The following is a 50,081-nucleotide window of genomic DNA, read 5'->3' on the forward strand; positions in this document are numbered from 1 at the left end:
GACAGCCTGTGAGGCCTCGTGGCGGAGTGGTGACGCAGAGGACTGCAAATCCCCGATAAATCCAATAAATTCAACGGTCGTTCTGAATAAGCGCACCGAAATCACGCTTTTTTCCCGCTTTTCCCGTCATTGATTTTATTCATAATTTTCGGCTGTTCAGAATGGCCGAAACGCTTTTTCGTGGCCTCCAAAACGCGCTTTTCGGTATCCTTCGCATAGCCACGATACGCCGCTGCAGTCTTGTGCTTCGACAGCGCCCGACCCTGTCCTTCAGTCAGCCCGCTCTCTTCCAATTCCGTCATTCCGCCATGCCGGCACTTGTCCAGGCTGAAGCCTACCGGGATTGCTTCCCCTTCATCGCGGAGCTTGTCAGCCATCTCGCGAACCTCGTGAGCGAGGAATGTCCCATCTCCGAACAGCACGCCATTTTTCTTGCATACGATCGACGTGCCGTAGCGCGGCGTTTGAGCGAGGATCTTCTCTGCGTCTTCGTAGAGCTTGATGACAATTTCTTCGCCGGTCTCTTCGTCGCGTTCGACGTATTCGAGTGGGTGCAGGGCGAGCTCGTCCGTCTTCCGGTGCTTCAAACGGATCTTGTCGGGGTGGTCAGACGCCCGGTAGCCGGTCCACGGCGCATAGCCGGCGCCGATAGAGGAGGGGCGCATCAGCCACTCGAAGGCCAGGACGGCGGCCGCAGCCAATTCCCCGCGACCGTTTGCGATAGCGCCGTTGGCAAAGGCATAGACCGTCTCCCGGTCGACGTGGCCCTTGGTCTGCTTCTTCCGGCGCTTCAGGGTGACACCTTCCCACGGGTTTGGCGTGTCTGTCCGGAACATCTCCGGATAATGCGGCTTCATGCGCTTCCACATGGCCTTGCAGTAGGTGACCACCTTCTCGCCCATGCGCGTGCCGCCGAAGGCTTCGTAGATCTTCTCGGCCGTGCTGACTGCGATATTGGCGACCCTCGCATCGCCGACCCGGCCTTTCTCAAGCTTGATGTCGCAGACGCGATCGAGGACGCGCTTATAGTCCGGCCGGCTGAACTCAGCGACCCGCTCGGTGAACGAACTATGCTTTAGGTAGGTGTTCATCAGCCACTCGACGGTGCCGTATCGGCTCGTATCGGGCTCCTGGAGAGGATTTGCCTTCTGACGGCGCCATTCTTCCAGCCGGTCGTTCCAAACGCGTGCTGCCTCGTGCAGCTCCTTTTCGGATAGGTTCACCCCGAGAGGCGCGCTCAGATATGGGCATCCAGCCTTGCGATAGAGGGTCGGGCAGGTCCAGTAATATCCGGTCGCACCGCTCGCGAGCTTCTTGAACGAGGTGTATTGCGGCAGGGTGACCGGGATCATCACCACGCTTCCGGGTCTGCGTTTCCGGCGGTTACGCCAATAGCCTGGTCCAGATCGATCTTCCGCCACGCTCTGAATTTGCCTTTGCCGGTTCCCGTTTCAATGAACGGCTTCGGCCATATCGTTCCCACACGGCTCAGGAAGGCGTCAACCGTCTTCTCGCCGGCATAGGCGGCCGCATGCTCGTCCCTGAGGACAGCAGGCCAGCAGCCGGTGGGTATTTCAGCGTGCTTAGTCATTGTCTCCCCGGTTTCCACAGGCGTTTTCCACAGGCTCTGGCACTACCATCCCCTTCGAGGGCGTGGGGCGGATAATGCAGCATTTCCAGGAATAAATTTTCAACCTGTGCTTGAAGTGCGCAATAATTTGAGTAATAGTTCGCAGGGGTCTTTGATAAGGGGATGGGTCGTGAAGTTTATCAGTGTACTTTTCTTGATCGTTACTTCCTCCACTGCGTTCGCGCAGGACGCTAATATGGAGGATTATCAGACGGATTTGACATGGTCGGCGAATGACGGCGGGGTTGTAGAATGCCCAGGTGAATTCATCTCGCATGCTGTTGGCGAGTGCCTTCCCGGCGGGATCGACGCGCTGCCAACGCTGATTCAGGGAAGGGCATGCGCTATGACCCGAGCCATTGGCTTGGCAAAGATGGATCAGTGTTTGGCCGCCTTCCAGCTTTCGCTTATTACTCAGTGCCATCGTGAGGGCGCGCCCGCGAGGGCGCACTTGAACAGTGCCGGTGTTGTTAAGGTTTGCGATTACCTCAAACGCTTCTGAACTGCGCATTCTGGCTATGCCGATCAGAGGGTGGCTGTCGCTCATCCGCGGCGGGCCTCCATTATGATGTTGATGGCTGCCGCCGTGTCGCCCGACACGCGCCAGAGCCGATCGGCAAGAGTATTGGCGTCAATGCCGTGGGATTCCCACCAGGCCTGTTCGTGGCCGGTCTTGTGCTGGGCGTCCGGCCCGGTGCGGTGCTCTTCGGGGAGGAGGGGGAGTGTCCAGTTGTCCCCCGCCTTCGTTCCCTTTCCGCGCATGTGCTTTCCGAAGCGCTTGTCGGGGAAATTAACGTGGGCGGCCTCGCAGCCGAAGGCGCCGGAAATGACAGAGGGAAGGGAGGCGATCCAAGCCAGGTGGCGAGGGTCGCGGATCTCGGTTACTTCCTTTGCGCGGCGGGTATCGGCGAAGGCGGTTGGTGGTCGGCGGATAGCGTAGGCGGTCATGCTGCCACCTCAGGGAAGGCGTTGTGGGTCACCCCATCGAGTTGGCGGCCTGCGAACTTCTTGCCAACCTTCTGCATAGGCCAGCCATCATCATCGCGTTCGCCGCTTGGCGTCAGGCGGCAGAACTCTGGCAGATCGGTCGGCCATTCGCCGTCGTCGGCCTGTGTGGGTACCCACTCCCCGTTTTGTTTGTGGTGATAGGCAAGCCCAAAGCTAGCGGCTTGGTCGCGGATGCTGCGAAACCAGTCAGGGTGCGTTGGGCGTGACTTGTGTCCACCCTGGTCTGTTTCACCGCCGGTAATCCACCAACCGATCGCCGGCAGTTTCGGCCATCCGTCTGCGCCGATCTTGATACCTTTTTCGAAGCGCTCGCCATCCCGCAGAGTTTGGGTATCCGGATCGCCGCGCATCCATGGGGAAAGGTCGCCAAGGTCGCCGAGGAGTGGTTCGCAGCTAGCGAAGAGGAAAAGAGGACGAAGCCCAGCAGCAACGATGAGGTGGGGCAGGTTCTGTTTTAGTCGGTCGCGATCTTCGACAGTTGAGCCGAAGGCCACATTCGGCGGCATGAAGCCCACTTCCTTGACCATCTTTACGATGTTCTGCGGGCGCTTGGTCAACAGAAGATAGACGAGGCGCGGCGTCTTGCGCATCACCTCGAATGCGTCGGCCCGCCACTGCGGATCAACCTGATTGTCGAAGATGTCAGCGAGGCTGGCGCAGAAGACGAATGGGCGGTCGCCGTCCTTCTCTGCTTGCCGCTGCCAGCGGAAAGGATCGTTCCATGTGTGAGCGCCTGTTCGGATGCGAGGATGATTGCCCCATTTCACCTTTCCGTAGCGCTTATCCATCAGCGCCTCGGCATAGCAGCCGTCGCATGCGGGGCTGATCTTGGTGCAGCCCATCCAAGGATTCCAAGTGTGGCGCGTCCACGAAATTGCAGAGTTTTCGGCCATTATGCTGCTCTTCCTTTGGGTTCCGACCACTCGACGCCATGCTGAGCGCCGAATGCGAAGATGATTTCGATCAGGTCCGTCATCTCGTCCTTCGACAGGTCGGATGACGAAGTGCCGAGCGGCACGAAGCCGCTACCGTCGATGTTCGGGACCATTCGGATCTGCTCGGACCGTTCCCGACGTAGCGCGTCGAGCATCACGAACTTCCAATCGTCAGGCGTGAGCTGTTGGCCGTACCAGGCGAGCTGGAGGGAAAGGTCCGTCAGCATGGCCCACATACGGTCATTCTGAGGGGTGGTGCGCTTCGGTCCCTTGAACTCGACACGGGTGTCCCTAGGCGCGCGCTGAATCCAGTCGATTGCCTTCTGGCGAAAGTGGTCGTTTGCGAGGACGAGAAGCGCTCTGCCCATGTCAGCCTCCGTTCAGCGGCGACAGCGCGGCCAAGCGGCGCGACTTGATCGCGAAGGCGGCTTCAATCATGTCGGCATGGCCTTCGCTTTCCAGCACTGCCGGCGCGTCGAAGTCGGTCCAGATTTCCTCGACGTCGGATTCATCCTTCGCGCTGGCGAGAGCGGTCTCGATCTCGTCGAGGAAGTCGCCCAGGACGAACTCGCTTGCGGGTTCTTCGGCCTGCTTCTCGGGCTCGGCTTTCGCCTCGATCGTCTTGGAGGGCGGTGCGGGCGGCTTCGGAGGCTTAGGCGGCGTCGGCTTGCTCTCGACCGATTCAGCGGACGGGGTGATGTCGCGCATCTCCTCGGCGTCGGCGATCTCGCGGACCTCGAACTCGTCACGGATACCGCCGAGCACATCGCCGAACAGTTCGCGAAGGCAGTAGCCTGCGGCGCGCCATGCCAGCATTCGCTGAGGGAAGCGGTACCACGGGCTATCGTTCGGCTTCTCCTCGTTCTTCTTGTCCCACTTGTTCCACTTCACGACCGTGGCCTTGGTCTGCCACAGGCCAGCGCGCTCGGCGTCGGCCTGGCTGAACTCGACGCGCTTCTCTTCGCCGGTGTCGAGGCGCTTGGCTTCGCAGTAACCGACCATCTTGCCGTTGCGCTCTTCGCACCCGGTCCGGAGATAGGCGACCTTGCCAGACATGCGGACGACATTGATAAGACCATCGCCGTAGAGGGCGGGCCGACCGTTGATCACGGTGAAGCTGCGAAGGCTCACCATCGGCTTTAGGCCAAGCTCGGCACCGGACATAATGGCCACAGCGACAGCGGCCGCCGCATCATCGCCCTCCAGCTTGCCGATCAGTGCCGACGGTGCAAGGCCGGAGGCGCATACAGCTCGTGCGATGCGCAGCGTCTCCTCGAAGGTCTGAGGGACGATGGCGAGGACATTGCCGCCACCGGTAAGGGTTGGGACATGGCTGTTCATGCCTTTTCTCCTTCGGCTTCAGGCTCGGCGACGCGAACGATCGTCTTCTGCGCCATTCCGGATTCGGGCTTAATAGCCATGACCTCGACGGTGGTTTCACCGCGATCGGTCTCGACGACGACCTTGTCGCCGACGTTGACCGTGAGTTCGGTCGGGATGAAGTAGTCGTAGGTTTTCTCGTCCTTCTGCCATTTGAACTTCACGGCGGCGACGAGGAGTGCGGGTGCTTCGGTCATCAGGCAGCCCTCTGTTCCGAACGGATCGCCATGCCGGCCAACTCGACGCCGGAGCGCGCCGCACGGTTGGCAAGCATCTCGACGACTTCCTTGATTTCGGCCCGATCCTTCAGCGCCATGAGGAGCGCATCGAAGTCGGTCACCTCGGCAAAGACGAACGTGCGGAGCGAGACCTTCGCGCCGGTGCGGCCTGCCGAAGCATTGCGGGCCTGAGCTTCGCGCTCGGCTTGGGCGGCCTGCTGGGCGAGGCGTTCAGCTTCGGCCGCAGCATCGGAAGCCGCATTGTTGTCGTTCTTCGCGGCGGCCTGCTCGGCGGCGACACGAGCTGCATCTGCCTCTCGCTGAATGCGGTCGGCTTCGGCGCGGGCAGCAGCCTGGCGCTCGCGCTCCTTGCGGGCCTCCTCCTGCAGGAAGGCGTCCATATGGCGCTTCAGCTTCTTGCTGATCGCGTCCGGCTCATCCTTGAGGGCGCGCCACTTGTCGTCGACCGATCGGCCGGCGTCGAGGTGGGGCTGCTTTTCAACCTTGTGCAGGTCGGTCGCCTTCTTGGCGATCGTCGACAGACGCTTCGACCAGATCGCGGCGCGGTCGGCCTCTGCTTGCGTCGTGATCGGCTTCTTCAGGAACGCTTCCGCCTGCTCGCGCTCGGCGGCAAATTCGACCGTGAGGGCTTCGAAAGGGTCGGTCGGCAGGTTATGGCCGATAGCTGGCGCTTCGGGCTCATCATCCCAGCCCGCACCCTCGATCGCCTTGTTGTAGGCTTCGTAGGAGATCGGGTTGCGGCAGCACCACGTCCAGATGTCGGAAGCATCAACCTGACGCTCGCCGCGCATCGCGTGCCACTTGCCGTCTTCGAACCAGATGGCGACCGGCTCCCACGGCTTGTCCTTGAAGCGAGTGCGGTAATATCCCTGCTGAGGGTCTCCGTCGTGGATCGGGCCGAAGTTGCCTTCGAGGGCATTTTGCCACCACGCCCATACATTTACTTCTGCCATGCGATTTGCTCCTGGTTGATGAGCGCGTCCACCTTGAGCTGCTGCTCGGTCGGCGCGAAAGAGATGACGGTGAGGACGCCGACGGCGGCCACGGTGAGGATGAGGGTGATCGCCTTGTTGAGAGCGCCGATAAGTCGGGCTTGCTCTTCGATGACCGGCGCGGCGCGGGCATTGATCTCGGCGAGACGGGCTTGGATGTCGGTCATGGAAGCCGCGCTCCCTCGACGAGAGCAGACTGAAGCGCCGGAACCTCGCCGCAGAAATCAGCCATGCGGCTCGGGAGCGCATCGACGAGCTCATCCGTCTCAAAGCAGATACGCTTCAACTGCCGCTTTTCGTCTTCGTTCTGGCAGGCTCTGGCGGCGGCGTAGGCCGCTTGGTTCAGAGCGCGAAGGGCTTCTGGATAGCTCATGCCGCGTCTCCAGACAGAGAACGGGGCTTGGGAGGGTTGACCTCATATTCATGAAAGCCGGTAAGCTTGACGCTATACGGCCTGTAGCTGCTAGCATCCCGAAGGTCGGCCAGACCGCAATCGACAGCGGCGGCGTGCGCCTCGTGCTCGATTTTGTTGATGTGGAATGCAGCCCAGTTTAGGTCTACATTCGCCTTCTGGATCGCCTTCGGCCCTTCGGCTTTGAAAGCCTTGTCCGACAGCTTTTGCATCTTCCGGCGCTCGTCCCGCAAGTTTTTTACCGCGTTGAACAGGCGCTCGACATCGTCGAGGTGGGCGACCATCTCGGTTACTCCGCTGCAATGAGGGTGATGGTGGGTGCCGAAGCGGGCAGGCGACGGCTGAACGGGCGCTGGTACGAGCAGACCTCGCCGCCGTACGCATTGGCGTCAGCCTGCGCTTCGTCGATATCGTCGAACTCGAAAGCGTCTTCCGCTTCCGCGGTCCATTCCATGCCAATGCCGGGGATGTGGGCGAGGTAGAGCGTCGAGCCAGAGCGGGTCAGCTTTTCTACGTTGTGGAGCATGTCGGTCATTTCCATCCTCGTCGCCGTGGCGTTTCGTTGATGGATGTAATGTACGCAAATCATACATTCGCGTCAAGCGTTAATGTATGAAAAACGTACAGGCGATCGCGCGTAAAGAATCTTTAACGTTCAGGCCGAATCACTCTCGACTCTTCGCTCCCGTTCTGGCTTCATAAGAACGAAAGGAGAACATCATGGGTTTAGCAGTGATGAAATCACCGTCGCCGTTGCGGCTTCATATCCGGTGCGAGAACTGCCTTCGGGAGAGTTCAACGGTCATGGAGGTGCCGGCCGACACCTATGTTCCGAACGACATGTACGAGCTGGCGCAAGAGGGGTACCTCGATAACGTCCCGTTCTTTTGCGCACACTGTGAAAGCTCGATCGGCAAACTGTTTGCGATCAGCGGTGGGAGGGTAGAATGAGCAAGGAAGTATTGAGCTTTATCATCGTGCCGCCATTCGAGCGGCGGGCGGCTGTGGCAGCGGCAAAGGATCGGCTGGAGAATTATCTGTCTCACCGCTTCCCGGGCTATGACTTCAAGGTCGGTCCGTTCGCGCCGGTGGGAAATGACGAAGCATTCTCGGTTCTTCCGATCATGAATTTCGTCGGAGACGACGGGAAGAGCTACATGTGCGAGCCGCCGTCGCGGTGGCTACTGCAGGATATCGCGAACGTGTGCAATGAATTCGATCTGAAGGGCAGGCGAAGTTTCGCCGCCTAGAACCCAGGCATGGTGTTAAGCACCATCCGTACAATCCCTATGATCTCAACACTTATGCCATCGTCAGCGTCGAATTGGCGCTGAACGACAATGGGCTTGTGCTTCGGATTGTTCGATCGAGGATGGAATTCCGTCCTGTCCTCATAGATCTCGATCTGCTTCACTGACCATTCCCGCATATGGCCGCCGTCGCGGGTCCGCTGCACGACGACGACCATTCCATCGCGAAGCACAACGCGGTGGGCGATGTCCTCATAAGCAGTGGCGACAATCGTGTCACCTGGCATGATCGGCCGAGGACGCAGCTCGTTCATGCTGTCGCCTTCCACCTCAAATGTGAGCTGGCGAGCGTTCGGAAACTTGTCGTCGCGCGGAACCGTAATCTCTTCTGGCTCCGACTGGTCGAACTCGTCGACCTCGCGGAAAAGGCTAGCCGCGACGATGCCAGCCTTTCTCGCTTGCACCCACTTTGCTTCAGAGGGCGCTAGATCAGACGACTGCGGCGGCTGTGTGCCAAGGTATTCTGCTATTTTGGGAATCTCCGGCACCTTTAATCCGCGCTTCCCCTTTAGGAGCTGCGTGATTTGCGGATGCGCGATTCCGAGGTGAGCGGCGAGGCCCACCTGTGTCTTCCCGGGCTGCTTCAGGCCCTCCCGAATCCAGTCCAGATACATGTTTGTCGAGGCGTCAGTCATTGTACAATTTTCGCACGCCGCCCCGAAACTTGCATTTAGCAAAATCATACATTGCCTATTGCCTTATCGGTATGAATATCGTACATTGGCAATATGAGATGCGAACCCGCCAACACGATCATCAAGAAGTTCAAGGGCTTGAAGCCTCTGGCTGAAGTCACGAACGTCAAGGCCCACACCGTCATGCGCTGGCGCATGCCTAAAGAGAAAGGTGGGACCGGCGGCGTCGTGCCCCACTGGCATATTCCCGCGATCCTTGAAGCTGCTCGCGAGCGTGGTCTCGACATCCGGCCATCTGATTTTGCACCGGTTTTGGAGACTGCTGCATGACCGACGCACACGGCGTAGCCCGCGACCAGCTCCGCGCCTTCATTGAGCGCATCGAACGTCTCGAAGAAGAGAAGAAGACGATCGCCGACGATATCAAGGATGTCTATGCCGAGGCAAAAGGCATGGGCTTCATTCCGGCCATGATGAAAAAGGTGATTGCGTTCCGGAAGAAAGACGAGATGGAGCGCATGGAAGAGGAGGCGATCCTCGACACCTATCTGCACGCCCTCGGCATGATCTCGCAGCCGGACCTGTTCGAAGAGCCCCACCATCCGGAAACCGGAGAGCTTATCGACCCCAAGCTCGCCCAGACCATCGTCACCGGCATGCAAACCGAGATCGGTCGCAAGGCGCTGATCGCCGCCGTCGATATCATGATTGCCCGCGAGGAAGCGGAAGAAGATCCCGTAGCGAACGTCGAGGAGGAGGCAACCGGCGCGATAGCTGCTGCTTCCAGTGATCCGGCTAGTAGGGCCGATGATGAGAGTGAACGTCAGCACTCCTCGACGGTCGGCTTTGCTGACGATTGCCGTACCGGAGGCAAAGAGCAGTCGGCTGCGGCCGCTGCACCGGTAGGGGATGCTGGCGCCTATGCAGAAGGCATCCCCGCCTCGAATGGAAGCCGGCCCGCGGATCCAGCGGTTTCCGGTGGCGAACCGGGCACACCAAGCTCTGATGCTGGCGGCGAAAAAATGGAATTGGGCTCGAACCCCGTTCCAGGCCGGCGCGACGTCAAGTCGCTTCATAGCAACGCTGAATCGGAGCGAGCCACCAACACCAATTCCGAAATCGGTCCGGATGAGGATCGCGAAGAAGGCCACAGCCTCGACGGGAACGTCGGCGCCAACGCAGGAGGCGACCATGTAGACCGCAGCGTAGAGCGCGCGTCCGGGCGACAGCAGGACACCCATACCTTGAACAACCGGCTGGATGGTGTGCCCGTCCAGTCGGTCAAGAAGCCCCTTCGTCCGCTCTGCCGGAACCCCGGCGACAACTGTGGCGGCTACGGCAGCACGCATTGCGCCTCCTGCATCCGAGCATCCAAGCAAGCCGAGGTGGCGGCATGATCACGGCTCCGCACATCAAATCCCGCGCCGAGCTGACATCGATGATAATCGATTTCACGTCGAAGGGCGGCGAAGTTCGCAAGTTCGATCGCGGCTTCACCAGCGACTGGATCTATCTCCGGGATGTTTTCAAGGGCTTCGGCTACGAACTCAAGACCGATCGCGGCCTCTACATCGTTCGCAAGATCGACGCGAAGGGCAGGCCGAAGCGTCTGACTCGAGTGCAGGCCATCCGCGAGATCGACCGGGTTCTCGTCGAGCACGGCATGCAGCCGTTCATGATCACCAAGCATGAGTTTCCGGAGGCGCGTCGATGACAGCAGCCTCCCACAAGATCGCGTCAGCTCTGAAAGACATTCAGGCACGTCGGTATCGCTCCATCACCTGGACCCATGACGGCACGGTCATCATCGTCGATGCCGAGACCGGGAAGTCTGCATCGGGGCGCAATCTCAAGGAAGCAGAAGCCAACTTCAGGAGCGCAGCATGAGCATAGCGGTCTTCGGCGCGATTTATCTCTTCGGCATCTACGCCTTCTATCGGCACTTCGCCGCCACGGCACCTCACTGCGACGACAACGGAAACCGTGTCGTCGTCCCGTTCCGACGTCGGCAGCCAGCGAACACGAACTGACGGTCTCACCCCCTCGGATCGTCACGACTGGTCCCGGTCTTCACCTCCCAAGGCGCCGGGGCCAGTCACTCTTAGCCTCACCCGACTGTCTTTGATCCTCATCACGACGGATTGGACGAGCGGGCCGAGTGCTTCGAAAGAGGCAGGTGGCGACGGCGGATCGCCACCTGCAGCAGAACCAACTGACGCGGCGGATGTGTCGGTTCTGCGGAATGGAATGACGGCATGCCCACGCGGCGGGCCGGCGACAGAGGGCGAAGGCCCGGCAAGGCTTTCTCCTCTGTCGTTTTCAGTATCGGTCCTGCGCATCGGCGTCTCCTTCAACAAGAGCAACTTTGCACAGGGCGAGAACCACATGTCGGAAAAGTCACCCGGAAAGCCGGGGAAACAAAAGCAGGGCGTGAGTAAGCCAATGGATGACGTAGCAACAGCGAACTTCTTGATCGCGGAAATCGGAGCGAGGCGCCACATCGGCGACATGTTCCGCTCCGCTTGCCGGGAATTGCGGGCGCGGTTCCCCCATCGAGACGATCCTGAAAACCAATGGACCGAGCGCCGCCTGCGAGGGTGGTGGAACAACGAGAGCCGCACCGTGAAGCACTTCCAGATGGTCGAGCTCTACGAGACGGCGGAAGCACTGCGCAAGGCGAGGAATGAGCATGCTGAATACATCAAGAAAACCGCCGCTCTTCGTCAGATGGCTCAGCTTCGATCGGCGGCACTCGATCGCGATGTGGCTCAGGGATAAGGCCGCCGGCCTGGCCGAGTGGGTATGTCCGGAATTGGCGGGAGGCGATCAGCAATGAGCATGCATATTTGCGATCAACTATCGCGCGCGACGTCTTCTCGGTCGGGCCGCCGGTTCGATCACACGCAGATCGTCGATAAGGAGTTGGTTGAACTCGACCCGATCGATGCCGAAGTGGGCGCGTCTGTGACAGTCGGGACATACGCCTATCACGTTGCAGGGACTGTCCGGGCCGCCGTCGGAAAGGCGGTGCACATGGTGGCATTCGATGTAGAGGCTGCCGTTGGCACGTACGAAGGGTCCTGGGCGCCGGCAGTGTTCGCACTCCCCGCCCGCGCGGGCCAAGACGTAATCGCGCACGTCTTGGCTGCGGGCAAAAACACTGCGTTGTGCCGGGACGCGCTCTGGGGTCGGCTCCGCAGCCTCAAATGCACGACGCCGAAGCTCTTCAAGGTCGACTTCAGCATCTGGCAGGATCGGTTCGATTTGGTCGATGTTGATTGCGACTTCCCCAGCGCGACGCAATTCGAAAACGATCGCATCCCGGATGTCGTTGTTCTTGTCCGGCGCTGGCTCGTAGTGGTGCCGCTCGTAGATCATTTCGCCGTCATAGCGAAGCCCGCGCGGCACCGACGTGAAAAGGTGGATAGCTTCGCCTGTACTCCAGGAATCGACGATAGCCTTATTCCCGGACTTCATTTCCATGTCGCCGATCTGGCCCTGGCCGAAGTATTCGAAAACGCCATCATCTCGCCAGCGATCGGCGTAGCCGTGCTGGCGACCTTCTTCGCCACTGACGATGAAGATGACCGGGGTATCTGCTGGGGTGATGATCCCGCTCCGCTGTTGCCCGTTGTAGACGCCATGAATGTCTGCGACGCGGTTGTAAATCTGGCCAACAACAAACGGCATGCGGTCCTCGCTGAAATTGTCCCTGCCCTTATCGGTTGTATTTCTTTATTCGACGTTAAGGAGGCCGCATGACCGAACCCTCCGAGATGATCGCCTGGCTCGACCGCCGCATCGCCTCCGCCATGACCTGGCTCGACGACCACGGCAAGGGCTCCAGGAAGCCCCGCCCAGACCACGAGATAGAGACCAAGGAATACGACATCGCCCGCTTTGAGGAGATCAAGGCGGCGTATGTGAAGGCTCTGGCGAAGAGGGATGCGGCATGATGCTACGGATGAACCGACGCTCTCAAACTTTGCGTTCGATGCCTGGTGTCAAGCATTTGCATGCTGACAACAACTTCGGCGTTCTTCGGCCAATCGTTGATGATCTTGTCGCCGTCGGCTGCGGAGATCTTCATTTGCAGGGCGTGAGGGCCGGAGTTGTTTCGATCCTCCCAACCGCGCAAGGGAAAAGGCCATCGCATTTGGGCGAGGCCCACTTCCCTGCCGTCAAGCTTCAGTTCCATGACGCCCATAGCGTTCCCGACGTTGAGCTGGATGGACTTTATGAAAATCGACCGCCGGTTCCAATTGACTATGCGCACAACCATCTCAGTCGGATCGTCGAGGTCTGGGGTCACATCCATGGTTGGTGGCGCGTCGCCGAGCATGAAGTCCGTCTGTTTCTGCTGCTGTCTGATCTGCCGTGTTGTCAGCGCCACCGCGATCACGGCAGCCAGGAACCCAGCCCAGCCGCTTGTACCCTCGAGCCAATCGCGGACATTGCAGTTGCTTCCGCACCAATCCCAACCCTGCCACGCCAGAAAGTCGGGCAGAAATCGCATCACGAAAATAAATGCGGTGAGCGCCAGTGCCGAAATAATCGTGACACAGTAGTTTCTGTCGCTCAGCATGCGCCCGCTCCCTTTTCCAGCCCACATCTAGCCCAGGAAGCTGGTGCGGGCTTTGCGGGGGCCGCGACATGATCCAGACCCGCTCTCTACTCGACGGACGCTGCACCATCCTCGTTGGCGACTGTATCGAAGCTATGCGTGCTATGCCGGCGAACTCGGTCGATTGCGTCGTGACGTCGCCGCCCTACTGGGGGCTTCGCGATTATGGTGTTGCGGGTCAGATCGGTCTTGAGCCAACGCTCGGCGAACACCTCGATGTGATGGTCAACGTGTTCCGTGAGATCCGGCGCGTTTTGAAGTCTCATGGGACCGTCTGGGTCAACTACGGCGACTGCTATGCCGCCACCCCTAACGGGAAAAGTGCCGAGGCGTATAAAGCCGATGGCAGCGACGACCGGACTTTCCGAGACAAGCCGTTCTCGACTGTCGGTCCAATCTACGATCCGAAGCATTCCAAGGCGCGAGGGAAGTTCGCCTCCGGCGATCGCCAATCGCATGTTGAGAGCGGCGGTCGCGTTGTTGCCGGCGGCTACATGAAGCCAAAGGACCTATGCATGATCCCAAATCGGCTAGCTATTGCGCTGCAGGACGATGGTTGGTGGGTCCGATCTGAGATCATCTGGAACAAGACCAACCCGAAGCCGGAATCGGTAGATGACCGACCGGCCGCTGTGCACGAGAAGATTTGGCTGCTTACCAAGAGCGAGCGATATTTCTTCGACCCGGAAACGCTCAAGGAGCCGACAACTGGCAACGCGCATGCTCGCCGTAAGGACGGGCAGTACAAGCCAGCCAAAGGCAGCACCGCGGGACAGAACCGGGAAGGGACATGGGTTGAGACATATGTCCCTGATCTTCGCAATGGTCGGAACGTCTGGACCTTCAATATCGAGGGGTATCGCGGCGCGCATTTTGCGACGTTCCCACGTGAGCTCGCCCGTCGTTGCATTCTTGCCGGCACCCCCAAGACTGTTTGCGGGTGCTGCGGTGCGGCCGAAGGCTGCGGCCCCATCTGCGATAGCTTCGAGCGCGTCCCTGGCCTTGTCTTAGACCCGTTCGGCGGCTCTGGAACCGTTGGCCTGGTCGCGGAACAGCATGGCTACCGCTCAACGCTGATCGAACTCAATCCCGAATACGCCGACATAGCCGAGCGGCGTGTCGCTCCTCCTCGAGCAAATGAGGAGGCAGCATGATCATATATCATCAATCTCAATCAAGGTCTCAGAATGCCTGCTTCCTCGGCCGCGCGAATGAAGGCGAGCTTGGCGGTGGCGCTGTCGACCTTCCCGTCGATCGCGCCGAGACAGGCTCGTCGAGCGGCGGAAAAGGACTTACCCCCTTTTGTGGGCCAAGAGGTCATCAGGTACGCCATAGCATCGCGAGAGCTGCCGACGCTTCGGAAATGATCGGAATCGATCATCAACTCTATTGGCTTGTCCCACAGATCGCGGCCCATGTTGTCTCCTCCGGTGTGCTGACCACAGAGGAAATACGCAGCCGACCCACTCGTTCCGCCGTTTTCCGCAATGGGACCAAGGTCCCTGATGCACATGGGACTAAAGTCCCAAGGGGGCGAGAATGACCTTCCTCGAAGCCTTCACCAAGTACGGCCCTGACGTCGAGCGTATCGCCGAAGCCCTCGGCATCAGCCCACCAGAAGCTGACCGTCTCATCAACGGCTATATGGATATCCGATACGAGAAGCGCGCCGAGAGCCGCCGGAGGCCGGCATGACGGAGCGCATGACAGCCCAGCAGTATCGCGAGCAGTACGTCGAGCCGAAGGCGGTATCGTCCGCCCGTATCCTCATCTCTGTTATGCCACCGTCGGCAAACGGCCTGCGCAAGAGCTTCATTCAGGATGGCAAGGTCGTCAGCGTGAAGAGCAAGGGCTATGCCGACTGGCGCAAGGCCGCCGTGGACCAGATCAAATCTCAGTGCGTCGACAAGATCAGCGGACCTTATCGGCTCTCAATCGTCGCGCAGCGCAATTGGTGCTCCAAGCGCGCAAGAGATATCGACAACGTAATCAAGCCGATCTCGGACGCCTTGGTGAAGGCTGGCGTCGTTCAGGATGACAGCCTGGCGGAGTGTGTCACCGCTCGGTGGGCTGACGACTTGCAAGGGCATGCCGTCGTCATTGACGTCGAGGTGTGCCGATGAGCAACCGCGCTTGGATGCCGCTCCACATCGGCGACTATCTCGCAGACACCGGCCACCTCACTGCTACCGAGCACGGCGCCTACCTGCTGCTGATTATGCACTATTGGCAGAACGGCCGGCTGCCCGAAAACGAGCGCGTCATCGCCCGCATCGCCAAGCTTTCACCTGAGCAGTGGGAGGACAGCCGCGACATGCTAGCCATGTTGTTCGGGCCAGGCTGGACACATAAGCGCATCGATGCAGAGCTGTCGAAGGCGGATGAGATCATCGAGAAGCGCCGATCGGCGGCAGAGGCGCGGCATTCGAAAGGCAAAACACAGACGTCAGATGCAAATGCAATGCATGTGCAAAGCAAGTGCAGTCATACGGGCGTGCCACCTTTAACCGATAACCTATCTTCCTCACTTCGTTCGGAAGACGCGAGCGCGCCTGAAGCCAATCCTTTCGAAGAATTTTGGGATGCCTACCCGAACAAGATCGGCAGGCCTTCAGCCGAAAAAGCTTTCTTCCAAGCCGTCAAGCGCGCCAGCCTCGACGAGATCATGACAGGCGTCAGGTCCTATGCCGCCAAGACCGACGATCGGCAGTGGTGTTCACCGGTCAAATGGCTTTCCGACGATCGGTGGAAGGACCAGCCTGCCAAGCCTCCTGACAAGCAGCCTTCGAAGCCAAACGGCTTGGCTCACCTGCGGCAGCCGCAGTCCCGAGCCGAGTACATCGCCCAGGAATTAGCCCGATCCGAGAGGAGCTTCAAATGATCGTAGCAGCCAGACAGTTCACAAGCGCAGCGGAGATGCGCGCCCACTATGCGGCGGTGCATCAGCGCTGCTTCAATCCGGTGGTGCCTGCGAAGCCTGAGCCGGTCGTCATTGAGGCGGCGGCAAGATTCGTCAGAAGGCAAGTCCCGCTCTGGATGGTGAAGGATATCCACTTCGACGCCCACATGGTCGAATGGCGGGACAGGGCAGGAAACCGCCCGCTAGCCTATCTAAAGGACCGATGTGTAGAACTTGGCGTCTCATATCGGGAGATCATCGGCGGCTCGCGCAGGAGAGGCATCGTCCCGACGCGCCACCTGCTCATGTGGGAAGTCCACAACAAATTCGGCCTGAGCTTCCCAGCGCTTGGCCGTCTGTTCGGCGGGCGTGATCACACGACCTGCTTCTACGCAGTCCGCAAGGTCGAAGCCATGAAGCGAGGTGAGGCATGAGCAACGTTTTTTCTGCTGATGAGGTCGTGAATCTCGCGAAGGCACAGACATCCAGAATGTTTCATCCATTCACGTGCGCTAATCGCGGCGACGACAACCACCGCAACGTCTTCGGCGACACCGGAGCGCTGGTCCCAACCGTCCGCGGATGGATCTGCCCCTTCTGTGATTACACGCAGGGTTGGGCTCACGGCGTCATGAAAGGTGGAGAGGCATGAACCGGTACAGCGCATACCCCCGGCGTGTTCCTGGCGGATTCGGCTACTGGGCCATGATCAGGCTTTGCCGCGATAGCGAGCCGTCTCCGGTCATGGACACAGGCGAAAAGCCGAAGGTGTTCGGGAGCAAAGGCGAAGCTGCAGAGGAATGCCTCAAGCATATGGTCGCCTTCATGAACGGCCGCGAGATTCGCGGCGAGACATTCGACGTCGTCGTCAAGCCGGCCGCGGCGGCGCGGGCCAGGGCCGAGAAGCTTTTCATCGGCGGCGGCCGAACAGTCGAAGTCAAACGGGTATAGGCGAGGGAAACGGAAATGGCGGAACCGAAAAAAGTGCGCAAGCGGCCGGCGCGAACGTTCAAGGGACTCACGGCGGCCAACGCCGACGAATTCGGCGGCCTCGGCAGCCAGCATGCCAAGGTGAAGCTCGTCGAGATCGATAACCCCCATTACAGCAAGGTTCATGCCGGCGCGTCTGGCAATCCGAAGACCATCACGGCGGCAATGAACCTGCGTGAGAGTCCGATAGCCATGATGGCGGCGAAAGGGCACCTCGAAGCGCACCAGGTGGAAGCCGCCATCAAGTTTCGCCGGCTGTGGGAATCGCTCGGGGGATCTGGCGCCGGATCGTTTGATTACTCCCGGGAGCCTGTCGACGGTGGTGGCGCGCGCGAGCCGATCACCGATCGCCAGATTGACGCTGGGTTCAAGCTTCAGGAGTGCCGGGAACTGCTCGGCCGCAGGCATTACGATGTTGTCAGCCGCGTGGCCGGGGAGGGCTGCACTATCGCCGAGCTCGGGGCATCAAAGCGCGCTCGGCACACACTCGCCGACTACCTGAAGGATGCACTGGACGATCTGGCTGTGCATTGGGGCTTTCAAAAGCGGAAAACACCGCAGAATTCACCATCGGTAGTGTTGCCAAGGTAAACCTTGAAGGGTATCTAGTGATTAGTGTGGTGATTTGCGCAAAGCGGTCACCGAATCAGCCGCCTCCGGGCGGCTTTTTTCGTTTCAGAGATCGGGCCGCCTCCCGTTGCAACAATACGGTCTGGCGAGGATGAGCCTGATGGCCAAAGGGATGGCCCGAGACCAGCGGGAACCCTGCGGCCCACCAATAAATGCCTGGAGCGTCGTTTGCCGCTACGGCTTTTCTTTCGCTGCTTCCTTCACGATGGCTTCGATCTCAAGAGGGAGGAATCCAGATCTGAGAGGGCTTTTGGAAGCCAATTCCACAAGCGCCCACCGCGCAGCCGCTACATGGATTGGACGTATGGGACTCTTCCCGCCCTCTATATCTTGGTAGCTTCGAAAGGGCATGCCCATCGCGGCTGCGAATTCCGCCTGCGTGAGATTTGCTCCGGTCCTGTAGTGTCGCATCAGGTTCTCGCCGGTGGCGGTAGTCGTCGTCATTGAAGGTCTCTCCACGGTTTGCTATATCTTGGGGAACCGGAGAGGTGGTCTAGACCCCTCCGGCCCCCAGTTACCGGCCGATGGAGATCGTTACTCTCCACTTGCCGAACCGGACTTGAAGGGTGAGCTTAACGCTCATGGTGGCCTCCAGTCCTCCCGAAGCGGGATTGCTTCGGTAAGATCGTTATGCACGAAAACCGTGCTTTACGCAAGCAGAAAAGCACGAAAACCGTGTTTATTTTAAAGCCGTCTGGAGTAATCCGGGCGGCTTATAGATTCCAGAGATCGGGCCGCCTCCCGCCGAAGTGGGTGTAAACATGAACGGAAAGTTCACATAACGTTCATCCCCGTAAGAGCATGGTCGCCAACATTAGAAATGGAAAGGCGTAACCATGAATAGTTTTTCTCGCATTGGTACTGCTATAGTTGCTGCTGTTATCGCAGCATCGAGCTTCGGCATGGCCTCGGCTGCCCCCCTTGTCGGGCAGCATCCGCAGGTGACGTCCGACGTGGAATTGGCCCATTACCGCGAAGATCGCCGTCCTGACTGGCGTCGCGACCGGCACCACCGGGACCGCTACGAAGGTCGTCACCACCGCCGCGGCTACTGGAACGGTCATCGCGGTTACCGGGACTACCGCAAGGGCTATCGTCGCCACAGCGACGGCTACTACTACCCGCGGTCTGTGTTCCAGCTCTACATCCGCTAAGCGTTTTCAGCTTCCTTCGAAAACCCCGTCAGAAATGGCGGGGTTTTTTCGTTCAACCAAGCAGAAAGGAAAGCCTCCGCCTCGATGTTCATCTCTGCTTCCTCACCCGAGGGCGAAGAAATCAACATCTTCGGAGAGCGATATGAGACGAGCCGTGATTGCAGTTCTATTCGGCACCGCCGTCGCCTGCATGGCTGCGGGTTGCCTCACGGCATGGCAGTCGTATCAGCCGCCGGGTGAAGGGATTTGGCGGGCGCTGTAGATCACGATGCCCAATAAGTAGCTAACGCCTGCAGTCCAATCGATAGCGAGCCGAAGAATGCACCAGCCGCGTTTAACGCGGACCCCAGTTTCATCCGCCTCACCAAGGGTGCAGGAGGGCCGCCCCAGTAGGTTGCGGTGATCACCGGGGAAAGTATAGCCGATGCGAGCCAGCACGCGGCTGATAGCACACCGAAAAGGACGGACGCTCCTTGCATAATTAGCGCCCCTTGATCTTGTTCACCGTGTCATTCATCAAAGCGAGCGGGTCCGCTTGGACGGAGATTACGGTCATGCACATCGGGCAGCTGTAAGAAACTGCGTGCAAGTTTGTTCCAATAGGCTGTTTGGCCTCAATGGCCTCAAGCCGTAAATAGGGCATGACCTTCGCGCACTTGGGGCATTTTCCTGTTGCCATAGATTCCTCCTTTTGACGGCGGAGTGACGTTCGCTGGTAACAGCTTAAAAATCAACTGTAGATAGGAGAACGAAGGTGCTTTGCACAATGCTTCTTCCCCCATGTGGCGCATTCGAACCGCCCGCTTCCGGCCGGAGGACATGCTCGAAGATACGAGCTTCAGGTATGAGACGGCCTTCGATTTATTGGAATGGGCGCGGTGATCGGTCAAAACCCACGGCGCAATCTTGGCTGCAGAGACTGCCAGTTGTGGACAAAGGCTTTGCCGTAAAGCACTCCCTCAAGGAAAGGTTCCGCAGTGTGGTGGCCGGCCCAGTATGACCGCGCCGCGGAATCCCAATCAGATTGTGCGGCGTCAAGGTGTTTCGAGTCTCCTACGTGAAGGTTCGAGGTCTTGGGGACCTGAATGGCGAGAAAGTCCCTATCTTGTCCCCGAAACCAAGTTTGCATTGCGGTTTCGGCATCGGCACGACTGACGAACAAAAACAGCGCTTTCAGACGGGTTGGGCGATCCGGAAACTCGTCGGCTCTGATTTTTTCCCAGAGAGCCTCTTTTTCTCTGTCCAGGTGCAGAGCAGCATAAGGTGTGGTCGCACCCTCAAGGCCCGTCCGGTCCGAAAACGATGAAACGCTTTCAGTCCATCCCTCGTTTAGTTTCGCGTTCGAGAGCACAATGCCTGAGGGGTCGGTGTACCAAAATATGTTTTCATAAAATTCCATTGGAAGCCCTATGCCCGTTCTGAAAAATCCTCGTCACGAGAAATTCGCGCAGGAGTTGGCGAAAGGCAAGACAGCAGATGACGCATATGCGGCAGCAGGTTTCAAACCTGACCGCGGGAACGCGTCACGCCTACAGCACAAAGACAACATCCGACAACGCGTAGCCGAGCTTTTGGAATGGGAGCAGACGGTAGAGCGAAAGGCCACCGAGAAGGCCATCGAGAAGCTCGCCATCACGAAAGAGCGCGTCCTCGAAGAACTGGCAAAGATCGGATTCTCCGACATCCGCAAAGCCATTAAGTGGCAAGGCACGCTGGTTACTGAAGAGGACAACCCGGAAGGCGGCGACGTCCTCGTGATCAAGAATGTTGTCACCAACAACGTCCAGCTCGTTTCGAGCGACGAGATCGATGACGACACAGCCGCCGCGATTGCCGAGATCAGTCAGAACTCGACCGGCGGCATCAAGCTCAAGCTCCACGACAAGAAGGGCGCGCTCGTCGACATCGGCAAGCATCTGGGCATGTTCGTCGAGCGCCACGAGCACACAGGTAAAGACGGCGCGCCGATACAGACCGAGACGAGAACATGGCGGGAAGTGCTGCGCAGCGAAAAGAGCTAGACGCCACCACCCACCTCACCAACCCAGCCCTTCACGATTTTTGGGAACAGGTTTTCCTCGGGCAGGCTGACATCGCGGTTCTCCACGGTGGACGTTCAAGCTCAAAGACCAGAGACACGGCCTGCCAGTTGGTCCGGTTGGTCGACCATGTAGGCGTCAGGATGCGCGTTCTCTGCATCCGTCGTTTCCAGAACCGCATTCAGGATTCGGTCTACACCGAACTGAAGTGGGCGATCGCTCATCTCGGGCTGGAAGCAGCATACGACGTCCAGAAGACGACGATCATTCATCGGCGGACTGGCGCAGAGTTCATCTTCTACGGCATCGAGCGAAACCTTGAGGATATCAAGGGCACGTCCGACGTCGATATCCTGTGGGTGGAAGAAGCGGAGAAGCTCACCGAGGACCAATGGACCGTGATCGGCCCGACGATCCGCAAGGAAGACAGCCTGGCGATCCTGCTGTTCAACCCGAAGCTGGTCACCGACTACGTCTGGAAGCACTTCGTGGTCAACGTTCCTCCGCACTGCATCGTGCGGAAGATCAACTACACGGAAAACCCGTTCCTATCCGCCAAGGCATTGCGCGACATCGCAGCAATGAAGGAACGAAACCCGGAGCTGTTTGAGCACATTTACGGCGGCGTGCCGCTCGGCGATGGCGAACTGTCGATCTTCAAGCGCAAATGGCTTGAGGCTTGCGTCGACGCGCATAAGACACTCAAGCTCTCGCTAACCGGGCGGAATATCATCGGCTTCGACCCGGCAGACGACGGCGAAGACAAGAGCGCGACGGCCGACAAGATCGGCGGCATCTTCACGGATGCTGAGGACTGGTCATCCGGCAAGGACGAGCTCGTCCAGAATGCCAAGCGCGTATGGGCGAAGGCAAAGCATGTTGATGCCACGGTCTCTTATGACACCATCGGCGTCGGCGCCTTCGTCGGCGGCTACATCGACGAACAGAACGAGTTGAACGGGGCCAGTGTCGAGCACTTCGCCTTTCATGCAGGCGGCGGGGTGATGGACGGCGACGAGCCGAGCGACCCGCTGAACAGTAACAGTCCGCTCAACAAGGACGAATACCTGAACCTGAAGGCGCAGGCCTGGGCCAATACAGCCCGCCGCGCCATGCTCACGTTCAACGCGGTGACGCGAGGCCAGTCGATCAAACCTGAGGATGTGCTGTCATTCTCTTCCGAGATGGGTACCAAAAAGCTGGACGCGCTCTTCACTGAACTCTGCGTCCCTTGGTGGGTCGAGACCGAGGGCAAGAAGCGCGTCGTTCCGAAGGTGAAGCTCAAGAAGGATTTGGGCGTGAAGTCGCACAACCTGGCTGACGCTGTGATTGCCGCGGACAACGTCAATATCGCTGTCGGCCCGACGGTCGCCATGTTCCTGAGGACGAAGAACAGATGAACCAAGTTGTACGGCTGGCAAACTATGCCCAGCGCCGGCTCGGCAGCATGTTCCCGGCCTTCTTCCCAGGCGCGAACGTCAAGCACGACTACTATAAGGACTTCGGTTGGCCTGAGACGCTGGACTTCAACCAGCTCTACAAAATGTATTTACGCAACGGCATCGCTGCTGCAGGCGTCGACAAGACCGTGCTCAAGACATGGCAGGACGCGCCATTCCTCCTCGAGAAGGAGCGCGACGGTTCGGAGGTCGGCCCGCAGAAGGAAACGGCGCTCGAAAAGGAAATCCGCAAGAAGTTCGCCGCGCTGCGCCTGTGGGCAAAGCTCACCGACGCAGACCGCATGGCGATGGTCGGCGGATATTCGGGTGTCATCCTTCGCGTGAGAGACGGCAAGGCATTCGACCAGCCGGTTGACCGCGTGCCGGGTGGGCTGGATGGCCTCTACAAGGTCGATCCGGTCTGGAAAGGTCAGCTATCGGTCGCCGAATATGATGCCGATCCTCGGTCGGAAACCTATGGCGAGCCGACCATGTATCAGTTCACCGAATCCGCATTGGACGGTGACAAAAAGAAGAACCGCCAGCTTCGCATCCATCCCGATCGCGTGCTGATCTGGTCGGAAGACGGGACGATTTATGGCCGTTCGATCCTTGAGCCAGGATTCAACGACCTGATCGACATGGACAAGGTCAAGGGCGCGGGCGGCGAGGGCTTCTGGAAGAATGCCAAGTCGGCTCCGGTGCTGGAAGTCGACAAGGAAGCCAAGATCGACCAGATGGCGAAGACCATGGGCGTCACGGTCGAAGAGCTTGCCGACAAGATGAACGACCAGGTGGCCGACTATAACGCCGGCTTCGATCAGTTGCTGATGCTCATGGGAATGCAGGCCAAGCAGCTCAACGTCACGCTCCCGTCGCCGGAGCATTTCTACGCGGCTCCGCTGAACGCTTTCGCGGCCTCGATCAACATGCCGGTCAAGATCCTCGTCGGCATGCAGACCGGCGAGCGGGCAAGCCAGGAAGACGCAGACGAGTGGGCGCAAACCTGCATGTCGCGCCGCGCCAACATCACGCATCCGAACATTATGGAGCTGGTCACCCGGCTCGTGCGGTTCGGAATCCTGCCGGACAAAGAGTGGTTCATCGACCAGGCGGACCTCACCGAAGCGTCCATGGGCGAGAAGATCGACCGAGCCGTGAAGATGGCCGACGTCAACCAGAAGACCGGGACGACCGAGTGGGTCTTCACCCCCGAGGATATCCGCGGTGCCGTCGGCTATGAGCCGCTGGCCGAGAACGACAAGTATCGAGACGAAGCGACTGACGAAGAAACCAACGCATCGCTCGGGAAGCCCACACCCACACAGGAATAATCAACCATGCCCCAGGTGCGTGTGAACGTCAGGTCACTGGCGAACGTGAAGGCTGTCCGCAAGGAAAAGCGCAACGGCCGCGATGTGATGATCGTCCCCTCGGCGACCCTGCCGGACGACATCATCATGAACGGGATCAAGTATCCGTCCGAAGAGATCGAGAAGAGCTATCTGACGCTCAACCGCTCGCCGGCTCCTCTCGGTCACCCGCTGGTGAACGGCAAGTTCATCTCCGCCCGTGACCCGGAAGGCGTCAACATCGGCCATATCGGGGCATGGAACGAGAACGTGCGCCGGGAAGGTGGCCGAGTGCTGCTGGACAAGGTGATCGACGTCGAGGTTGCCAATCGCACCGAAGGCGGAAGGGCCGTTCTCGCTGCGATCGAGGCCGGCGGCCCGGTCCATACCTCGACCGGTCTTCTCGCCACCATGGAGACCGTCAACGCCGCCGACCACAAGCGCATCGCCCGCAACATGGTGTTCGACCATGACGCGATCCTCCTGGGCGAGGAAGGCGCGGCCACCCCCGAGCAGGGCGTCGGCATGCTCGTCAACGCCAAGGGCGAGATGGAAGACATCGAGGTCGTCAACTCCGCACTGACGGATGCCGCCGACCAGGAAATCGACTGGGCTGGAACACGCCTCGTTGAAGCTCTCATGCGCCGGAAGAACGTCGGCCTGTGGGAGAAGACCAAGACCGCAATGATGGAAGCCCTTGGCTTCAACGAGCGGGAATCCTCAAACAATCGAAAGGAAGACGACATGCCTGTCTCTGACGAGCAGTTCAAGGCGCTTTCCGATGAGGTCAAAGCCCTCTCGGGAAGCATGGCGAAGATTGGCGAGACGATCGCTAACTCCGTCACCACCGCCCTCAAGCCGGTGCTCGATGCACAGGCTGAGATGGTCGCCAACCAGAAAGCCAAGGACGACGCCGAGCACGCCGAGCTCGTGACGAAGGTCGTCAACGCCAAGATCCTCGACGAGCCAACGGCGAAGGCAACCCCGCTGGCCACACTTCGCGCTCTGGCACCGAAACCCGAACAGCAGCGCTCCGTCGGCCTCAACTCCGCCTTCAATGGCGGCGGCGAGAAGACCAGCGGCTTCAAGCTTCCAAAGGGAGACAAGTAACATGGCCCGTTACAACAAGATCTACGGCGGCCCCGTCGAGGAAGTTAAGCCGCAGGTGCATGAAGCGATCTGCACCACAGCGGTTCTTCCGGGCACGGCGCTTGTCCGCACTGCCGGCGCATTCGTCCAGGCAAATGCTTCCAGCAAGGGCCGGATTTTCGTCGCTGAGGACAACTACCTCGCCATGAAGGGCGTGGATGATGCCTGGCCCGCGAATGACCGCATCATCGGCGTGGAACTGCTCGATGAGCAACTGTTCCGGGTGCGCGTGCCCACCGGCACCAGCATCACGCAGGATGCCGCCCTTTCGGTCAACGCCGCTGGCAAGTTCATTCCTGCCACCACCGGCACCTTCGTCGTCGCGTTCGCGAACGAGACCTACAACAACACCTCTGGTGCCGACCAGCTTGTCAGCGTCCGCGCTGCCAAGGGCTACCACTTCGCATAAGGAGAAACCGACATGCGTTATTTCGACGAGCAGCTTGTCGCGAACTCCGCGGCGCATGCGCAGTGGTGGGGAGAAGTCTCCGCCGAGCGCCAGCACTTCCACAATGTGGAGGCGCACTTCGCGGAACTGCAGAACGCTTCTGCCGTGCTCCCCCGCGATGCCTGGTTCGACCTCGACGACACCACCCGCCGCGTCATGCGTGCGGACGAAGGGCAGGTCTGGATGGCGGATCTCATGCCGCTGGCCCGCACGGTCAACATCGGCAAGATCGTCATGCTCAATCGCGTCTCCGGCGATGCCGGCGCGGTCACGCGTTCGATCTCCGGTCAGGTTCCGGTCGGCCTCGATAAGGTCGCCTATGACTACCGGGGAACGCCCGTGCCGATCTTCTCGTCCGGCTACGGCCGCGAGTGGCGCGAATGGAATACCCTGCAGTCCGAGAACTTCGACGCTCTCTCCGACGACCAGGAAGCCATCACGGCGAAGATCCGCCGCGACAACGCCCTCTATGTCCTGAACGGCGATTCCACCATCGTCTTCCAGGGCTATACGGGCTACGGCATCAAGACCTCGCCCTACTCGAAGTCGATCAACATCGGCCCGTCCGGCAACAACATCGACCTCACCACGGCCACCTGGGCGCAGCTCGACGCGTTCTTCAATGGCCCGTTCGGCGCAATGCTGGATGCCAACTACATCGTCGGCAAGGTCAACCTGTATGTCTCTCCGGAGATCATGCGGAACCTCGACCAGCAGATTAACCCGTCTGCCGGCTCGACGCTGGGCACCCGCCTTGCGGAACTCCTGAAGAACCGCCGCATCAACAAGATCGCGGTGTCCTTCGAACTCACGGGCAACCAGTTCTTCGGCTTCGTGCCGTCGGCTGAGTACATCCGCCCGCTCGTCGGCATGGCGACCAACACCACGGCGATGCCTCGCCAGACCCCGACGGCGAACTACCAGTTCCTCGTCATGAACGCGATGGGCATCGAGATCCGCGCCGACATCAACGGCCGGTCGGGCGTCTTCTACAGCGTCAGCACCTGATGACGACCTGCCTCGCCTTCGGGCGGGACCTTCCCCTCATCACGCAATGGCCGAAGGAGGCCCACCATGCGCATCAAGATCATCGCGCCGTTCAAGGGCGCAACCTCGTCCGGCCTTTATGGGGCACCGAGCAAAGAAAATCCGAGCGGCGAAATCCCGATCGGTATGGAAATCGACGTCGAGAAGGAGCCGACCGACTGGGTCGGCCGCTATGAGGTCGTCTCCGGCTCGACCGAAGGCAAGGAGCCGATCCTCAACAACTCCGCCTATGCAGTCGAAGCCAAAGGCGGCGGTTATTACGTCGTGACCAAGGACGGCGAGCCCGTGACCAAGGGTCTTCGCAAGGATGATCTCGACGGCTTCGACACCCTGTCCGAAGAGGACAGAGCCGCTTTCGTCGAGCTCCACAAGAAAGAAGCCTAAGGCTTCATCCCTTCCTCCCGGAACCACCAGAGCAGCCAAGGAGATACCGATGGCACGTTCACCGATTTCTATTGCTGCTCTGGTTGGGGCAGGCATCATTGGCCCGGGTGGCGGCGGACATCCTGCGCCCACAAACTACCAGATCATCGCCAATGCCACCGGGGTGGCGAACGTTGGTGGCACCGTCGCGAACACCGGGATCTATAATCACTCGCGCCAACGCCACAAGAACGGGAAGGTAGCTGTCCGCAATATCAGGTTTGTGGACCAGCTTATCCGGATCACAACGGGTACTGGAGTTGAGGTTGCGTCACCAGCCCAGGCGCTGAACTACGACGTCGCTCTTGAGAAAGCTGCTTCGGTGGAAGCGCTACTCTACGGAGGCGTGGCCAACCCACTTCTAAACCCGGGCACGACGAATATAACAGACCCATCGACCGCCACCCTTGCGGCGGACGAGGAGTTCTGGTCCCGCTATATCCGCCAGGTTACCGCAGGCGCAAATGGCTTTTCCCAGACGGGGAATATCTATAACGACCAGCAGGGCTTCACACTCACGACCAAGCGCACCCTGCTAGCGTTGGGTGCCTTCAACGCGAGTGGTACGGTTGCCAGCAATGCCTATAGCCCCACGGCAATCCTTGGCATTCCAGACAGTCCAATTGCCTCATTGATCGCGGTGGCTGATAGCATCGGCGACAACCAGGCTGACAATAATACGGCCGCCGCCGGTGGCTTCATCAATCGCGCGACCCTCAATGTCGATGGTCACGTCTTCAATTGGGCGCGCCAGACGGTCGGCGGCAACTCAATGAACGCACAGCAATCACTGACGCTCCTCCAAAAAGCTCTTTGGCAATATGCGACTGATATTCTGTTCGCGTTGGCTACCAACGATCTCGCTTCTGCCGGAACGACACTCCAGAACCTGAAGGACCGCTTTACGGTCCTTGCGAACTATGCTCAATCGATTACCGGCCCGTACGGGAAGCGTCTTCGCGTTCACGCTTCTTCAATCATACCTCGCGGCACATTTGATGCCGGTCAGGAAGCAATTCGCGTCGCCTATAATGCATGGTTGGCTGCTGGGGCAGACGGACTTTGCGATAAGTATCATGACACAGCTTCGGCCGTTGTCAGTGCGCCAAGCACGTGGCCGTCAGGTGACCAAATTCACCCGCCACCGGCAGAGCATGCGAATATGGCGTCTGTCCTTGCAGCCAATCTCGTACCGTTCCAAGACCCTTATTACATGCCTGTTGCGGCTTAATAATCAGGGCACCTATCGCCCATTGTCATCCGATGAGCCCTTTTGCCGAATACCTCCGAAAAAGGTGCCGGGGATATGAGCGATGGACGCCGTATTTGGCAGCGAGAAAATCGATACGCGCTCCAGCCAGGTATTCGGTCAATAATGCGACGCGGCGGTCGTGTGAAAGCGATACGCGTGTCATGAATGGATGTCCTGCGATGTCATTGCTCGCAAGACTTGCAGAAGGCGCGAGTGAGATCAACCCCACAGCCCCATCATCATCTGATGGTCACCTATTAAACAAAGGAGAGTTCCATGGCACTGACCGCAGCACAGGCCGCGGCGCTCGTCGCTGCCGGCGTCATCACGCCGCCTGTCCAGAACTGATGGGATAACCTCACATGGCTGGATATGGCGATGATGCAGGCTTCACCGCCTGGCTGGCAGACAACGGCTATTCGCTCCCTGTCGGTGCGCCGTCGCAGGCTGTCCTTCGGAATCGGAGCAGCAACTACATCGACGCGGCCTATGGTGCCCGCTTCCTCGGCTCGGTCGTGGACCCCGCACAGGAGCGCCAGTGGCCACGCGAGGGCGCGATCGTCAACGGCAAGCTGTTGCCGTCGAACGTCGTGCCCGCCGCCGTCATCAACGCCTCGTATGAAGCGGCTTATCAGGAGGCGGCTTCGCCCGGCTCGCTGTCTGTCGTCGGCTCGGCCTCGTCGGCAGTGAAGCGAGAGAAGGTTGGGCAGCTCGAGGTGGAATATCAGTCAGCCGAATCCGATGGCACGGCTTCCGGCATCACGCCGCTGATCTCGATCGTCGACGGCATGCTCGCGCCTTACCTGCGCTGCGAGGATCTGGTCTATCTGGGCATTATGTCGATCGGTGGCGCTCGCTGTGACTGATCCGCTCTACACCCGCCTGCAGGCAACGGCGCAGCGGCTCATCACCAAGTACGGGCAGGCGGGCACCATCCGTCGCATCACGCCGTCCGACCCGGTCACCGGTGGCGATGGAACCACGAGGGATTATCCATGCCGCCTGTTCCCCGCCGGCTACGACCGCCGCTATGTCGACGGCACGAACATTCTGGCCTCGGACAAGCAACTTTATATCGGCTCGATCGGAATAGGCGTCTCGCCCAAGGTGGGAGATGTCGCAATCGGCGCGGACGGCACGGAATATCACATCGTCCACGACGATCCGAACAACTACGATGGCGTGACGGATGTGGTGTTCATCACTCAGGGTAGGGTTGCATAATCATAAAGGTACACTTCCGAACTTTTTAAGGTTGTGCTTTTCTTCCCTAGCAACCGTTGGGGAGGAAATTATGAGCGGAATTTGGGTTTATAAGCAGGACGGAACCATCTTTTGCGTGCCAGCAAAAGAAACAGAAATCACCCTGTCGAAGATGCGCAAAGAACTTGAGGCGCTCATCGGTGCGAAAAATGTATTGGCCGAGGAAAAACGCGGCCCCCCGGGTAAGGTGATTGAGGTATGCGGTCATCCAACCGGTAACGTGAATGCTTATCAGATCACTCAAGAAGGCCTTTACCTCTTATTTTCCGGAATCGCTGGACCGAGTGGGTTCAACGTCGATCCTAATACTCAGATCATGATGGAGCCTGCTGACCATCCGATCTTCCCTTGGCCCACAGAAAACAAAGGGCGGCGGAGTGGGGACGACAGGTGGGTTCCTTGGCCGTGGGCGGCAATCGCCACCACTGAGCCCGACGCCGGAGCGAGAGCGTTCATTAACGTGATCTCGGCCCTTACGCAGTCAGGATCGGCCCCCACCCAAATCGCTGAACTTATAGGCCGAAGATGCCGCATATATAACGAAGGAGACATGATAACGATGGATTATGTCCCTCAGCGTGTGAACGTGGTGCTGGAGGCAGGGCGCATCAGCCGGATCTGGTTCGGCTGACGAATTCAAAGTGACAACTCCCAGGCTCGCTTCGGCGGGCCTTTTTCGTTGGAAAGGACAGCACCATGACGAACGTCTTGCTCACCAAGAAGTACAAGAGCCGGGAAGCCGGCTCGATCCTGACGGACCTCTCCGAAGGCGAGGCTACCGCGCTCGAAACCATCGGCGTCGGGCAGAAGCTGAAGGAAGAGGAGCAGCCGGCTCCGAAGGAAAAGGCGAAGAAGGACTCGGCCGAATGAACCGGCGTTCGTTCTTCAAGCTCGCCATCGGCGGTGCTGTGGCCGCTCCTGCCTCTCTCCTCGTCGGCGAGGCTGTCTCCGGCGCTCGGCTCGTCCCCAAGGATGAGATCCGGGAGTGGGGCAAGATGGCCGCCGAGCCGGTCATCGCGATCAACGTTGAAGGCACCACCTCGGCGGAGCAGGCACGGCGGATTGCGGTGATGCGCCAGATCGCGGAGATCGAAATCAGGCGCGACGGGATGTATCGAGGCTAATGCCGACCCTCCGCCAGCAGCTCCTCGATCTCGTCGACAAGCTCTCGCCGACGCTCGAAAAGGCCTTCCTCGATGCGATCGACGACATCAAGAGTGAGATCATCCTGCGCGAGGTCGTGGCGAAGCTTGAGGCGAGGGACATAGAGGGCGCGATCCGGGCGCTGCACATTGACCCTGCCGCTTTTCGGCCTCTGTCTGAGTCCCTAAGACAGGCATACGACGCCGGCGGCCTGCTGACGTCGCAGAACATGCCAAGGCTCGCCGATGCGTTTGGCAATCGCATTGTCATCCGCTGGGACGTGAGCAACCAGGGGGCAGAAGCCAACATTCGCAATCTTTCCTCGACGATGATCACGAACATCAGCGAACAGACGGTCGCGGCGGCTCGGCAGACGATCGTCGAGGCCTATTCGCAGGGAGCGGGACCGGCCAAGATTGCTCTCGACCTCGTCGGGCGTAAGTCAGCGACCACCGGCAAGCGGGAAGGCGGAATTATAGGGCTCAACGGCCCGCAGGCAGAGCTTATTGAGCGCACCCGTATCAATCTTCTGTCGGGCGATCCGGCGCTGATGCGGAAGTATCTGACGCTCAAGACCCGCGACAAGCGGCTCGACAAGGCCGTCCAGCGCGCCATCGCCGCCGGCAGGCCGCTGGACAAGGAAACGCTCGACAAGGTGCTCATGCGCCTGCGGGACCGGAACTTAAGGCTTCGCGGCGAGATGATTGCCAGAACCGAGACCACGACCTCGGTCATGTCGGCAAAGCACGAGGCCTTCAACCAGGCGCTCGCCAAGTCGGGCAGGGACGCGACACTCGTCACCCGTAAGTGGCGGTCGGCCGGTGATAGCCGCGTGAGGCACACGCACCAGGCTCTTAACGCTCAGGAGGTGAGGGGCATGGATTTGGCTTTCCAGTCTCCATCCGGTGCGCTCTTGCGCTTCCCGGGCGACACGAGCCTCGGCGCTGGACCGGATGAGATCATCGGCTGTCGCTGTGACGTCGAATACAATTTCGACTTCGCGGAAGCCTATGCCCGCTCGCGGGGCCGCTGATGTCCACGGAAGGACTATCCTTCGCCGCCCAGGTTTCGGAGTGGGCGAAGGCAGAGCTTGAGCGAGAGGAAGCAGTCTTTCACGAGGCTGCGCGGACCGTCGCGAACGAGGTTCGCACGCCAGTCGCTGAAGGCGGAAGGATGCCGCTCAAGACCGGCAACCTACGGCGCTCGCTGATGGCCTCAACAGCAGATATGCCGACCATCCGCGAGGACAAGACAGAGTTTCAGGATAGCGGAATCGAACTCGTGATCGCCGGCTCTCAGCTTGGCGAGACGATATTCCTTGGCTTTCAAGCCGCCTACGCCGCTCGCATGAATTACGGCTTCGTCGGGACCGACGCTCTCGGGCGCACCTATAACCAGACCGGTTTCGGTTTCGTCGATGCAGTTGCGCAGAGATGGCCGCAGATCGTCACTCAGGCTGAGGCGCAGGTTCGGAACCGCTTCGATCGAACTTGACGCCTTCGGAAAGCGACAGAAGGGCCGTCTGGATGATCGTCAGGTCTCGGATGGCCATCGAGAGCACGTCTTGAGCATGCTTCGTCCGCACTGTGCGGTTCAGCAACAGTCCCAGCGCCTGGTGGAGCAGGTCATAGACTTCCTCGTCGCTGAGCGGTTTTTCGGCCATTGGCCAGAGGTAGCAGATGGCCGATACGGTTGAAATGAAAATCTATCAGGCGCTGCTCATCCGGTGTCAGGAGTTCGTTCCTCCGACCGGCGTCACGATGGTCTTGCCCGGTGTTCCGTTCACGCCGACCGCATCGAGCAAGTTCGTCAGCGTCGAGGTCCACTTCAACCGCTCGATCGAGACGGACCTGTCGCTTGAGATGGACCCGATCCGGCAGGGCTTCATGCGCACCAACGTCATGTGGCCGAAGGGCTCGGCGATCGTCGACGGCTACAATGTCGCCGGCCAGCTCCGAGCGCACCTTCGCCGCGGCACGAAGCTCTTTCGTGTCGATACGCAGGTCCGCATCGACGAGGATCCGGAAATCGGCGTCCTCGTCACCGGTGAGACGCACCACAACATACCCGTCACCACCCGGTGGCTTTGCTACCCGCAAGTTCCGGCCTGATTGGCCTGCCTCATTGCACCTTAGGCAAGTGCGCAATCAGACATGAAGGAAAACGATCATGCCGCAGCTTTACCCGGTTGCAGGTGCCAAGATCTATATCGGCCCTGCCGTCAACACGGTTCCCGATGATGCCGATATCGATGCTACCGATTTCGCTTCCGTCACATGGACCGAGCTTAAGGGCTGGCAGACCATGGGCGCGATCGGCGATGCCGCAACGCTCATCTCCGAAGATGTGATTTCCTCCGGCCGAACTCTGAAGGCCAAGGGCACGCGCAACGCCGGCTCGATGCAGAACAACTTCATCATCATGCCGAATGACCCCGGCCAGATCGCTCTCATCGCTGCCGAGAACACGGACTTCAACTATCCGTTTAAGCTGGCATTCGATGATGCGCCCCCGCCGAAGGTCTCGACTGTCACGATGACGATCGCCACTCCGGGTGTCATCTCGTGGACGGCGCACGGTATTGCCGCCGGAACGCCAATCAAGTTCAGCACGACCGGCGCACTTCCGACCGGGCTCACCGCCGGCACGACCTACTACGTCGTGAACCCGACGGCCGACGCTTTCAGCGTTTCCGCCACCCCCGGCGGCGCGGCTATCAACACGACCGGCACGCAGTCTGGCGTCCACACCGCGACGACCGTTCCGACCGGAACCGTCAAATACTTCTACGGCATCGTCATGACGGCGCAGGAGAACGGCGGCGGCGCGAACACGGCTCGCCTCCTGCAGGGGAATGTAGAAATAAATAGTCCGGTTATCACCGTGGCTCCGGTAGGTGGTGCTTGATGGCCACTGAAGATTTCGCCGACCTCTCCGGCCTTGAATCCTTGCTCCAATCCCAGGAGCAGGGCATCGAGATCGATATCCTCAACGAACAGGGTAAGCCGATCGGTCTCAAGATCGGGTTCGTCGGCCCTGACAGCGACCGCATGCAGAAAGCCATGCGCGACGTTGCAGCGGAGTTCGCCAAGAAGGCCGCAGAACGCTCCAGCCTCGACCCCGCCGCTGATGCCACTGACGATGCGGACGAGCGCATGATCGCTATCCTCGCCAAGTCCACCACCCACTGGACGCCAAACCCGAAGATCGGCGGCCAGGTCATTCCTTTCTCGGAAGAGAATGTCCGTAACCTCTATGCCAAATTCAGGATCATCCGTGACCAGGTCGAGGTGAGGGCGGTCCGCCGGAGCTCTTTTACCAAAAGCTGATCGCGAGGCTTTGTCGGCTCATCGTTGATCAGCAGCAGGGAAGGAAAATCGCGGTACCTGTGGCAGGCGAGCAGGTCTGGTATTGGTTCCGCGAACTCGACAGCCAGCGCACCGGGAATGGTTTCGGTGCGAATGCGATAGGGTTTCAGGCTATTGCTGAATGGTCCCGCCTTCGTGGTGTGACGCTCCGGCAGTGGCAGCTCGACGCCATCGTCGCAATGGATCTCAAGCGACGAGAGCTCATGGCGCAGAAGGCGGTCGAGAAGGAAGAGCCTGAGCAGCAGGTTTCGGAGCGACCGCTCAGCAGCCGGCTCTTCGATGCCATTTTCCCCAATAAGCGGAAGTGATCATTGTCCGATCCGCTTTTTTGTTCCGGCTTCAAAAGCGTCGACCACATCCGATTGGCTGACGAGGCCCTTTACAAAGCAGTCGTCTGCAACTGTCACGTCGTCAGCGCTCGTTATGCCTGCGCGGATCGACGACAACCTCGCCCGGCAAAAGACCGCATCGCTCAATCGAAAGGCGGCCTTGTCCGACTTATGCCGATCGCTTCTGTCGATCACCACAAAATAACCGATGCCGCCAATGACCACGACGCAGGTCACCGCGATCAGTCCCTTAAGCCATCCATCCATGCACGTCTCCTCAATTGTGCCGGGAAGATAGTTCAACTCTCGCTCCAAGGTAAAGCCAGTGACGGAAGCAACCCTCGGGTTCAAGATCGACAGCTCGCAGGCCTCGTCTGCCGCTGCCGAGCTCGACAAGCTGACCTCTGCCGCTGCTCGCACGCAACAGGCAGCCGATAAGCTCGAGACTGAGGCCGCATCGCTAGGCGGATCGCTCTCCCGTGCTGCCGACGGCGCCAGCAAGGCTGCACCGCCTATGGAGCGGATGGCGAAATCTCTTACCGACCAGGACGAACATGTCCGCGCCTTCCGCATGGAGGTGGAGCGCCTGACGCTGAAGTATCAGCCTCTCGCCCAGGCGACCCGCAATTACGAAACGGCCATCGGCGAAATCGAACGCGCCCATAAGCTAGGGGTCATCAACGCCCAGCAGATGACGCAGGCGCTTGATCGTGAGCGTCAGGCATATGAGAAGCTTCGTACCTCTGCGGCGTCTGCCGGCGCTGCCGTTAAGGCTGCAAACAGCAATAATGCTGTGTCCGGTGCCCAGCGCGCGGCAGGCATCAACGCTGGCTATCAGTTTCAGGACATCGCCGTCACCGCGGCCATGGGCATGAACCCGCTCATGATCGGCCTGCAGCAGGGTACACAGCTCGCTTCTGTGCTCGGGACGATGGAACGACCGGTCGCCGGTCTCGCGGCTGCCTTCGGCTCGCTCATCAACCCAGTCTCACTGGTGACGATCGGTCTGACCGCCGGCGTTGCAGCGCTCGTCCAGTATTTCGCGACGGCTGAGAGCGGCACTGACAAGACCAGCAAGCTGTTCGAAGAGCAGAACGAGGTAATCCGACGCGCTGCCGAGCTCTGGGGCGATGCGACCCCGGCGCTCAAGGCGTATGTCGATCAGCTCGACCGTGCTGACAAACTCACGCAAGGCCGTGAGGCTGGCGACATACTCGCCGGCCGCGAGCTTGAGGGCCTCTCAAAGAACCTCGACGCCATCCAGAAGCAGGGTGTTGCCGCCTTCCGTGCTTTGCAGGGCGACCCGCAGAACGCGACGGTTATCCGCGATCTACGCAATGCGTGCGGCGATCTGCGCGATCGATTGGACGACGGTTCTGCAACGATGGCCGACCTCAATCGCGTTCAGCGTGAGTTGGCGGCTGCGGTAACGCAGTATGGTGTTCCGGCAGTGCTGGACTTCCAAGCTGCCTTCGACAAGGTCACCGAATCTATCTACCGCGGCGTTGAGGCAGCCCAGAAAGCCCGCACCGAGTGGATCAAAGCAATCGCCGGCGGATCGAACGTTCAGGACATTGTTTCTGGCTCGACGTTCACGGATGGCGGTCGGACTTTCAGGCCATCGGACTTCATTCCAGCGAACGTCCCCACGCCGACCCGGCGGCCTCTCGATCTCGACCAAGATCCCGGCGCACCGACGATACTCAATGGCGACGGTCGACTGGTCAACGTCCCGATACCGGGGCAGAAGCCGAACTTCTTCGAGATCGAAGACCAGACGGAAAAAGTCGATGAGCTCGAAAAAGCCTATCGCCGCGCGCAGGAGGCAAAGGCCGACTTCTGGCTCGATATCAGCTTCCAGCAGCGCCAGGCCGAGCGCAGCGCAATGGATCAGCAGGTTGCGGTCACTTTGCACCGCTACGGCTTCAATGAAGATCTGAACTCGCCCGAGGCCAACGCCATCCGCCAGCAGCTTCGCGGCCAGCAGGCAAAGGAGATCGCCACTCAGTTCGGAGATGCGTTCAGCAGCGAACTCATCTCTGGCAGCCACAATATTGGCAAAGCCTTCTTAAAGGGCTTGGAAAGCACGATTCTGAGTGGGGCTTCCGACTTGTGGAAGAAGTTCTTCGACAGCATCGGCAACATGATCTTGGGAGGCTTCACCGGAGGCAAAGGCGGCGGGGCTTCGGCCGGCGTCGGCTCAATCGCCTCTGCTGTGATCGGTACGGCTGCCAATGACAATATGGGCAAGGCACCGGTTATGCCGGTTAGCCGTGCGCCGCTTGGGGACATCGCCTCTTACATCAGCCAGGCCGCGACCGCTCGGGGCATCGACCCTGACATTGCGCTGCGCGTGGCGAAATCCGAGGGCGGCTTGGCCAGTTGGAACCAGCAGTCCAACTACATCATGAAGAGCGGCATCCGCGAGCCGTCCTTCGGCCCCTTCCAGCTGTACAAGGGCGGCGGGCTCGGTAATGCCTTCATGTCGAAAACCGGTCTTGACCCGGCACTCGCGCAGAACGGCCCAGCCGGTGTCGACTTCGCCCTCGACTATGCCTCGAAGAACGGCTGGGGCGCGTGGTACGGCGCAGGCAAAGCCGGGATCGGTAACTTCGAGGGGTTCGGCGGCGCGAGCAAGACAGCTGCGGATGCCGTCAATAAGCTCGCTGATTCCGCTGGATCTGCAACTCAGGGGCTTTCACAGCTCGGCACGGGGCTCTCACAGGCCGGTCAGTCGCTGGCTGCCGGCGTCTCCGGTGGCGGCGGCGGGTTGCTTGGCGCGCTGTCCGGTGTTGGCAAGAGCATCTTCTCTTCGTCGGCCCAGTTCGCCAACGCATGGAAGCTCGGTGGCATCGGCCTCTATGCCGACGGAACGAACTATGCGCCGGGCGGTCTCTCGATCGTTGGTGAGCGCGGGCCGGAGCTCGTCAACCTCCCGCAGGGCTCGCAGGTGTTCAACACCAACCGAAGCGCCCAGATGATGGGTGCGGGCAATGACAATGGCCCGTCCTCGCCTCGGAAGCTGGAAGTCCATGTCCACGGCGGAAGTGGTGACGAGCACGTGCGCGAGCTTGCCCGGCAGGGTGCGCAGGAAGCGCTCTACCAGGACAAGATCGACCAGGCCCGCGGCGGCTTCGGAAGCACGCAGAAGAAGTTCAATTCACGGGTGGGCTGAGGATGGCGACATATACCGATCAGCCGATGTTCCCCGTGGATTTCCTGCGGCCGACGGAAGCAAGCTTCGATAACCCGGGCAGCGGCCTCGACGGCGGCGTAAATGGGGTAGGGGAGCCGATCAGCATCGAGACATCGGGCGGCGGGATCATCACCGCCACCTATTCGAACATGGTGCTTGAAGGCCCCGACGAACGCTTCGAGGTGTTGAATTGGCTGGGCGCTCGCCTCAATGGCGGGTTCCGCTTCATCAATGTGCCGATCGTCAACGACAAGATCGGCCCGTTCCCGATCATCAGGAACACGCGCCGGCCGATCATCAAGGGCATTCCCCATTCGGACGGCGCCCTGTTCTCGGATGGGTCTGGATACTCGCAAGCGACGGTCTACGGCCAGGTGACAGAGGATGCGCCGCTCAATGCCGGCATCATCTCCATGCAGGTTTTCGGTGCAGCCCGTGACCTCCGCTGGTCGGACTGGTTTTCGATCTATCACCCGGCAAAAGGCTGGCGGGTCTATCGGCACTGGGAGGTGATCGACAAGAGCGACGACGCCGATCCGATTTACCGGCTGGCGCTAAGCCCTCCGTTGCGTGAGGCCGTAACTGCTGGCACTCGCGTTGAGTTAGCCCGCCCGCGTTGCGTGATGAAGCTGCCGAAGGGCGTCACCGTCCCTTGGACCTATCGGGGCTGGTATTCGTCCCGCCCGACGGTGCAGTTCACGGAAGCGTTCTGATGGCATATTCGGCTCAATATGTGCCGGCCGAGGTCATCGAGGAGATGCGCGGCAGCCATCAGCTCGGCGTGTTCTTGCGCATCGACACAGAACCGGCGCTGCATATGTGGTTCGGGGTCAATGACGTGCCGATCGGCTTCGACGGTATCGACCCGGACGGCACGGTCTATCTTGGCGGCGGTCGACTGATCGGAGTTCCGTCGCTTGAGGTGCTCGTCAACGGCACGTCCGATGCGGTGGACTTCTCCGTCTCTGGGATAGACCCGACAACCGGCGCCAAGATGCTCGACAGCATCCCGCCGGTGCGCGGCAAGCTGGTGCAGGTCGGATTGACGACGCTCGATCGCTACTACCAGCCGATGAGCAAGATCATCCCGATCTGGACCGGAGTGGCATCACACCCGAAGGAAGCACGCCCGCCGATCCGGGAAGGCGAGACGGCAACGCTCTCGCTCAGCCTGGCAGTGGTTGCCGGCGAGAATACCCGTTCCCGACCTTCCAAGGTTCTCTGGTCGGACGCGATGCAGCGTTCGCTCTATCCGACAGATGCATTCTGCGACGGCACGCCGAGGCTTGCCCGCGGCATCCAGCCCAAATGGCCGGTCTTTAGCTGAGGCTTTATGGATATTCATCATTTCCTTGCACTCCCACACCGGTTCCGGTGGGGCGGGGTTGGTGGCGACGACTGCCTGACATTCCCGGCCTCTTGGGTCGAAAGAGTGTCCGGTATCGACCCGGCTGACGAGTTCCGCGGCACCTACAGCACGTGCCAGGAAGCACAACGCATCCTCGATTTCCACGGCGGCAACCTGGCGCTCATGGAGCGACAGCTTTCGCCCATCAAGGCAAAGCGCATCCTGGAGCCAGATACCGGCGATATCGGGCTGATCAAGGCCATGACCGGTGAGACATTCGAGGATCAGGCCGAAGCACTGATCGGGGCTATTCGCTTCGGGCCACTCTGGGCCTGCATCCACCCCAGCGGCGTCCGCGCGATCAAAGCCGAATTCGTTGCCGCATGGAGACTGCCGGCATGAGCTTGAAGACGACCTATGAAAGCGTCCCGAGCGAGGCAGAGCACTATTTCGATGCTCACCGGTGGGAATGGCAGGATCGATTTCTGCGTGGCACAACAGCGCATTACGACCCGATCTTCACACCGCTGTTTACCAGCCTGTTCACGTCGCTCGGCTTCTCGGCCGCGACTGCCGGCATTCTGGCGACAGGTGCGGCCGCTATCGCAACGACAGCGATCTCGATCGGTATCCAGGCGCTACTGGCTCCGAAACCGCCGAAGCCTGAAGACGGGAAGATCCCGAAAATTCAGTCTATCCCTTACCGCTGGTGGGGCGTCGGCCGGAACCGGATTGCAGGCGCCTACATGCTCTGGGAGGCAGTCGGCAAGAACCTCTATGCCGTTCAGGCGATCGCAGGGCATCGGATCAAGCGTATCAATCGCTGGTGGCTGCATGACGATGAGGTGGTGCTCGAAGCTGATGGCACAATCGAGGATGGCACGAACTATCGCAGGAACGTCCGCGTCTTTTACCGATACGGGACGGTGCCGGAGACGCCTTATGTCGAGATAGCCGCCAATCTTCAGGCCCAAGGCGTCTGGACCACAAACCACCGCGGCGACGGGCAGGCCTCGATCGCGATGATCGCAGCCAGCGACAAGGCAGAGCGGCAGAACAAGACATTTCCCTATGGCCCGCCTCAGCTCTCGTGCGAAGCCGATATGGCGCTTTGCTGGGATTTTCGCGACCCTCTTCAGAACCCGGAAGACCCGAACACATGGCAGTGGACGCGGAATGCGGCCGTCATCATGGCTTGGCATCAGTGCTTCAACGAGTTCGGCCATCGTCGAGACTACAAGCGCGCCATCCTGCCGGTTCTCGATATGTGGCAGGAAGAGGCGAACGTCTGCGACGAGCTCGTTCCATTGGCGGCCGGCGGCTTCGAGCGCCGCTACGAATGCAACGGCTTCGACACGACCGAGAACGACCCGAAGGCAGGGACGAACGCTATCCTCGCCTCCTGTGACGGCTGGATCTGCGAGCGCGGCGATGGAGCTCTCCTGTTCATCGTCGGCAAGTTCCGGGCGAAGTACCTCACCACCCTGACTGACGCTGACATTGTCGGCCACCAGATCGAATATGACGTGCTCTTCGAGGACGAATGCAATCGGCTGGTTCCGAAGTTCTGCTACCCGGAGATCGGATATGCCACGTCCGATACGGACTATTTCGAGGACGTCGGTGCTCAACTGACCGCCGGTCGCGTCCTGGCACAGGAGGCGAATTACCAGTGGGTGCAGCAGTGGCGGCAGGCCAGACGGCTCGGGAAGCGTGACTGGCTTCGCCTTCAGCAGAAGGTGACGGGGCAACTGAACGTCAGGCTATCGGGCATCAACTCGGTCTATAGCCGGTGGGTCCGCATAGCCGCTCCGAACATGCTTCCGAGGCTGGATGGCAAGATCGTCGAGAACCGCAAGTCAGTGCTCTCGCTCCTGCAGGGCGGCTTCGTCATGGACATCATGCAGCATCCGGAGAACATCGACATCTGGAACCCGGCTGTCGATGAAGGCCGTCAGCCGTCGACCCCGCCGAGGACGAGCCAGGCCGGAGTCCTTACGCCGGTCATCAACCTTGTTCAGGCGAGGCCCAACGGCGATAGCGTCTATGTCCGTGTCGTTATCATCGACCCGGAAGACGACAGTCTCATTCCGGTGGTTCGGTATCGTCTCGTGGACGCGGGCACTGGTTCTCCAGGGCCATGGATTGAACAGCGGTTCCCGAATCCGGTCCCGGCCGGTGGCTTCATCGACATGAGCACGAACGTCGTCCCGTCGAACAAGCTCTTGGACGTGCAGGTGGCATTCATCGCCTCTGACGGCGACTATGGGCCATGGTCGATCACGGCCAACGTCACCTCGACGGTCGATCCGACAGCGCCGGCCGCTCCGATCAACATGACAACCAACAACGCGTCTGGGACCGTTACAGTCACCGCCACAGCGGCAAATGATAACACCCGCTTCCTCGTCTTCAAGCGAGGCACCACAGGCCAGAGCTTCGCAGCGGCGACCCTGATCGGCCAGTACAACGTTATCGCCAACCAGACGATCTCATTCCCCAACACCCCTGGTCCAGGAACCTGGAAATACTGGTGCGGTGCTGAAAACGGCTCCGGCATACCTTCCGCCACCCAAGCCTCATCGACAATCACCGTCTAGAATATCGGAGTTCTCATGGTAGAGACCGCAAACACCATCTGGGCAGATGGTCCTGTCGCCGACCCTTACGACCCGGACAAAAGGCTGATCCGCGAATGGGGCACATGGGTTGAAGGCTCGATTTCGGCATTCCTTGCTAGCGGTGGCAAGGTATATGCTACACGTACAGCGCTCTATGCTGATCTGACGCAGACCGCGAATACGATGGCGTGGGTCATCAGTGACCCAACCGTTGCTCACAACGGCATTTACCAGAAGAGCGGCGCGGCAAATACCGGCTTCTGGACGCGTCTCGGCGATCTTCCCTATTCGTTCATCGTCGCGACTGATGCCGGAGCGGGAACGCCGAACGCCATTCAGGCCACAACCAGCATTCCGATCAGCCAATCCGCGCTGATTATTCTGGGCGTCTACCAGGTCAACGATGGATCTCCGGTATCGGTGACGTTCAACGGCGGGTCTCCGCTCACGGTCAAGACTAATAGCGGCAATGACGTTTCGCCGGGTGGACTCGCTGCTGGAATGCAATTGCTCGGAGTCGTTTCCGGTTCGACGTTCCGGCTCGTCAGCGATCAGGTTTCATCAGCCATCATAGCCGCTGCCGAGTTGGCAGCCGATCGAGCGGAAACAGCGGCCGCAGAAGCCGCAGACTGGGCCGACCTCGCAAAGAATAACTTTGTGCAGAACAGCTTTACCGGCGACGGCACAACAACCGATTTTCTGCTTTCAGTTGATCCTGGCAGCGCGAACAACATGATCGTGATCGTCGGAGGCGTCGCTCAGACGATCTCTGCCTATACACTGCAGCATTCGGGCGGGAATGCTTACCTCAGGATCATCTCCCCGCCGGTGCCTGCCGGGATTGAGATCGATGTTCGCTTCGGCAATAAGATCACTGTCGGCACGCCGAGCGACGGGTCTATCACCACCGTCAAGCTCGGTAGTGATGCTGTCACTGCGGCGAAGATGTCAGCTTCTGACGCTGCCAATATTCGAACAAAGATCGGAGCTGCTGGTTCGGGCGATGCACTCACGAATGCTCAGATGCCGACCGGATCTGTGGTTCAATCTGTCCTGGCGTCTGCGATCACGAACACGGCTCTGACCGCAACTATCCCCCGTGACAACACTATCCCACAGGTAACCGAGGGGACTGAGGTTCTTAACGGAAAGATTACGCCGCGCTCCACCTCCAACAAGGTCCGCGTTCGGATGACCGGATGGTTTGAGGCGAATGCTGTTCTGCATGTGATCGGCGCCATCTGCTCCTCGACCCAGTCTGACGCTATCGGCGCGATGATGGTCACTTCCCAGCCAACCGTAGGCTATGGGATGCCAATGGCTTTCGAAGCGGAATTCACCCCCGGCACGACGTCAGAAATCACGATTTCATTCCGCGCAGGCCCATCAGACGCGACCCCTGGCACCGTCCGCTTCGCATCGGCAAGCGGCGCTCATTATCTGGGCGCGGCCGGGAAAACCACGCTCGTTATCGAGGAGATTAAAGCCTAATGGTACTCAAGATCCCTCCGGCTATGATGCAGAGGAGCTTGCCTCCTCAACACCTCACAGGCTTCTATACCGCGCGCGATTTCTCAGTTCCGACAAAACGTATTGTTGTATCTCCGGGCACCTGCAGGTCTCAGGACGACACCGCAGATATAAATCTGGCCACGGCGATGATGAAGCGGCTCGACCAAGTGTGGGCGGCTGGTTCGGGGAGCGGTGGCCTTGATCAAGGCGCACTAGTCGCCAATGTCTGGTATCATTGCTTCGTCATCCTCAATCCGACGACTGGCGCGGTCGATATCATTTTCTCTGGATCGATCACGAACCCGTTGCTGCCCTCTGGCTTCACCGTGTTCCGCCGAGTCTGGTCAATTCTTACCAACGGCTCCGCGGACATCATGCCTTATTCCCAGGCCGACGACTGGTGCGCATGGGCAGTTCAGCTCAACAGTTTCTCGTCTGGCAATCTCGGCGCGTCTCCGACAGTTATCACGATGGCCACCCCTCTTGGGATCAAGGTCGAGGCGCAATTCCTGCTTCTTGTGACCTCGGGTGCTGGCAGAGTCGGTGTGATGGACCCGGATACTGGCGATCCCACGGCGGGGCTTTTCTGGCCTGTCGCGACTAAGATCAGCGCTCAAGACCTGAGTTACCGAGGGTATGTCTTCACCGATGTGAATTCGCGCGTGGTCGGATACGCGGACGCCAACATGACATCCTCCGTCATAACCATTGGCTACAGAGACCCGAGAGGCAAGCTGTGAAAGAGATCCGTATCGCTACGTGTGGCACGTCGCTGACCTACAATGGAAACTTCAACGTCTGGCAGCGCCAGGTCGAAAGAGGTTTGGTCGAAGGGAAACAGACGATCGCTCGGATCTACAATTTTGGAGAAAATGGCCAGGATAGCGCCGGCGGCCTTTTCTACCTATATCGCGCCCTCCAGACCAGACCCGAGATCGTCTCGCTCGAATACTGCATGAATGACGCATACGTGCCGCGCAACATTTCTGTTGCTCAAGCCCAGGCGAACCATCTGAACATGATCGGGCAACTGCGTGCAAACGATCCTAACGTCAAGATCTGCCTCATGACGATGAACCCGCCAGTCGCAGGCGGTTCAGTCCCTCTGACGGACCGACCAAACTGGGCGGCCTATACCCAGATGTATCGCGACATGGCCGCGAACGACCCAACGCTGACGTTGATCGACAACGCGCCCAACTGGGTTGGAGTTACCGTGTCGGAGATCCCTGACGGCGTCCACCCGACGAAGGCAGCGGTTTCCACCAGGTCGGTCCCGACGATCATCTCTTCGCTTCGGCCGCTGATCCAGTAGAAAGACCGCCGACCTTAAATCGCATTCGTTGATGCGTGGCAGAATTGATCGGGCGCTCGACGAAGCGCTCGGTCGCCCACGAAATCGCGATCACCATGGCTAAGTAGATAGCTAATCCGGTCAGCGAATCGTGGGCCATGTTCGGGAAGACGTCCAGAACAAGGGCGTGCACCAGGTAGATCGAGTAAGAGATCCTGGCGATGAAGGAGACAATCGGGAAGTGGTACTTTGTGGGGCGAACGGCCGCAGCGAGGATAACGATACCGGTTCCAAGTGCTGCTGTCATGCTTTGAAGCACCCAACCCGCGTTTCGTCCGCCTGCATATGGGATGCTGAGAGCGATAACGATAATCATTGCTCCCCACAGCAGAGCAGCCGGCTTCACCATTTTTCTGACGAACGATGATCTTTCCAGAAGAACGATCGAAGCCCCGAGCAGGAAGTGATCATAGAAAAAGACGGAAGATGGTGCCGCCCCTAGGGCGCGGATCACGATCACCGCCACCGCGATCGTGGCGAAACCACCGATCAGTTTGAGTTCATTGCCGGTGCGCACTGGAAGCGCAAGCAGCAGCAGCATCACGACAGGGAACGTGATGTAAAACCAGAATTCGATATAGAGCGTCCAAAGCACACCGACGCCGTAACCGAGCCACTCCCCGGTGATTCTCCGAAAGGTAAGCAGATCCACTAGATGCGTCTCCAGGCTTGGCCACCGCGAAGAATACATGGCGAGCGTTATCAGGCAGACACAAGCGAGTTGCACAAGGTACATCGGGTAAATGCGGCCCAACCTGCGAACTAGAAACTTGACGATGTTCTGTCCGCTCAACATGCCTTCCCGGATCAGAGACGAGCACATCAGGTAGCCGCTCAATACGAAGAACATGCTCACGCCGACCGAGCCGCCGGGGACCCATTCCGGCCGAACATGACCGATCACCACCGCTGTCGCGGCGGTAGCTCGAAGCCAATCCAGAGGCTCGATTCGATCCTGCATTCAACTCCCGATCGTTAGTCGAGAAACGCATACACGAGCCCGGCCAACGGCAACAGGGCAAAATCTCAGGAGTCATCACCAATGAACCGGGCGCATTTTTACGCCGCGGTGCGCTCGTCGTTGTTCGGCGGGCCTTTTCCCATTTCAACATCGGAGACATCCAATGCCAGTCTTTGACGGGGCAAGCGAATTCACGCGCTCTTTGCCCAAAATTCTCACCCACGAAGGGGGCTATTCCAACCATCCGGACGATCCGGGCGGTGCCACGATGAAAGGCGTCACGCAGCGCGTTTTTACGGAATTCCTGACTGCGAGCGGCCAGCCATCCCGCGATGTCCGGACCATCACCGACACCGAACTGCGGGCGATCTACCTCAAGCGTTACTGGGACATCGCCAAGCTCGACAAGCTGGCCCCCGGTGTCTCCTACGTTGTCTTTGACGGCAATGTGAACTCCGGTGTTTCGCAGTCCGTGAAGTGGCTGCAGCGTGCCTTGCAGGCGATGGGCCTGTATCAGGGAGCGATTGACGGCATCATAGGGCAGGGCACGATCCTGGCGGCCGGGGGCGTCAACGACAATGATGCCCTTATTGCCAGGATTATCGAGCGTCGTGAAGCCTTCCTCCGGTCCCTGGCTACCTTCAAGACCTTCGGCAAAGGCTGGCTCAAGCGCATCGCTGACGTGAAAGCGGTCGGCCAGGCGTGGGCAACCGGCTCTGTCGGGCCGGAAATCTCCTATGCACCAGGTGGCGAGGCAAAGGCGTTCCTGACCAGTGCGAAACCCGCGCCGAGCACGGCCATTGCAGATGCCGCAACTGGTGGCGGTGGAGGTTCCTTCACGCTCGGGAGCGCCCTTGCCGCCGCGCAGCAGCAGCTCACCCCGTTCCAGGGCAGCAGCCATCTCATCGACAATATGATCGTCGGACTGATCGTCGGCGGCTTGGTGGTCGGCGCCGCATCCTATGGCATCCGCTGGTACCAGAAGCGCCGGCAGGCCGAACGCGCGGATGCCCTCGATCTGCAGGTGGTGACCAATGTTCAAGCTACTACCTGACTGGGTTCCGATCGCCGGAGCTGCCGTCGTCGCGCTGGCGATCGGCGTCACCATCGGATTCGCCGGCGGCACATGGCACGGCAAGGCGCTCGGGAAGGAAGAGGTCCGAGCCGAAGCCGCCGTCGAGGCGGTCGACCGCATCACCAAAATGGAGAAGAACAATGCGAATTTCAGGAATCTTCCTGCTCGCGACCGTTGCCTTGTCATCATGCGTGATAGCGGGCTGCCAGAAGACAACTGCGGCCCTGAACGGTAGTGGCTATCAGATCACCCGGTTTGCCAATCCTCAGGCCGCATTGCTGGCTTCCCAAGATCCGAGTGCCGGACCGGCCATCGCCTCCAACAACAACCAGTGCCGCCAGGATGCGGCTTGCCGCAAGTAGGAGAGACGCATGGGCAGCGCTGCCGGTAGGCGGCCCTAGCCTCGGTAGTGCATTCACGTCGGACGGAACGCACGAAACATCCTACGGCAACAATCACCTCGCCGAGAGGTTGACGACGCAGGAACCGGCGCTTGTGGCAGTGTTGCAGAACGCAGCCTAACCCCACCACCCCATCATCAAATGGGGTGGTGGCACTGTCCGAGGACAAGGAAGCTGCCGAAGGCCGTCTGGGGGGATGTCATGAAAGGATTGAAAAGGGTGCCTCCCGGTCAGGGAGAGGCACCCTTTTCGTGCTAATGTCTCTGAAGACACCAGCGCACCGTAACTAGCGGACACACCACTGTGTGCAATCGGACCAAAGTCCGATGCCCGTTCATTTCGTCGCTTTCGGCCAGCGCTATTTTCCGCGTTACGCTGGCCGAGGCGCGATGCCTACGCCGTGGTAACAAACCATGCTCGGCGCACCGAAAGTGTGCGACCATTGGCCCTGAAATGATATCCGCGAAAGTACGGATAAAAACAGTCTGACACCTTACTGCATATCATCAAAACGAGCCCTCCCAGGGGTGCGAGGGGGCTCCAAGAAGCTTAGATGCCGGAACAGGTACCAAACGGCCAAGCCAAGCAGTAGGCTCACATAGCGCGTGTATTAGCGAGTCAATTCGGCTAATCCTCGAATGCCCCGCCACCTCATCATCGAAGGAGCGGTTCGGTCGAAGCGTTCTCAATCTCAATCTCTACCCGTCGATGAACGACCATCGGGGTTCGGAGAACGGCCAACGCCTTAAATCGTAGTGGTCACCGAAGTGTTTGAAGACCGCGGCCTCCTGTTCAGCCGTCAAGGTGTCATCTTCGATGCTGGCACGTAAATACGCCCTCAACTCACGAAATCCGAAAGAGCGCTCGTCCTGGTTACGCATCTCTTCAATGAAGCTGTCGAGCAATCTTCTAAATTCGTCGTCGGATTCCATAGCCGCTAGATATTTCATCACGCCGACAAAAAGAAGCCCGCCGAAGCGGGCGAAAGGTAGACCGCCGGCGATCTGATCTAAGGTTGAGGAACAAACGTCAAGCGGTCCACTAGGGAACCGAATACATTGCATAAGGTTCCGCCCTCTACCGAAGGAGTGATTGCGTGGACGCCACGCGGGTGCTGAAGCGGCGGGAGCCAAAAAGATGCCCGTCAAAGAAGCAGGCAGAGGCCGATCCCTCGTGGTGACCGGCCTCTCCCCGTTGCCACCTCGTCAGGGCTGAGCGTGGCGACGGTCTTCCGAGGCCCAACGACAAACAGCGTCATATGCATTTCCGAAATGCGCGGTAAGCCCACTGTTGTAACCACAAACAGGAGGATGACTGATGCAAAATGCCGCCACTATCGGGCTCGATCTCGCAAAACAGGTTTTCCAAGTGCACGGAACGGATGCTGAGGGCAACACACTTTTCAACCGAAAGCTCAGGCGACTCGAAGTCAAAGACTTCTTTCAGAAGCTTCCACCGTGCACCGTTGTCATGGAGGCGTGTGGCAGCGCCTATCACTGGGCCCGGGAAATCGCTGCTTTAGGTCACGAGGCCAAAATAATCCCGGCTCAACACGTCACGCCCTTCGTCAAACGAAGCAAGACAGATGCAGGCGATGCAGTCGCCATCAGCGAGGCGGCAAAAAGAAAAGGCATTCGGTTTGTTCCGATCAAAACCAAAGGGCAGCAGGCCGCGGGCATGCTCTTGCGAACGCGTACGCTTCTCGTTCGTCAGCGAGCTGGTGTCATCAACTCGGTCCGCTCACACCTGTCCGAACTGGGGCTAGTGGCCGAGAAGGGGACTACGAATGCCGGCAAACTCATTAACGCTTTCCGTACCGGGGGAGTGGATGTTCCGGATGTGGCGCGATTTGCGATCAACGAACTCGTCGACGAAATCGACGCACTAACCGTACGTATTGAACGGCTGGATCGGGAACTGGCTAGACAGGCCAAGGAAGATGAAGACTTGCGTCGTCTGATGACGGTGCCGGGGATCGGCATCCTCACCGCTGCTACGATTAAGGCTCACGTCGCTGATCCGGGTAGCTTCAAATCTTCTCGCGGTTTTTCGGCCTGGCTCGGTCTCACACCGAAACAAAACTCTAGCGGCGGAAAGGTCAGATTTGGCAAGATATCGAAGATGGGAGACGTCGAGATCCGCAGTCTTCTTTATGTCGGGGCCACGAGCATAATCGCTGGTGCACGGCGAACGGGTTTTTACCCTCACTGGCTCCTTGGGTTGTTACAAAGGCGGCCGCACAAGGTAGTCGTTGTTGCCCTGGCCAATAAACTAGCGCGGATCGTTTGGGCTCTGCTGACCAAAGGCGGAGAGTATCAGCAAGTGGGAATGAAGGTCGCAGCGCCAGACGGAGCGAAAGTATAACGCTTTCAGGATTCTGGTCGGTACGGGATGCAGGGCGTGACAGTGTCAGGGGTGGGAGAGGCCGGGACAAAATCCGATATCGAGATATCGTGGAGCCAATGGGACACCCACTCCAACACGTACGATCGTTTTAGCGCACCTTCGGGAATGACGCAGCAGCGGCGGTCATGTCATTGCATTTATTCATCCAAACCGACCTGGGTGGCGGGTCGCGCGGTCTTCACCGGGCGGCCCGTTCTTTTTAGGAAACTGCGTAAGAGATACCGGGGCCTCCGCTCAGGCAAAATGACATGGCGTTGAAAGGGCAGGGCATAACAAGGGATGACGGATGACATGAGCAACATCACTGATGCACACCGGACATATACCGATGCCATCACCGCCCAGCTTGGCGAACGAGTAACAAACCTCGGCCGCAGGCAGACGGATCTCGAAGCGGAGATGCGGGCGGGCTTCAAAGGCATAGATGCCGCAGTCACGGCGCTGGCGAACGAAACACGTGCATCGATCGCAGCATTGTCGACGAACCTTGCCGAGCGCAATAAGCCCCAATGGCAGGCGCTGGGTGTGGCATTGACGTTTGCCGCCATGCTCGGCGGCTTGGCCTATCTACCGATCCGCGAAGCGACCAGCGACTTGAAACAGTCGGTTGGCATCCTGGCCGACAAGATGGTTACGCGGCAGGAGATGGAGTGGAGGGCCGCGAGAGGGACCGAAGACCGTGCTCGGACCGATGCGAACGTGAAGGAACTGCGTGACGCACAGGTGCCGCGGGCAGAGCTGGACCGCGTCTTCGGCAGTTACGACCAACGCTTCGTTGACCAGCAGCGCCAGATCGACGAGGTGAAGACGGCTCAGGGCGCGGTGTACGGGGCGAGGGACATTCTCTTGGACCTCAGAGAGCGGATTGACCGGATGGAGCGCCAGCGTCTGTCTGCGGCGGCAGGCGGCTAGTGCCTCCAGAGAGCGGTTAGGGCAAAAAGGAACGCTACCGTCCCATATGCGTTTTCGTAGCAAACAACGCGAGCGGAAGTAATGCCCCACACACCTAAGCCAGCGATACGAGGAATGTTCATCTACGTGATCGCACTCATCGCGCTCGGCTTGATCGTTGGCGGGATCTATACGAGGTACGGGCGCCCAGCAGACCCGTCCGAAC

71 protein-coding genes and 1 pseudogene are annotated in these 50,081 nt (G+C 59.6%); 49 read left to right on the forward strand and 23 right to left on the reverse strand.

The window, feature by feature from the left end:
• Positions 1–101: 101 nt before the first annotated feature.
• Genes ACK9YZ_RS06805 through ACK9YZ_RS06865 form a run of 13 tightly spaced genes read right to left on the reverse strand, consistent with a single transcriptional unit; the run spans position 102 to position 7,131 of the window.
• On the reverse strand, positions 102–1,352 hold the full coding sequence (locus tag ACK9YZ_RS06805; protein ID WP_416066055.1) for a hypothetical protein: 1,251 nt from the start codon (positions 1,350–1,352) through the stop codon (positions 102–104).
• Positions 1,352–1,591: a hypothetical protein gene (locus tag ACK9YZ_RS06810; RefSeq protein WP_416066056.1), complete on the reverse strand. Its 240-nt coding sequence runs from the start codon at positions 1,589–1,591 to the stop codon at positions 1,352–1,354. The genes ACK9YZ_RS06805 and ACK9YZ_RS06810 overlap by 1 nt, the downstream gene beginning before the upstream one ends.
• On the reverse strand, positions 1,584–2,177 hold the full coding sequence (locus ACK9YZ_RS06815; RefSeq protein ID WP_416066057.1) for a hypothetical protein: 594 nt from the start codon (positions 2,175–2,177) through the stop codon (positions 1,584–1,586). Before ACK9YZ_RS06815 ends, ACK9YZ_RS06810 begins: the two co-directional genes overlap by 8 nt.
• Positions 2,174–2,578, reverse strand: coding sequence for a hypothetical protein (locus ACK9YZ_RS06820; RefSeq protein WP_416066058.1), 405 nt, complete (start codon positions 2,576–2,578; stop codon positions 2,174–2,176). Before ACK9YZ_RS06820 ends, ACK9YZ_RS06815 begins: the two co-directional genes overlap by 4 nt.
• A complete protein-coding gene (locus ACK9YZ_RS06825) occupies positions 2,575–3,531 on the reverse strand; it encodes a DUF5131 family protein (protein WP_416066059.1) in 957 nt (318 codons plus the stop codon). Before ACK9YZ_RS06825 ends, ACK9YZ_RS06820 begins: the two co-directional genes overlap by 4 nt.
• The gene (locus ACK9YZ_RS06830) at positions 3,531–3,941 is read right to left on the reverse strand and encodes a recombination protein NinB (protein WP_416066060.1); all 411 of its coding nucleotides are present in this window, start codon (positions 3,939–3,941) and stop codon (positions 3,531–3,533) included. The genes ACK9YZ_RS06825 and ACK9YZ_RS06830 overlap by 1 nt, the downstream gene beginning before the upstream one ends.
• A 1-nt stretch (position 3,942) precedes the next feature.
• A complete protein-coding gene (locus tag ACK9YZ_RS06835) occupies positions 3,943–4,914 on the reverse strand; it encodes a hypothetical protein (RefSeq protein ID WP_416066061.1) in 972 nt (323 codons plus the stop codon).
• Positions 4,911–5,150 carry a hypothetical protein gene (locus tag ACK9YZ_RS06840; RefSeq protein ID WP_416066062.1) on the reverse strand — a complete coding sequence of 80 codons (240 nt, stop codon included), beginning with the start codon at positions 5,148–5,150 and terminating at the stop codon, positions 4,911–4,913. The genes ACK9YZ_RS06835 and ACK9YZ_RS06840 overlap by 4 nt, the downstream gene beginning before the upstream one ends.
• The gene (locus tag ACK9YZ_RS06845; RefSeq protein ID WP_416066063.1) at positions 5,150–6,145 is read right to left on the reverse strand and encodes a hypothetical protein; all 996 of its coding nucleotides are present in this window, start codon (positions 6,143–6,145) and stop codon (positions 5,150–5,152) included. The genes ACK9YZ_RS06840 and ACK9YZ_RS06845 overlap by 1 nt, the downstream gene beginning before the upstream one ends.
• Positions 6,133–6,351, reverse strand: coding sequence for a hypothetical protein (locus ACK9YZ_RS06850; RefSeq protein WP_416066064.1), 219 nt, complete (start codon positions 6,349–6,351; stop codon positions 6,133–6,135). Before ACK9YZ_RS06850 ends, ACK9YZ_RS06845 begins: the two co-directional genes overlap by 13 nt.
• Complete coding sequence (locus tag ACK9YZ_RS06855; RefSeq protein ID WP_416066065.1) at positions 6,348–6,557, reverse strand: hypothetical protein; 210 nt, start codon at positions 6,555–6,557, stop codon at positions 6,348–6,350. The genes ACK9YZ_RS06850 and ACK9YZ_RS06855 overlap by 4 nt, the downstream gene beginning before the upstream one ends.
• Positions 6,554–6,880 carry a hypothetical protein gene (locus ACK9YZ_RS06860; protein ID WP_416066066.1) on the reverse strand — a complete coding sequence of 109 codons (327 nt, stop codon included), beginning with the start codon at positions 6,878–6,880 and terminating at the stop codon, positions 6,554–6,556. Before ACK9YZ_RS06860 ends, ACK9YZ_RS06855 begins: the two co-directional genes overlap by 4 nt.
• Before the next feature lie 5 nt (positions 6,881–6,885).
• Positions 6,886–7,131, reverse strand: a complete 246-nt coding sequence (locus tag ACK9YZ_RS06865; RefSeq protein WP_416066067.1) for a hypothetical protein — start codon at positions 7,129–7,131, stop codon at positions 6,886–6,888.
• Positions 7,132–7,316: 185 nt separating this feature from the next.
• Here ACK9YZ_RS06865 and ACK9YZ_RS06870 point away from each other — a divergent pair, with 185 nt between their 5' ends.
• Both ACK9YZ_RS06870 and ACK9YZ_RS06875 read left to right on the forward strand, forming a co-directional pair.
• Positions 7,317–7,547 (forward strand): hypothetical protein, encoded by a 231-nt coding sequence (locus ACK9YZ_RS06870; protein WP_416066068.1) that lies wholly within the window; start codon positions 7,317–7,319, stop codon positions 7,545–7,547.
• A complete protein-coding gene (locus ACK9YZ_RS06875; protein ID WP_416066069.1) occupies positions 7,544–7,846 on the forward strand; it encodes a hypothetical protein in 303 nt (100 codons plus the stop codon). The genes ACK9YZ_RS06870 and ACK9YZ_RS06875 overlap by 4 nt, the downstream gene beginning before the upstream one ends.
• Here ACK9YZ_RS06875 and ACK9YZ_RS06880 read toward each other — a convergent pair.
• A complete protein-coding gene (locus ACK9YZ_RS06880; protein ID WP_416066070.1) occupies positions 7,843–8,541 on the reverse strand; it encodes a LexA family protein in 699 nt (232 codons plus the stop codon). The genes ACK9YZ_RS06875 and ACK9YZ_RS06880 overlap by 4 nt on opposite strands.
• A gap of 93 nt (positions 8,542–8,634) precedes the next feature.
• Between ACK9YZ_RS06880 and ACK9YZ_RS06885 the strand changes: the two genes are divergently transcribed.
• From ACK9YZ_RS06885 to ACK9YZ_RS06910, 6 genes and pseudogenes are all read left to right on the forward strand, one after another.
• The gene (locus ACK9YZ_RS06885) at positions 8,635–8,871 is read left to right on the forward strand and encodes a hypothetical protein (protein ID WP_416066071.1); all 237 of its coding nucleotides are present in this window, start codon (positions 8,635–8,637) and stop codon (positions 8,869–8,871) included.
• A pseudogene (locus ACK9YZ_RS06890) lies at positions 8,868–9,119 on the forward strand (DUF2312 domain-containing protein); the annotation flags it as partial. The gene ACK9YZ_RS06885 and the pseudogene ACK9YZ_RS06890, both read left to right, overlap by 4 nt.
• A gap of 815 nt (positions 9,120–9,934) precedes the next feature.
• Positions 9,935–10,255: a hypothetical protein gene (locus tag ACK9YZ_RS06895; protein WP_416066072.1), complete on the forward strand. Its 321-nt coding sequence runs from the start codon at positions 9,935–9,937 to the stop codon at positions 10,253–10,255.
• Entirely contained in the window at positions 10,252–10,428 is a 177-nt protein-coding gene (locus ACK9YZ_RS06900; RefSeq protein WP_416066073.1) for a hypothetical protein, read from the forward strand. Before ACK9YZ_RS06895 ends, ACK9YZ_RS06900 begins: the two co-directional genes overlap by 4 nt.
• Positions 10,425–10,571 carry a hypothetical protein gene (locus tag ACK9YZ_RS06905; protein ID WP_416066074.1) on the forward strand — a complete coding sequence of 49 codons (147 nt, stop codon included), beginning with the start codon at positions 10,425–10,427 and terminating at the stop codon, positions 10,569–10,571. Before ACK9YZ_RS06900 ends, ACK9YZ_RS06905 begins: the two co-directional genes overlap by 4 nt.
• Before the next feature lie 91 nt (positions 10,572–10,662).
• Positions 10,663–11,319: a hypothetical protein gene (locus ACK9YZ_RS06910; RefSeq protein ID WP_416066075.1), complete on the forward strand. Its 657-nt coding sequence runs from the start codon at positions 10,663–10,665 to the stop codon at positions 11,317–11,319.
• A 78-nt stretch (positions 11,320–11,397) separates the two neighbouring features.
• Here ACK9YZ_RS06910 and ACK9YZ_RS06915 read toward each other — a convergent pair whose 3' ends face one another.
• Entirely contained in the window at positions 11,398–12,231 is an 834-nt protein-coding gene (locus ACK9YZ_RS06915; RefSeq protein ID WP_416066076.1) for an HNH endonuclease, read from the reverse strand.
• Between the two features lie 68 nt (positions 12,232–12,299).
• Between ACK9YZ_RS06915 and ACK9YZ_RS06920 the strand changes: the two genes are divergently transcribed.
• Entirely contained in the window at positions 12,300–12,497 is a 198-nt protein-coding gene (locus ACK9YZ_RS06920; protein WP_416066077.1) for a hypothetical protein, read from the forward strand.
• A 2-nt stretch (positions 12,498–12,499) separates the two neighbouring features.
• Here the strand turns inward: ACK9YZ_RS06920 and ACK9YZ_RS06925 are convergent, their stop codons facing one another.
• On the reverse strand, positions 12,500–13,126 hold the full coding sequence (locus ACK9YZ_RS06925; RefSeq protein ID WP_416066078.1) for a hypothetical protein: 627 nt from the start codon (positions 13,124–13,126) through the stop codon (positions 12,500–12,502).
• Between the two features lie 68 nt (positions 13,127–13,194).
• Here ACK9YZ_RS06925 and ACK9YZ_RS06930 point away from each other — a divergent pair, with 68 nt between their 5' ends.
• Positions 13,195–14,319 carry a DNA-methyltransferase gene (locus ACK9YZ_RS06930; RefSeq protein ID WP_416066079.1) on the forward strand — a complete coding sequence of 375 codons (1,125 nt, stop codon included), beginning with the start codon at positions 13,195–13,197 and terminating at the stop codon, positions 14,317–14,319.
• 20 nt (positions 14,320–14,339) lie between these two features.
• Here ACK9YZ_RS06930 and ACK9YZ_RS06935 read toward each other — a convergent pair whose 3' ends face one another.
• Positions 14,340–14,582, reverse strand: coding sequence for a DUF982 domain-containing protein (locus tag ACK9YZ_RS06935; protein ID WP_416066080.1), 243 nt, complete (start codon positions 14,580–14,582; stop codon positions 14,340–14,342).
• Positions 14,583–14,704: 122 nt separating this feature from the next.
• Between ACK9YZ_RS06935 and ACK9YZ_RS06940 the strand changes: the two genes are divergently transcribed.
• From ACK9YZ_RS06940 to ACK9YZ_RS06970, 7 genes are read left to right on the forward strand one after another with little or no spacing between them, the layout of a single operon-like run.
• A complete protein-coding gene (locus ACK9YZ_RS06940; protein ID WP_416066081.1) occupies positions 14,705–14,860 on the forward strand; it encodes a hypothetical protein in 156 nt (51 codons plus the stop codon).
• Positions 14,857–15,288 (forward strand): RusA family crossover junction endodeoxyribonuclease, encoded by a 432-nt coding sequence (locus ACK9YZ_RS06945; RefSeq protein ID WP_416066082.1) that lies wholly within the window; start codon positions 14,857–14,859, stop codon positions 15,286–15,288. The genes ACK9YZ_RS06940 and ACK9YZ_RS06945 overlap by 4 nt, the downstream gene beginning before the upstream one ends.
• On the forward strand, positions 15,285–16,046 hold the full coding sequence (locus ACK9YZ_RS06950) for a YdaU family protein (protein WP_416066083.1): 762 nt from the start codon (positions 15,285–15,287) through the stop codon (positions 16,044–16,046). Before ACK9YZ_RS06945 ends, ACK9YZ_RS06950 begins: the two co-directional genes overlap by 4 nt.
• Complete coding sequence (locus tag ACK9YZ_RS06955; protein ID WP_416066084.1) at positions 16,043–16,498, forward strand: helix-turn-helix domain-containing protein; 456 nt, start codon at positions 16,043–16,045, stop codon at positions 16,496–16,498. The genes ACK9YZ_RS06950 and ACK9YZ_RS06955 overlap by 4 nt, the downstream gene beginning before the upstream one ends.
• On the forward strand, positions 16,495–16,716 hold the full coding sequence (locus tag ACK9YZ_RS06960; RefSeq protein WP_416066085.1) for a hypothetical protein: 222 nt from the start codon (positions 16,495–16,497) through the stop codon (positions 16,714–16,716). Before ACK9YZ_RS06955 ends, ACK9YZ_RS06960 begins: the two co-directional genes overlap by 4 nt.
• Positions 16,713–17,015 (forward strand): hypothetical protein, encoded by a 303-nt coding sequence (locus ACK9YZ_RS06965; protein WP_416066086.1) that lies wholly within the window; start codon positions 16,713–16,715, stop codon positions 17,013–17,015. Before ACK9YZ_RS06960 ends, ACK9YZ_RS06965 begins: the two co-directional genes overlap by 4 nt.
• A gap of 15 nt (positions 17,016–17,030) precedes the next feature.
• Positions 17,031–17,645 (forward strand): hypothetical protein, encoded by a 615-nt coding sequence (locus ACK9YZ_RS06970; RefSeq protein ID WP_416066087.1) that lies wholly within the window; start codon positions 17,031–17,033, stop codon positions 17,643–17,645.
• A 213-nt stretch (positions 17,646–17,858) separates the two neighbouring features.
• Here ACK9YZ_RS06970 and ACK9YZ_RS06975 read toward each other — a convergent pair whose 3' ends face one another.
• On the reverse strand, positions 17,859–18,128 hold the full coding sequence (locus tag ACK9YZ_RS06975) for a helix-turn-helix domain-containing protein (RefSeq protein WP_416066088.1): 270 nt from the start codon (positions 18,126–18,128) through the stop codon (positions 17,859–17,861).
• Between the two features lie 392 nt (positions 18,129–18,520).
• Here ACK9YZ_RS06975 and ACK9YZ_RS06980 point away from each other — a divergent pair, with 392 nt between their 5' ends.
• Positions 18,521–18,838: a hypothetical protein gene (locus ACK9YZ_RS06980; RefSeq protein ID WP_416066089.1), complete on the forward strand. Its 318-nt coding sequence runs from the start codon at positions 18,521–18,523 to the stop codon at positions 18,836–18,838.
• An 886-nt stretch (positions 18,839–19,724) separates the two neighbouring features.
• Here the strand turns inward: ACK9YZ_RS06980 and ACK9YZ_RS06985 are convergent.
• Positions 19,725–20,237 (reverse strand): hypothetical protein, encoded by a 513-nt coding sequence (locus ACK9YZ_RS06985; RefSeq protein WP_416066090.1) that lies wholly within the window; start codon positions 20,235–20,237, stop codon positions 19,725–19,727.
• Between the two features lie 10 nt (positions 20,238–20,247).
• Here ACK9YZ_RS06985 and ACK9YZ_RS06990 point away from each other — a divergent pair, with 10 nt between their 5' ends.
• The 15 genes from ACK9YZ_RS06990 (at position 20,248) to ACK9YZ_RS07060 (ending at position 31,887) form a co-directional block, all read left to right on the forward strand.
• Positions 20,248–20,859: a terminase small subunit gene (locus tag ACK9YZ_RS06990; RefSeq protein WP_416066091.1), complete on the forward strand. Its 612-nt coding sequence runs from the start codon at positions 20,248–20,250 to the stop codon at positions 20,857–20,859.
• Positions 20,826–22,277 (forward strand): PBSX family phage terminase large subunit, encoded by a 1,452-nt coding sequence (locus ACK9YZ_RS06995; protein ID WP_416066092.1) that lies wholly within the window; start codon positions 20,826–20,828, stop codon positions 22,275–22,277. The genes ACK9YZ_RS06990 and ACK9YZ_RS06995 overlap by 34 nt, the downstream gene beginning before the upstream one ends.
• Positions 22,274–23,650: an anti-CBASS protein Acb1 family protein gene (locus tag ACK9YZ_RS07000; protein WP_416066093.1), complete on the forward strand. Its 1,377-nt coding sequence runs from the start codon at positions 22,274–22,276 to the stop codon at positions 23,648–23,650. The genes ACK9YZ_RS06995 and ACK9YZ_RS07000 overlap by 4 nt, the downstream gene beginning before the upstream one ends.
• Before the next feature lie 6 nt (positions 23,651–23,656).
• Positions 23,657–24,778: a hypothetical protein gene (locus ACK9YZ_RS07005; protein ID WP_416066094.1), complete on the forward strand. Its 1,122-nt coding sequence runs from the start codon at positions 23,657–23,659 to the stop codon at positions 24,776–24,778.
• A gap of 1 nt (position 24,779) precedes the next feature.
• The gene (locus tag ACK9YZ_RS07010) at positions 24,780–25,226 is read left to right on the forward strand and encodes a hypothetical protein (protein ID WP_416066095.1); all 447 of its coding nucleotides are present in this window, start codon (positions 24,780–24,782) and stop codon (positions 25,224–25,226) included.
• 12 nt (positions 25,227–25,238) lie between these two features.
• Positions 25,239–26,273: a major capsid protein gene (locus ACK9YZ_RS07015; protein WP_416066096.1), complete on the forward strand. Its 1,035-nt coding sequence runs from the start codon at positions 25,239–25,241 to the stop codon at positions 26,271–26,273.
• Positions 26,274–26,339: 66 nt separating this feature from the next.
• Positions 26,340–26,696 carry a hypothetical protein gene (locus ACK9YZ_RS07020; protein WP_416066097.1) on the forward strand — a complete coding sequence of 119 codons (357 nt, stop codon included), beginning with the start codon at positions 26,340–26,342 and terminating at the stop codon, positions 26,694–26,696.
• 49 nt (positions 26,697–26,745) lie between these two features.
• A complete protein-coding gene (locus ACK9YZ_RS07025; RefSeq protein ID WP_416066098.1) occupies positions 26,746–27,966 on the forward strand; it encodes a hypothetical protein in 1,221 nt (406 codons plus the stop codon).
• 383 nt (positions 27,967–28,349) lie between these two features.
• Positions 28,350–28,853 carry a DnaT-like ssDNA-binding protein gene (locus ACK9YZ_RS07030; protein ID WP_416066099.1) on the forward strand — a complete coding sequence of 168 codons (504 nt, stop codon included), beginning with the start codon at positions 28,350–28,352 and terminating at the stop codon, positions 28,851–28,853.
• On the forward strand, positions 28,846–29,211 hold the full coding sequence (locus ACK9YZ_RS07035; protein WP_416066100.1) for a hypothetical protein: 366 nt from the start codon (positions 28,846–28,848) through the stop codon (positions 29,209–29,211). The genes ACK9YZ_RS07030 and ACK9YZ_RS07035 overlap by 8 nt, the downstream gene beginning before the upstream one ends.
• 70 nt (positions 29,212–29,281) lie before the next feature.
• Positions 29,282–29,881 carry an I78 family peptidase inhibitor gene (locus tag ACK9YZ_RS07040; protein ID WP_416066101.1) on the forward strand — a complete coding sequence of 200 codons (600 nt, stop codon included), beginning with the start codon at positions 29,282–29,284 and terminating at the stop codon, positions 29,879–29,881.
• Between the two features lie 65 nt (positions 29,882–29,946).
• Positions 29,947–30,120, forward strand: a complete 174-nt coding sequence (locus ACK9YZ_RS07045) for a hypothetical protein (RefSeq protein WP_416066102.1) — start codon at positions 29,947–29,949, stop codon at positions 30,118–30,120.
• The gene (locus tag ACK9YZ_RS07050) at positions 30,117–30,374 is read left to right on the forward strand and encodes a hypothetical protein (RefSeq protein WP_416066103.1); all 258 of its coding nucleotides are present in this window, start codon (positions 30,117–30,119) and stop codon (positions 30,372–30,374) included. Before ACK9YZ_RS07045 ends, ACK9YZ_RS07050 begins: the two co-directional genes overlap by 4 nt.
• Positions 30,374–31,426, forward strand: coding sequence for a phage minor head protein (locus ACK9YZ_RS07055; RefSeq protein ID WP_416066104.1), 1,053 nt, complete (start codon positions 30,374–30,376; stop codon positions 31,424–31,426). Before ACK9YZ_RS07050 ends, ACK9YZ_RS07055 begins: the two co-directional genes overlap by 1 nt.
• The gene (locus ACK9YZ_RS07060) at positions 31,426–31,887 is read left to right on the forward strand and encodes a hypothetical protein (protein WP_416066105.1); all 462 of its coding nucleotides are present in this window, start codon (positions 31,426–31,428) and stop codon (positions 31,885–31,887) included. Before ACK9YZ_RS07055 ends, ACK9YZ_RS07060 begins: the two co-directional genes overlap by 1 nt.
• Here ACK9YZ_RS07060 and ACK9YZ_RS07065 read toward each other — a convergent pair.
• A complete protein-coding gene (locus ACK9YZ_RS07065) occupies positions 31,841–32,056 on the reverse strand; it encodes a hypothetical protein (RefSeq protein WP_416066106.1) in 216 nt (71 codons plus the stop codon). The genes ACK9YZ_RS07060 and ACK9YZ_RS07065 overlap by 47 nt on opposite strands.
• A 16-nt stretch (positions 32,057–32,072) precedes the next feature.
• Between ACK9YZ_RS07065 and ACK9YZ_RS07070 the strand changes: the two genes are divergently transcribed.
• From ACK9YZ_RS07070 to ACK9YZ_RS07085, 4 genes are read left to right on the forward strand one after another with little or no spacing between them, the layout of a single operon-like run.
• A complete protein-coding gene (locus tag ACK9YZ_RS07070) occupies positions 32,073–32,504 on the forward strand; it encodes a phage tail terminator-like protein (protein WP_416066107.1) in 432 nt (143 codons plus the stop codon).
• Between the two features lie 58 nt (positions 32,505–32,562).
• A complete protein-coding gene (locus ACK9YZ_RS07075) occupies positions 32,563–33,300 on the forward strand; it encodes a hypothetical protein (protein ID WP_416066108.1) in 738 nt (245 codons plus the stop codon).
• Entirely contained in the window at positions 33,300–33,722 is a 423-nt protein-coding gene (locus tag ACK9YZ_RS07080) for a hypothetical protein (RefSeq protein WP_416066109.1), read from the forward strand. Before ACK9YZ_RS07075 ends, ACK9YZ_RS07080 begins: the two co-directional genes overlap by 1 nt.
• A 59-nt stretch (positions 33,723–33,781) precedes the next feature.
• Positions 33,782–34,069, forward strand: a complete 288-nt coding sequence (locus ACK9YZ_RS07085) for a hypothetical protein (RefSeq protein WP_416066110.1) — start codon at positions 33,782–33,784, stop codon at positions 34,067–34,069.
• Here the strand turns inward: ACK9YZ_RS07085 and ACK9YZ_RS07090 are convergent, their stop codons facing one another.
• A complete protein-coding gene (locus ACK9YZ_RS07090; protein ID WP_416066111.1) occupies positions 34,070–34,357 on the reverse strand; it encodes a hypothetical protein in 288 nt (95 codons plus the stop codon).
• Positions 34,358–34,415: 58 nt separating this feature from the next.
• On the opposite strand from ACK9YZ_RS07090, the gene ACK9YZ_RS07095 reads away from it, so the two are divergent.
• From ACK9YZ_RS07095 to ACK9YZ_RS07130, 8 genes are read left to right on the forward strand one after another with little or no spacing between them, the layout of a single operon-like run.
• Positions 34,416–37,265 carry a phage tail length tape measure family protein gene (locus ACK9YZ_RS07095; RefSeq protein WP_416066112.1) on the forward strand — a complete coding sequence of 950 codons (2,850 nt, stop codon included), beginning with the start codon at positions 34,416–34,418 and terminating at the stop codon, positions 37,263–37,265.
• Between the two features lie 2 nt (positions 37,266–37,267).
• Complete coding sequence (locus tag ACK9YZ_RS07100; protein ID WP_416066113.1) at positions 37,268–37,999, forward strand: hypothetical protein; 732 nt, start codon at positions 37,268–37,270, stop codon at positions 37,997–37,999.
• Positions 37,999–38,613 (forward strand): hypothetical protein, encoded by a 615-nt coding sequence (locus ACK9YZ_RS07105; RefSeq protein WP_416066114.1) that lies wholly within the window; start codon positions 37,999–38,001, stop codon positions 38,611–38,613. Before ACK9YZ_RS07100 ends, ACK9YZ_RS07105 begins: the two co-directional genes overlap by 1 nt.
• A 6-nt stretch (positions 38,614–38,619) precedes the next feature.
• Positions 38,620–39,036 carry a DUF6950 family protein gene (locus ACK9YZ_RS07110; protein WP_416066115.1) on the forward strand — a complete coding sequence of 139 codons (417 nt, stop codon included), beginning with the start codon at positions 38,620–38,622 and terminating at the stop codon, positions 39,034–39,036.
• Positions 39,033–41,234, forward strand: coding sequence for a hypothetical protein (locus tag ACK9YZ_RS07115; RefSeq protein ID WP_416066116.1), 2,202 nt, complete (start codon positions 39,033–39,035; stop codon positions 41,232–41,234). Before ACK9YZ_RS07110 ends, ACK9YZ_RS07115 begins: the two co-directional genes overlap by 4 nt.
• Before the next feature lie 15 nt (positions 41,235–41,249).
• The gene (locus ACK9YZ_RS07120; RefSeq protein ID WP_416066117.1) at positions 41,250–42,746 is read left to right on the forward strand and encodes a hypothetical protein; all 1,497 of its coding nucleotides are present in this window, start codon (positions 41,250–41,252) and stop codon (positions 42,744–42,746) included.
• Complete coding sequence (locus tag ACK9YZ_RS07125) at positions 42,746–43,507, forward strand: hypothetical protein (protein WP_416066118.1); 762 nt, start codon at positions 42,746–42,748, stop codon at positions 43,505–43,507. Before ACK9YZ_RS07120 ends, ACK9YZ_RS07125 begins: the two co-directional genes overlap by 1 nt.
• Positions 43,504–44,082, forward strand: a complete 579-nt coding sequence (locus ACK9YZ_RS07130; RefSeq protein ID WP_416066119.1) for an SGNH/GDSL hydrolase family protein — start codon at positions 43,504–43,506, stop codon at positions 44,080–44,082. The genes ACK9YZ_RS07125 and ACK9YZ_RS07130 overlap by 4 nt, the downstream gene beginning before the upstream one ends.
• Here ACK9YZ_RS07130 and ACK9YZ_RS07135 read toward each other — a convergent pair.
• Positions 44,051–45,082 carry an acyltransferase family protein gene (locus tag ACK9YZ_RS07135; RefSeq protein ID WP_416066120.1) on the reverse strand — a complete coding sequence of 344 codons (1,032 nt, stop codon included), beginning with the start codon at positions 45,080–45,082 and terminating at the stop codon, positions 44,051–44,053. The two genes, ACK9YZ_RS07130 and ACK9YZ_RS07135, sit on opposite strands and share 32 nt — an antisense overlap.
• Positions 45,083–45,245: 163 nt before the next feature.
• Here ACK9YZ_RS07135 and ACK9YZ_RS07140 point away from each other — a divergent pair, with 163 nt between their 5' ends.
• Positions 45,246–46,136: a glycoside hydrolase family 108 protein gene (locus ACK9YZ_RS07140; RefSeq protein WP_416066121.1), complete on the forward strand. Its 891-nt coding sequence runs from the start codon at positions 45,246–45,248 to the stop codon at positions 46,134–46,136.
• Complete coding sequence (locus tag ACK9YZ_RS07145) at positions 46,117–46,392, forward strand: hypothetical protein (RefSeq protein ID WP_416066122.1); 276 nt, start codon at positions 46,117–46,119, stop codon at positions 46,390–46,392. Before ACK9YZ_RS07140 ends, ACK9YZ_RS07145 begins: the two co-directional genes overlap by 20 nt.
• Before the next feature lie 864 nt (positions 46,393–47,256).
• Here ACK9YZ_RS07145 and ACK9YZ_RS07150 read toward each other — a convergent pair.
• Positions 47,257–47,622, reverse strand: a complete 366-nt coding sequence (locus ACK9YZ_RS07150) for a hypothetical protein (RefSeq protein ID WP_416066123.1) — start codon at positions 47,620–47,622, stop codon at positions 47,257–47,259.
• 253 nt (positions 47,623–47,875) lie between these two features.
• On the opposite strand from ACK9YZ_RS07150, the gene ACK9YZ_RS07155 reads away from it, so the two are divergent.
• Entirely contained in the window at positions 47,876–48,922 is a 1,047-nt protein-coding gene (locus tag ACK9YZ_RS07155) for an IS110 family transposase (protein WP_416066124.1), read from the forward strand.
• Positions 48,923–49,255: 333 nt separating this feature from the next.
• On the forward strand, positions 49,256–49,876 hold the full coding sequence (locus tag ACK9YZ_RS07160) for a hypothetical protein (RefSeq protein ID WP_416066125.1): 621 nt from the start codon (positions 49,256–49,258) through the stop codon (positions 49,874–49,876).
• Positions 49,877–50,081: the final 205 nt, after the last annotated feature.

It is taken from the genome of Rhizobium sp. ZK1, from assembly GCF_047782645.1.
In the GTDB taxonomy this organism is placed as follows: Bacteria; Pseudomonadota; Alphaproteobacteria; order Rhizobiales; family Rhizobiaceae; genus Rhizobium.

What these genes read in the sequence shown, in the direction of transcription:
- ACK9YZ_RS06810 (WP_416066056.1), bottom strand. Translation starts at nt 1,591, where the DNA reads ATGACTAAGCACGCTGAAATACCCACCGGCTGCTGGCCTGCTGTCCTC.
- ACK9YZ_RS06945 (WP_416066082.1), top strand. Translation starts at nt 14,857, where the DNA reads ATGACGGAGCGCATGACAGCCCAGCAGTATCGCGAGCAGTACGTCGAG.
- ACK9YZ_RS06970 (WP_416066087.1), top strand. Translation starts at nt 17,031, where the DNA reads ATGGCGGAACCGAAAAAAGTGCGCAAGCGGCCGGCGCGAACGTTCAAG.
- ACK9YZ_RS07010 (WP_416066095.1), top strand. Translation starts at nt 24,780, where the DNA reads ATGGCCCGTTACAACAAGATCTACGGCGGCCCCGTCGAGGAAGTTAAG.
- ACK9YZ_RS07115 (WP_416066116.1), top strand. Translation starts at nt 39,033, where the DNA reads ATGAGCTTGAAGACGACCTATGAAAGCGTCCCGAGCGAGGCAGAGCAC.
- ACK9YZ_RS06965 (WP_416066086.1), top strand. Translation starts at nt 16,713, where the DNA reads ATGAACCGGTACAGCGCATACCCCCGGCGTGTTCCTGGCGGATTCGGC.
- ACK9YZ_RS06995 (WP_416066092.1), top strand. Translation starts at nt 20,826, where the DNA reads ATGGCGGGAAGTGCTGCGCAGCGAAAAGAGCTAGACGCCACCACCCAC.
- ACK9YZ_RS06940 (WP_416066081.1), top strand. Translation starts at nt 14,705, where the DNA reads ATGACCTTCCTCGAAGCCTTCACCAAGTACGGCCCTGACGTCGAGCGT.
- ACK9YZ_RS07155 (WP_416066124.1), top strand. Translation starts at nt 47,876, where the DNA reads ATGCAAAATGCCGCCACTATCGGGCTCGATCTCGCAAAACAGGTTTTC.
- ACK9YZ_RS06900 (WP_416066073.1), top strand. Translation starts at nt 10,252, where the DNA reads ATGACAGCAGCCTCCCACAAGATCGCGTCAGCTCTGAAAGACATTCAG.
- ACK9YZ_RS06815 (WP_416066057.1), bottom strand. Translation starts at nt 2,177, where the DNA reads ATGAGCGACAGCCACCCTCTGATCGGCATAGCCAGAATGCGCAGTTCA.
- ACK9YZ_RS06950 (WP_416066083.1), top strand. Translation starts at nt 15,285, where the DNA reads ATGAGCAACCGCGCTTGGATGCCGCTCCACATCGGCGACTATCTCGCA.
- ACK9YZ_RS07065 (WP_416066106.1), bottom strand. Translation starts at nt 32,056, where the DNA reads ATGGCCGAAAAACCGCTCAGCGACGAGGAAGTCTATGACCTGCTCCAC.
- ACK9YZ_RS07145 (WP_416066122.1), top strand. Translation starts at nt 46,117, where the DNA reads ATGTTCAAGCTACTACCTGACTGGGTTCCGATCGCCGGAGCTGCCGTC.
- ACK9YZ_RS07060 (WP_416066105.1), top strand. Translation starts at nt 31,426, where the DNA reads ATGTCCACGGAAGGACTATCCTTCGCCGCCCAGGTTTCGGAGTGGGCG.
- ACK9YZ_RS06930 (WP_416066079.1), top strand. Translation starts at nt 13,195, where the DNA reads ATGATCCAGACCCGCTCTCTACTCGACGGACGCTGCACCATCCTCGTT.
- ACK9YZ_RS07150 (WP_416066123.1), bottom strand. Translation starts at nt 47,622, where the DNA reads ATGCAATGTATTCGGTTCCCTAGTGGACCGCTTGACGTTTGTTCCTCA.
- ACK9YZ_RS06920 (WP_416066077.1), top strand. Translation starts at nt 12,300, where the DNA reads ATGACCGAACCCTCCGAGATGATCGCCTGGCTCGACCGCCGCATCGCC.
- ACK9YZ_RS06895 (WP_416066072.1), top strand. Translation starts at nt 9,935, where the DNA reads ATGATCACGGCTCCGCACATCAAATCCCGCGCCGAGCTGACATCGATG.
- ACK9YZ_RS07125 (WP_416066118.1), top strand. Translation starts at nt 42,746, where the DNA reads ATGGTACTCAAGATCCCTCCGGCTATGATGCAGAGGAGCTTGCCTCCT.
- ACK9YZ_RS06885 (WP_416066071.1), top strand. Translation starts at nt 8,635, where the DNA reads ATGAGATGCGAACCCGCCAACACGATCATCAAGAAGTTCAAGGGCTTG.
- ACK9YZ_RS07050 (WP_416066103.1), top strand. Translation starts at nt 30,117, where the DNA reads ATGAACCGGCGTTCGTTCTTCAAGCTCGCCATCGGCGGTGCTGTGGCC.
- ACK9YZ_RS06850 (WP_416066064.1), bottom strand. Translation starts at nt 6,351, where the DNA reads ATGACCGACATCCAAGCCCGTCTCGCCGAGATCAATGCCCGCGCCGCG.
- ACK9YZ_RS06905 (WP_416066074.1), top strand. Translation starts at nt 10,425, where the DNA reads ATGAGCATAGCGGTCTTCGGCGCGATTTATCTCTTCGGCATCTACGCC.
- ACK9YZ_RS06830 (WP_416066060.1), bottom strand. Translation starts at nt 3,941, where the DNA reads ATGGGCAGAGCGCTTCTCGTCCTCGCAAACGACCACTTTCGCCAGAAG.
- ACK9YZ_RS06855 (WP_416066065.1), bottom strand. Translation starts at nt 6,557, where the DNA reads ATGAGCTATCCAGAAGCCCTTCGCGCTCTGAACCAAGCGGCCTACGCC.
- ACK9YZ_RS07025 (WP_416066098.1), top strand. Translation starts at nt 26,746, where the DNA reads ATGGCACGTTCACCGATTTCTATTGCTGCTCTGGTTGGGGCAGGCATC.
- ACK9YZ_RS06825 (WP_416066059.1), bottom strand. Translation starts at nt 3,531, where the DNA reads ATGGCCGAAAACTCTGCAATTTCGTGGACGCGCCACACTTGGAATCCT.
- ACK9YZ_RS06955 (WP_416066084.1), top strand. Translation starts at nt 16,043, where the DNA reads ATGATCGTAGCAGCCAGACAGTTCACAAGCGCAGCGGAGATGCGCGCC.
- ACK9YZ_RS07020 (WP_416066097.1), top strand. Translation starts at nt 26,340, where the DNA reads ATGCGCATCAAGATCATCGCGCCGTTCAAGGGCGCAACCTCGTCCGGC.
- ACK9YZ_RS06980 (WP_416066089.1), top strand. Translation starts at nt 18,521, where the DNA reads ATGAATAGTTTTTCTCGCATTGGTACTGCTATAGTTGCTGCTGTTATC.
- ACK9YZ_RS07005 (WP_416066094.1), top strand. Translation starts at nt 23,657, where the DNA reads ATGCCCCAGGTGCGTGTGAACGTCAGGTCACTGGCGAACGTGAAGGCT.
- ACK9YZ_RS07070 (WP_416066107.1), top strand. Translation starts at nt 32,073, where the DNA reads ATGGCCGATACGGTTGAAATGAAAATCTATCAGGCGCTGCTCATCCGG.
- ACK9YZ_RS06915 (WP_416066076.1), bottom strand. Translation starts at nt 12,231, where the DNA reads ATGCCGTTTGTTGTTGGCCAGATTTACAACCGCGTCGCAGACATTCAT.
- ACK9YZ_RS07135 (WP_416066120.1), bottom strand. Translation starts at nt 45,082, where the DNA reads ATGCAGGATCGAATCGAGCCTCTGGATTGGCTTCGAGCTACCGCCGCG.
- ACK9YZ_RS07090 (WP_416066111.1), bottom strand. Translation starts at nt 34,357, where the DNA reads ATGGATGGATGGCTTAAGGGACTGATCGCGGTGACCTGCGTCGTGGTC.
- ACK9YZ_RS07045 (WP_416066102.1), top strand. Translation starts at nt 29,947, where the DNA reads ATGACGAACGTCTTGCTCACCAAGAAGTACAAGAGCCGGGAAGCCGGC.
- ACK9YZ_RS06975 (WP_416066088.1), bottom strand. Translation starts at nt 18,128, where the DNA reads ATGACGACGACTACCGCCACCGGCGAGAACCTGATGCGACACTACAGG.
- ACK9YZ_RS06985 (WP_416066090.1), bottom strand. Translation starts at nt 20,237, where the DNA reads ATGGAATTTTATGAAAACATATTTTGGTACACCGACCCCTCAGGCATT.
- ACK9YZ_RS07140 (WP_416066121.1), top strand. Translation starts at nt 45,246, where the DNA reads ATGCCAGTCTTTGACGGGGCAAGCGAATTCACGCGCTCTTTGCCCAAA.
- ACK9YZ_RS06925 (WP_416066078.1), bottom strand. Translation starts at nt 13,126, where the DNA reads ATGCTGAGCGACAGAAACTACTGTGTCACGATTATTTCGGCACTGGCG.
- ACK9YZ_RS07030 (WP_416066099.1), top strand. Translation starts at nt 28,350, where the DNA reads ATGGCTGGATATGGCGATGATGCAGGCTTCACCGCCTGGCTGGCAGAC.
- ACK9YZ_RS06865 (WP_416066067.1), bottom strand. Translation starts at nt 7,131, where the DNA reads ATGACCGACATGCTCCACAACGTAGAAAAGCTGACCCGCTCTGGCTCG.
- ACK9YZ_RS06860 (WP_416066066.1), bottom strand. Translation starts at nt 6,880, where the DNA reads ATGGTCGCCCACCTCGACGATGTCGAGCGCCTGTTCAACGCGGTAAAA.
- ACK9YZ_RS07040 (WP_416066101.1), top strand. Translation starts at nt 29,282, where the DNA reads ATGAGCGGAATTTGGGTTTATAAGCAGGACGGAACCATCTTTTGCGTG.
- ACK9YZ_RS07000 (WP_416066093.1), top strand. Translation starts at nt 22,274, where the DNA reads ATGAACCAAGTTGTACGGCTGGCAAACTATGCCCAGCGCCGGCTCGGC.
- ACK9YZ_RS06805 (WP_416066055.1), bottom strand. Translation starts at nt 1,352, where the DNA reads ATGATCCCGGTCACCCTGCCGCAATACACCTCGTTCAAGAAGCTCGCG.
- ACK9YZ_RS06875 (WP_416066069.1), top strand. Translation starts at nt 7,544, where the DNA reads ATGAGCAAGGAAGTATTGAGCTTTATCATCGTGCCGCCATTCGAGCGG.
- ACK9YZ_RS07055 (WP_416066104.1), top strand. Translation starts at nt 30,374, where the DNA reads ATGCCGACCCTCCGCCAGCAGCTCCTCGATCTCGTCGACAAGCTCTCG.
- ACK9YZ_RS06880 (WP_416066070.1), bottom strand. Translation starts at nt 8,541, where the DNA reads ATGACTGACGCCTCGACAAACATGTATCTGGACTGGATTCGGGAGGGC.
- ACK9YZ_RS06935 (WP_416066080.1), bottom strand. Translation starts at nt 14,582, where the DNA reads ATGGGCCGCGATCTGTGGGACAAGCCAATAGAGTTGATGATCGATTCC.
- ACK9YZ_RS06845 (WP_416066063.1), bottom strand. Translation starts at nt 6,145, where the DNA reads ATGGCAGAAGTAAATGTATGGGCGTGGTGGCAAAATGCCCTCGAAGGC.
- ACK9YZ_RS07080 (WP_416066109.1), top strand. Translation starts at nt 33,300, where the DNA reads ATGGCCACTGAAGATTTCGCCGACCTCTCCGGCCTTGAATCCTTGCTC.
- ACK9YZ_RS07110 (WP_416066115.1), top strand. Translation starts at nt 38,620, where the DNA reads ATGGATATTCATCATTTCCTTGCACTCCCACACCGGTTCCGGTGGGGC.
- ACK9YZ_RS07100 (WP_416066113.1), top strand. Translation starts at nt 37,268, where the DNA reads ATGGCGACATATACCGATCAGCCGATGTTCCCCGTGGATTTCCTGCGG.
- ACK9YZ_RS06835 (WP_416066061.1), bottom strand. Translation starts at nt 4,914, where the DNA reads ATGAACAGCCATGTCCCAACCCTTACCGGTGGCGGCAATGTCCTCGCC.
- ACK9YZ_RS07105 (WP_416066114.1), top strand. Translation starts at nt 37,999, where the DNA reads ATGGCATATTCGGCTCAATATGTGCCGGCCGAGGTCATCGAGGAGATG.
- ACK9YZ_RS07160 (WP_416066125.1), top strand. Translation starts at nt 49,256, where the DNA reads ATGAGCAACATCACTGATGCACACCGGACATATACCGATGCCATCACC.
- ACK9YZ_RS06840 (WP_416066062.1), bottom strand. Translation starts at nt 5,150, where the DNA reads ATGACCGAAGCACCCGCACTCCTCGTCGCCGCCGTGAAGTTCAAATGG.
- ACK9YZ_RS06870 (WP_416066068.1), top strand. Translation starts at nt 7,317, where the DNA reads ATGGGTTTAGCAGTGATGAAATCACCGTCGCCGTTGCGGCTTCATATC.
- ACK9YZ_RS06820 (WP_416066058.1), bottom strand. Translation starts at nt 2,578, where the DNA reads ATGACCGCCTACGCTATCCGCCGACCACCAACCGCCTTCGCCGATACC.
- ACK9YZ_RS07015 (WP_416066096.1), top strand. Translation starts at nt 25,239, where the DNA reads ATGCGTTATTTCGACGAGCAGCTTGTCGCGAACTCCGCGGCGCATGCG.
- ACK9YZ_RS06960 (WP_416066085.1), top strand. Translation starts at nt 16,495, where the DNA reads ATGAGCAACGTTTTTTCTGCTGATGAGGTCGTGAATCTCGCGAAGGCA.
- ACK9YZ_RS06990 (WP_416066091.1), top strand. Translation starts at nt 20,248, where the DNA reads ATGCCCGTTCTGAAAAATCCTCGTCACGAGAAATTCGCGCAGGAGTTG.
- ACK9YZ_RS07075 (WP_416066108.1), top strand. Translation starts at nt 32,563, where the DNA reads ATGCCGCAGCTTTACCCGGTTGCAGGTGCCAAGATCTATATCGGCCCT.
- ACK9YZ_RS07120 (WP_416066117.1), top strand. Translation starts at nt 41,250, where the DNA reads ATGGTAGAGACCGCAAACACCATCTGGGCAGATGGTCCTGTCGCCGAC.